Raw genomic sequence first — 57671 nt, forward strand, 5'->3', positions numbered from 1 at the left:
ATGGATGTACCCCACCGCCTACGGCACCTCCCCTTAGTAAGGGGAGGTTGGGAGGGGTTGAATATGAATCACTCAAAAAGTGAAATGGTATAAGTGGCTTCTACAACTTTAGTCCGGATTTCAACAACTGTGTCTAGAAGATTTTGATTGGTAGATGCACCTTGAACTTTAGCTCCCCTGCTTGAGTGATAAACTTAGGGGAGTTTCTCTCCAACACACGTAAATTTATCCTGAGATTGATAGTTACACTCAGAACATACTTATTAAATAGATGTACCTTGATTACTCAATTCCCTAGCTGGCTGGCAACCACTAGGGATTTACTTTATATGACAATCGCGATCGCCTCCTAAACAGGCTCATTTGTTTTCTAACTTTATGGATAGTGATCAATTAAATTAGTTCAATCATGCTCCCAACCAACTACTTACACTAGAAATCCTCTATTCTTTCTTAGGCTATGTACTCTGATTTTAATAAATTTATCCGGAGTATACTGGTTCTTGATAGAACATAAAGAATAGTAGATACACCCTGATAACTAATTCCCCTGGCTAGCCATACGGCTTCTGGGGGATTTTTTCTATACCCAAACCGACGTTCATTTATAATTTATACAAAATTTGCACAAATTTATCCGGAAACTACTGGGTATTCTTATAACATAGAACTTGGTAGATGCACCCTGATAACTAAATTCCCCTAGATAGCTGTTGGCTAATGTCAACTCCTGGGGGATTTTTTCTTGTCAAAAAAATTTCATTTATAATTTGTCCAAAAGTTGCATAAATTTATCCGGAAACTACTGGTTCTTCTCAGAACATATAATTTGGTAGATGCACCCTGATAACTAACTCCCCTAGTTTACTGTCGGTTACTGGGGGATTCTTTGATTTACTCTAATTAATTGTAAACTGATTTAGTTTATCATTTTAGTTATTTGCATCTCTTTATATAGATACAGTTACATCAAACCAACGAAGTAGAAAACTTCATCTCTCAACCAGATATAAAGCCTGTTTTACTTGTTTTCTTACGAGTAGTGTGCTGTATTTGAAAGATGATTTGGTGTGGAGGATGTCACTTTTGATATGCTAGTATTCGATACCTATACAAATAGTCAAACAGTTGCTAGTCCATGCCGTTAACTGTGATTAAATTTTCCAGTGAAGACTGCGGTCTGTGCCACAAAATGTCTTTTTATGACCAAAAGGTGGCCGAAGAACTGGGGTTGCAATTTATTGACGTCAAAATGCAAGATACGGCGATGTATCGTAAATATCGCCAAATACTGTTAGCCCAATATCCAGATAAATCAGAAATGGGATGGCCCACCTACATTATTTGTGATTCTCCAGAAGGAGAATTCCAGATTGTGGGTGAAGTTAAAGGCGGACATCCCAAAGGCGAATTTAGAAATCGATTGCAAGCGGTTGTTGACTCCACAGGCGTTAGTCAGAACTGAGTAACTCAAAGGATTTAACTTCTAGGGCAGGGCCAATCATAGCCATTGTCATCACATCTTCGCGCACTTTACCCGTGACTTTTGCCTTTTGTCCTGGGTGAAGTAATTTTTTGTCAGCACCTCTGAGGATTTCGTAAGTAACGCCTTCGTCAGTGACTAGCGCCCAAGCACCAGTGCCAATATCACGGCGTTCTATCGTTCCTTGAACTGTGATACTCATAGTTGTAGAAACTCCTAAGTCCAGAAAAAAATAGGACACGAGGACACAGAGAAATTCTCTGCGTCTTCGTGTCTGCTTGTCTTCCCATCTTTTAAGCGGGTTGTTCCTCATTTTTGACGGCTAAACGAGCTAGTCCTAAACAGAGTAGAGCGTTGACGATCAAGAATATCCGAGCCACCATGCCGCTTCCAAGTCCCCAAACAGCAGGATCGAAAACAGCACTCACTCCTAAACACGCTGCTACACCTAAAGATGTACCGATCGCAAACCATTTCCATTGGGAATGTCCGAGCAGTAGTGCCACTAAGACAAAAGGAATGAGAACGCTAGCAAACAGAGGGTTAAAAGCATTAGTTCCCTGAAGTGTATTGCCAAGTTCGGGTATAGAACTGCCCAATAATCGGAAAGGCCACTGCGGCAAATCAAAAATGTAGATTGGCTTTAGGAAGAATAATCCCGAACTGCCAGCAATTAAACCACTCGATAAAGTCCAACTCCAGGCAAAGGGAAAGTAAACTCGTAAAAACCAAGCTAGCAGATAGGAACCCAATACCATGGCAATCTTGGGCAACAGCGCTACAGCACCACCATCGATCCAAAAACGGGGGTTGAGATAGCCATTATCCCGCAGCCAACGGAAAAAGTCTTGGAAACTAATTTGTCCTTGGGAGGCACGTGTAACGGCGGCTTCGGCATTCAGTTGTCCAGCGCCATAGTAGTTTAGACTATCGTCCTGGATGCTTCTTGCCGACTCTTTTAGTACTTTTAAAACATCATCTGGTTCATTGACACCAGTTGCTTCAACTAGTGCAGCCACACCAGCAACGTGAGGAGAAGCCATACTTGTACCTTGCAAGCCCAAAAATACCGCCTCGCCAGTTTCGGGATCGATAGTTTGTTGCAAAACTTTGCCTGCTTCGCTACCACCAGGAGCCGAGATATCTACCCCTGCACCAAAGTTAGAATAGGGGGCTTTTTCTCCATCGGGGCCTAATGCTGAAACGCCTATAACACGGGGATAACGGGCTGGATAGGCAGCAGAATTCTGACTTTCGTTTCCGGCTGCCGCAACGATGACTACACCTTTTTTGTGGGCGTATTCAATCGCTTCTTTCATCAGGTTGCTTTCACCACCACCGCCCAAACTCATATTAATTACATTTGCGCCATTATCAGCAGCAAACTTAATCGCTTCAGCTATGTCGGCAACAGTTCCACCACCATATTCATTCAACACCTTTAAAGGCATCAAATTAGCTTCGTAGGCAATTCCAGCTACACCATAGTAATTATTGGTAGCTTCAGCGATCGTTCCAGCAACGTGGGTGCCGTGTCCGTTATCGTCCTTGGCTTCTTCGCGATCATTTACAAAGTCATAACCTTTGACAAACTTTGTTTCTACTAGATCACGTACGCGAGTCACACCAGTGTCAATTACCGCAACAGTTACACCACTGCCTTTGGTTTGGTTCCACGCACCGACAACACCGATGTTGTGCAGGTGCCACTGCTTGCTGTACATAGGATCGTTAGGATCGCCAGCAGTAGCTCTTGTCGTTTCATTATCTCCGGGCGAATCAAATTCTGCTAGGTGTGCAATTTTGCCTAGTTCAGGAATTCTGTAAATATAATTTGGCTCAATAAATTCTGTCGCTTTGGCAATTTCAGACTTTCGCAGTTTCTTAAGTCGTTTTTTATCGCCTTCGATAATGTATACATTATCTCTAGCTGAGAATTTATTATCGAGTCGGGGTGTGACATTGTACTGTTGAGTGATCGCCTCCAGTTTTTGCTGCACCACCTCCTGAGGAATATCTTCCCGAAAATCTAGTAAAATCGTCTCGAATTCACCTTTAGCTGCCAGTCCCTGAAAATTCAGGAAACCAAATATCGCAGCACTCAATCCGATGACAAACAAGCAAAATAATAAAAGCCTTCTCATATCAAGTCATCACCGCTTTTTGCCAGTTGTTCACTAACATAGCTTATACAGACTATAACAAGCTCTTTATTTGCAGAATAGTTACACAAAATATAAAGATGAGAATGTAAAAGTTAAAAAAGGTGATTTTTTTCTTTTACCTTTTGCTTCTTTTTTTCATGTTTCTCTAGAGTTAAACTTCCAATATGGAACGTGGTCTTTTATGGCTGCCCCTATTAGCAGCATTTTTATGGTTAGCTTGGCAAGGCTCGAAAGAGTATCAAAAAATCGAAGCCTATCGTACTTGGGCAGAGCAATTTGAACGAGCAAAGTATGATATCTATGCGGTTTTAGGTCAAAAAGATAACTCAGTTACTTGGGGAAAACCTACACCTAAAGGCCCAATCAAGCTAGAAACCTTTTCTTTGAATGATGTTCAAAATATCCACCTTATGGTAGATGGCAACATTATTGACGTAGAAAATCTGCCGCAAAAAGGCCGGACTATTGAGTTAGAATTTACTTTCATAGAACCTACTGAATCAGTGCGAATTCCGTTCACAGAAATTCCTTTAGCAGCAGAATGGGGTAAGTATCTGCAAAGACAATTAAAAGGCTAAAAAGATAATTTATAAAGTAAATTTTGTAGAGTACGTTAAAGTAGCGCGTAACATACCGCAATCTGGTGGTGGGTTACGGCTTGTTCTGATTCTCTTAAACTCTCATATTCTTGCATAGCCGTAACAAAACGGTAATACAATGGCAGAACATCTGACTGTTTTTACCTCCCCTACTTTATATAAAGTCCGAATATAGAGCCGGAACTCATTGAATAAATGTAGTGTCTAATAAATTAGATTAATTTAGGAGCAATACTCACTAAACTTGCACGAATGTAAAGTTTTTGCAGGTTGGTGAGTATCTTTTGTCTATGAAGCATATTGTCCAAATTCTAGTTTTTTTATTACTACTTAATGCCTGCACTACTCAAGTTATTGAAAAAAACAATCAAGCTGCAAAGACAGAAGTAAAAAATTGTCCTCAATCTGCACTGGTTTCTTTAGCTATACCAGGGGAGCAAGAAAGTTTTTACGAGCGGTTTAATTTTCACATTCGTAATATTATCTCGGATGCTGATACTATAAATTTTCAAACATCAAATTATGATTTTGTTTTTTGTCGAGGTAATAATTCTTGGACAGTTCAAACTGGAACTTTACCTCAAGACTTAAAACAGCAAAATTATCCAGTATATTCTCAACAATTCCAAACTATTCAATTTCAAAATCAAAATTATCAGTATCGAGTTGTTCGAGAACCAGCAACACCGACTATTCCAAACCCAAACAAAGATAAAGTTGTTTTTGAATTAATTACACCTAATAGTAAAAATCCCCAGCGACAAACTCTATACACCCTTCAAGAATTACAACAAAAGACCAATACAAATATAGGAACTAAAATAGGACTTTCTCGAATTACTGCTGCTGTAATTTGGGAAAATCGCATTTGGTGGCCAGTTGCTTTTGAGCAAGGTGAGGGCAATGATGGTATCGCTACTATTGTTAGTTATGAGCCACAAACAAATAAAATTATATTAATTCAACCACTAGAACTTTTGTCGCATCAAATTACAGATTTAGCAATTACAGGAGCTGCTAATAATCCCACATTTTGGCTAGGGACAAAAAAAAGTGGAGAAGGTAATTTATATATACCTGGAAAAGGATTAGTTGCTTACCGTCATCATTCCCAAAATCTCAATTTCGGCACTTTAACTTCCTGCAATGTCAATAATAGTCCTTTAGTTGGAGCAATTCCTGACAAACTTCTGTTGGAAAATAATACACTTTGGGTTGGCACGGGTAACGGCATTTGTCAAATTAAATTGCAAGCTGCTGATCACCCTGAAAATTGGTCTTGTTGGCGGTTTGCAGCAATGGCTAAATTACCACAAGCAGGTTTACCAGTTTACAGTGAATTATCAAATCAAACTCCTACTTTGACTTTATCTCCTACTAATAATAGTGAAACAGTCGAAGTACTTTGGTGGAGTCCTGTTGACTTTCAAACTCGGAAAGGACGTTATGAAGTAAGAACAGAAAAAGGCTTTACGGTAAAACTGGATCAAGGTGCAACTCAGGAACAGTTCCGGCGATTTTTACCACCAGGAAAACCACCAGTATATTGGCCTGGTTTTGAATGGCATTGGAATGGAGAACGCTTCGTGCGAGGATTTGATGAAGTTGCGATTAATGAGTTTGGTGGTGGACCTCTGGGTATTGGTGTTACTTTTGAACCTGCCAGTGGTAAAAGAACTGCAAACGCTATTCGCGGCGATTTGGAATTACTGGAAATTTCACCACAGTCCACAAGCGTAAAATATTACTCTGGTTGGGTTGATGAAACCCAGTTGAACCCTTACTTAACAGTTCTGCCGCACGCACAACCCCAAAATCCACAACCGAATCCACTAGAAGCGATCGCCAAGAAAATAGAGGATAGGGGATAGGGAAAAACTGTAACCTGTAACCTATCACCTGTTGCCTTAAAACATCTATGAATCCCGAAATTACTACCGTACCCGTTGCTTTAACTATTGCTGGTTCAGATAGTGGCGGCGGTGCAGGAATTCAAGCGGATCTGCGTACCTTTGCTTTTCATTGTGTCCACGGTACTAGTGCTATCACCTGCGTTACAGCGCAAAATACTCTGGGTGTGATGCGAGTTGATGCTATGCCACCTGAAGCGGTTATAGCCCAAATTCAAGCAGTAATTGAGGATATCGGCGTCCAAGCGGCAAAGACGGGAATGTTACTCAACAAGGAAATTATTGCCGCAGTTGCCCAGCAGGTGGAAGCGTTACAAATCAAAAATTTAGTAGTAGATCCGGTGATGGTGTCGCGTACAGGAGCCCAATTGATTGATGATGACGCTGTGAAAACTCTTCGCGATGGGCTGATACCGCTAGCAACGATTGTGACGCCAAATCGTTACGAAGCTCAAATTTTAAGCGGTTTACAAATCAATACCTTAGATGATATGCGTGCTGCTGCCCATATTATTCATCGCAATCTAAAAGTGAAAGTTGTGTTAGTCAAGGGTGGCGGAATGCCAGGTAACGGGCGGGGAGTAGATATCTGGTTTGATGGGCAAAAAATGGAAACTTTGACAACAAAACAAGTAGATACGAAAAATACTCATGGTACTGGTTGTACATTGTCAGCAGCGATCGCTGCAAATCTGGCACGGGGTAATGACTTATTAACAGCAGTGCGACAAGCCAAGGAGTATATCACTAATACGCTCTCTTACGCCTTGGATATTGGCAAAGGACAAGGCCCGGTAGGGCATTTTTATCCGTTATTATGATTGGATTGGACATTAAAAACTAGGAACTAGGTAAAAATAAGGGTTTTAGTGGGTATATTTGCTTTTATACCCTGAATTAGAAAGTGTAAATAAAAAAACCTTTGCCCTTAGAGTATTTTTCTATTATTCTTGGGCATATCTCTAGCTTTTTTGTTTCATTTTTACTCGTGAACTACAAATGCGAACAGTAAACAGTTCTGTTTATACCCATAACAAGAGTACAACTAGCCAAGCCTACTCACCCTCTGTACCATTGTCTGTATATCGAGAATTGGCAGCAGAGTTGCAAGCCGCACAGACAAAGCTAGATGCACTGAGTGCTAGAAACCACCAATTAGTACAAGAAAATCAACTGCTTCGCGAAGAAATCGCCAAAACCGTTCAGTCGGTTTTACATTTACAAAATTTGCTTGATTCTCCCACTCAAACTAGCTATCACCAAGTTCCCCGTTCTGCTCCCGATATTAAGAGCGATCCTAAACGTCAACTGAATCCTAAGAATCGGCGTCAGCAAGTACCCCGCCCGCGTCCGTCGGTTGCTTACACAGAGATGGAAATTCCTGCTTATATGTCAGCACCGATATTTGTAGAAGGGCAGGAAGTTGTAGCTTATCCTCTCACCCAGCCAGAACCTGGAGAAATCAATAACTGGTGGTTGTGGATAGCGATCGCGTTAATAATATTTCTGGGTTTTGGTGCTGGTTATTTAGTTGTACGTCCTTTTTTTGCACACCAGAGTCGCTAGTATCTTTAACCTCAGCAGCCAAAAGTCATGCATGATTGTTATTAGCTGTCAACTTTTTGTTCAGCTGGTTAGTTCCTTATCAACACCTGTACTATGTAAATTGACTTTCTGATCCTGCTAGCCTGATTTAAGCCTAAGTGATAACACTAATGTTATTTGTTTCAAAAATAATAGATTCGCGAATTCTACCAAGCTGCTACTTCAATTAATAAATATAAGTATTATTTATTGATGACTAGACTGTTTAATAAGTAAGAAATATACTTAAAGAATTTGTAACTAATCATACTTTTTAATAAATATGGGTTGCGCTACTCGTTAAATCTCTAGACAAAGAATCTGATTAGATAAATAGAAGCTACTCAAAATACAGGAGACAAAAATGAAAAAAGTAGAGGCTATCATCCGTCCGTTTAAGCTTGATGAGGTGAAAATAGCTTTAGTCAATGCCGGTATTGTCGGAATGACTGTTTCTGAAGTTCGAGGATTTGGACGTCAAAAAGGGCAGACTGAACGTTATCGAGGTTCTGAGTACACTGTTGAGTTTTTACAAAAACTCAAGCTGGAAATCGTTGTTGAGGACAATCAGGTGGATATGGTTGTAGAGAAAATTATCTCTGCTGCCCGCACTGGAGAAATCGGCGATGGTAAAATTTTTATATCGCCAGTAGAACAAGTTGTGCGGATTCGTACTGGAGAAAAGAATACAGAAGCAGTTTAAAAGGTTGGCAAATAGCTAATAAAAATTGGTTAGTAGTTAGTAGTTAGTAGTTAGTGGGAAATAACTAACAATTAACAACTAACAACTAACAACTGGCTAAGTAGGTAGACATAATTAAATGTAAAATGTCAAGTTCTAAACAGCAGACAGAAATAGTCTTTTACCTACTGCCTACTGCCTCCTCCCTTCTGCCTTCTCATTATCAGTACTTTCTATACTTGGCAACTTTTGAAGTAGAGTTGCAAAAGCCTTACCTCGATGGCTAATTGTGCGCTTTAACTCTGGTGTCATCTCAGCAAAGCTCATTTGCTTCTCTGGCACGTAAAAAATGGGATCGTAGCCAAAACCACCATTGCCACGGGGTGCATAAAGAATTTCGCCACGACAAATACCTTCTGATTCTAGAATGATCGTTCCATCAGGACGAGCGATCGCCATTGCACAAACAAATTGGGCTTGCCGATTCGATTCGTCGCCCAATTCCCTCAACAATCTATTAATACGCTCGGCATCAGTGTTGCCGTAACGTGCAGAATAAACTCCTGGTACACCGTTTAAGGCATCTACCTCTAAACCAGAATCATCGGCGATCGCCCAATTGCCTGTTGCTTTTGCAACTTGAGATGCTTTCAGACACGCATTGGCAGCAAAGGTTTCCCCTGTTTCTTCAATTTCCAATTCTTCAGGTTTCAACGTTAATTCCCATCCAGAATTAGCCAAATAAGCTTGCATTTCCCGTAGCTTACCTGGATTTCCTGTAGCAACTACAAGTAATTTAGTCATTGGTCATTGGTCATTATTTCATTATTTGTCATTCTCCCCTTGTCGACGGACACTTTCCTCAACGGAGCGGAGCCGGAGACGCTCCGCCTCCGGGGAACCTCCGCACGGAAGTGTCCTCCCCCTGTCCCCGTGTCCCCTTTTCTCCCCCTCTCCTTGTCTTCTTTCCTACCAACGGATACGCCGTACCTACGCTCTTGCGCGTTCGCTGTCAGGCGTTGCGTTAGCAAGCGACTTCTGTAGACGGGCTTTGCCCAGCTTCCCGTCGGGTAAGTAACTGCTCCGTATCTACCGCGTCTACTGCCTACTGCCTCTGGGCAGTCGCTACAACGCGCTGCTCTCTGCCCTCTTATGATTCTGCCCACTGTTTAGCCCAAGCCAAAGTTTGATGCACCTGTTCGAGTGTAGGCGCTTCGCAGTAAAGACGTAAAAGTGGTTCTGTACCGCTAAAACGAACCATTAACCAGCTATTATCTACGAGACGAAATTTGTAACCATCTATTGTTTGACAATCAATCACTGCTTTGCCAGCAACTTCTTTTAAGGGTTGCTTTTGCAATTGTTCCAAAAGACGATCTCGCACTTCCATGCTGGCTAGAGGTAAATCAATGCGATCGTATGCGGATGTGAAACCTGTCTGTTGTTGCAAGCGACAGTGATAATCACTTAAATCCAATCCTGATTCGACGATCGCTTCTAGTACATACAATGCCGACAGAAGTGCATCTCGTTCTGGAATGTGGCTGCCGTAACCAATTCCTCCCGACTCTTCGCCGCCTAGCAATACCTTTGTTGCGAGCATTCTGTCAGCGATGTATTTGTAACCTACTGCTGTCTCAAATACTGATAATTTATGTAATTGTGCTACACGAGGAATCAGATCACAACCACTGACGGTTTTAACAATTTCGCCGCTAAAGCCACGTCGTAGAGTCAAATGGTCGATTAAAATTGGAATTAAAATTTGGGAACTCAGGAAATTACCTGCACCATCTACAGCAGCTATGCGATCGCAGTCACCATCAAATACCAATCCCACCGTTAACTTTGTCGGATGCTCTTCTCTATGAGTTCGCATGATTTGAAAGAGGCGAGAAAGATATTTCGGCAAGGGTTCGGGCGCACCACCCTCAAAGGTAGGATCGCGATCGCTATTGATTTCCCTTACTTGATCGCCAAGTAACATTGCTAGTCCACCAGCAGCAGCGCCATGCATCACATCAGCAAATAGCGTCAGCTTGCCAGAGTCAATAGCATCGCGAATGCTAGTAATGTTAACTTTTCCTTCTAGCTCTTGACAATAACTTTCCCAAGGATTAAATTTTCCTATCTTACCTGGTATGGATGCGGGAGGTAGTTCTTCTGATAAGAGCGCTTCTATCTTTTTGGTAACTTCTGGTGGTGCAGAACCACCAAATGCACTTTTAACTTTTAAGCCTAAATACTGTGCGGGGTTATGACTGGCAGTTATGACCAAGGCACCCAGGGTATGACGTTGTTTTGCCGCCCAACTAAAAGCCGGGGTTGGTGCATAAGTCTCGCTGAATAGCACATCAAATCCGGCAGCAGAGACGACATTAGCAACTTTCCAAGCAAAGTCTTCTGCCATAAATCGGCGATCGTAACCAACTACAATAGTTCGATTGCCTACTTTGTCTCCGTAGGTTTCAAATAAGACTTTTGCTGCGATTGGCGCGACTAAGGCTAGACGTTCAAAAGTGAACTCATCGCCAATAACGCCGCGCCAGCCGTCTGTACCAAACTTGATCGAGTTAGCAGCAACTGGCATCGAGGTATCCCAACTTCTGTTAAGGAGGATTTTATCATTGACACAGGGGACTCAGTAAGAAATAAGCCAGGTATCAAAAATAGTGCAAGCTACAAACAAGTGTTGATTGCAGTAAAAGAATACTAAAAATCTGATACAAATACAGACCTTGTACCAGACGCGATATATTGCGTCTGGGCAAAATTCATGTGTATCGCAATTAACGTGAAATGGTATTACTGTGGTTTCTAATATACGTTGAAATATATTAAACCTCCTTAATAGGAAATACTACTAAGGAGATACACAGTAGAAAAATATTCTCACACTTAAGTTTTTTCCTAGAAATCATCCAGATACTGACTTAGGCGACTAATCAAAGGGTCTACCTCTTGGGGAGGTGTAACAGCAGAAGTAGTAGTAGTATTAGTATGAGTATTATTTAATACTTCTACTACTGGTGGTGATTGAGTCGATGTCTGGATGACTTGCAACTTATTGACCATCATGCCTAACTGTGCAACTTGTTGACTGAGTTGCATCAGGTACCGTTCCATCATCTCCAATCGATGAGATGTTTTAGCAAAAAAACGTTCCTCCAGGTCAGTCAATTGACTTTGCAAGTCGGCAATTTGCGGTTCCAATCCCCCTGCTGCTGGTAATTTTGTCGATGGCGGAGGTGACTGCGGGCTTGGTCGTACAGATTCCGGTACGCATAAAGACTGCCACAGGGCCTCTTTACAGAGGTCGCTGAAAGTTTTTTCAGGTTCTTTCTCCAAATGGCTTTCGACGAGCGTTAACAAACTTTCGTCAGCCACCCCTGGGTTGAACGTAACCGATTTAACTACCTTTTTTGACCATTGGAACATTCGAGTTAAGCTTTAGAAGAGCGGTTAGCAAGCTGTGCTTCTGCGTATATATATTGTCCTAGAGCATTAGCTTGCCGAGAAGGAGAAGCTAAGTGGGCATTAATTTTTGCTTCCTTCAGCAGACGTTGAACGTCTTCCCAGAAATATTCTCCACCACCACCGGTGAGAATCACATCGGTGACGCGCTCTGGTAGCCATGCTAGCACACGGCTGCAAATTTCCCGCGAAAACATTTCGGTGAGATTGGGGAGAACATCATCTAAGTTAGCAGGCTTGCTGGCACCGCGAGGACGGTAAAAGCGATCGCCTTTGGGTCGATTAACAGCAGCAATTAACGCCAAAGACTGGCTATCGGCTCCTTCAACTTCAGCAGCTACTAGTTCATAAAACTTGCTCATACCAAAGTCTTCGCTCTTAGAAGCACCTCTAGCAAAGCGGAAATTGTCCACCATCAAACAATCAATAGTCTGATGCCCAATATCGACAATTGCTGCCGAAACTTTAGTAAAATCAGGCATTGCACCTTTTTGGGGTTTGCCTTCACACCACAGCAGACTGCCATAACCTTCTGGCATTACCCATACCTTATTAACGTTCAGCGACACTGATTCGCTGCGAAAGTTCATGACATGGGGGCCTTCCAATTGACTAATTAACTGGGCTTTTTCCTTTTCAAACTGCTCTTGAGAAAGGTAAGGCAAACCCACCACAACACAGATGTCGTCTTTGAGCTTGAAGTAACCTGCACAAGCCAAGACTTTTACCAATGCGTCTTCAACCTTAGATTGACCTACTCCTAAATTGGCACCAAAATCTGCTGCCAGTTGACCTACAGCATATCCACTGCCTTGATACTCCAACCATAAATCCATCAAGGGATCGGTGGCACGGGCTTCAAATACACCTCCCCGTACCTGTTCCATTGACATTTCCTTGACGTTGGCAGAAATGAATATGACATTGCCAGGCTCGCGGGTAATACAGGCTTTTGTGGAAGTTCTACCCAAATCAACACTCAGAATTTTTTTACCAGTAGCTGAGTTATTAGGCACTATAGGATTAGCATTAATGGGAGTAGATGCCGAAACTCTATTCATAGGTATAGCGGCGGCATTCATTGGGGTGGCGGCAGTTGGTTGATCTGTCATGAAAGCTCCTAGTACTTACTTAGCTTTAACAAGTTACCACGCTCATCTTACAAAAATCGTGTATCAGAAATTCTTGGTGGCGTCAACTGTGGCAGTAGACTTACCAATTATTACTGATTTGGTTAGTGCAATTTATACATTAAATTGCTGTATTGAAGGTAACGTGAGTTGATAAGGAAATAGTGAAGGTGTACCCTTCTTCACGATACTTTTTTACACTAAAAAAATGTTTTTGTAATTTTATAGGGGACAAGTTTTTTATCTTCTCCTACTTTTGCGCTTGCGTTTTAGTATCCAGAACGCAATTGCTAGGATCAGACCTCCAAGGACAAATTTGGATACAGGAGCGAGATACTTGTCCACAAGTTCATATTGACTACCTAACACGTATCCTGTGTATGTTAGCAAACCTACCCAGCATCCGCTACCCACAGTTGTATAAAATAAGAAAGATGGCAGGTGCATTTCGCTAATACCTGCGGGAATAGAAATCACAGTACGGATTCCAGGCACAAGCCGACCAATCAACACAGCTTTTTTACCTTGCTTATTAAACCAGTGCTTTGCTTGGACGATTTCTTTGTTAGATATTCCTAACCAACTACCGTATTTATCAGCCAATGCTTGCAAGCGTCTTTCGCTGAGAAACTTGCCAGGATAGTACCAAATCAACGCACCTAGTACCGAACCTATCAATCCTGCGAAAAACACACCGAAAATATTAAGCTTTGCCCCTGGTAAATTAGCTGTATATCCTGCCAGAGGCATAATTAACTCTGAAGGTATAGGGGGAAACAGGTTCTCTAGAAACATCAACAGAGCAATACCCACATAGCCTAAAGATTCTATAGTCGTTTTAATCCAATCAGTCATTTAAGTAGATTCCTATAGTTTGCTATCAAAGTTTAGTTACTAAATTTAGAGCGATCGCCCTTAGGAAGTAGGAGAGGAAAAGACAAGGGAAGATGGGGAGAACAACTAATGACCAATGACTAACCATCACCTCTACAGAAAAAGGGAGAAGGGAAAAGGTAATTGCTTACTTTCCCACTCTCCCAGTTTTTGAATTTCCCACTCTTTTTAAACAGTGGGCGTTAGAGATTGCACTCTCGGTTCAGATTCCCAATCTAATGGATTCCAAACTTTTTCCTCCAAAGCCATCTGTTCAACTAAACTAGCCAACCTTAAAGCTTTGAGTGCCTGTTCGCCACCAACTGAGGGTTGATTGCCACCCCGTACGCAATTGACAAAGTGTTCTAATTCTGCACCTAATTTGTCTGTGTTGCTAGTGTAAACTTTTTCAATCAAGCCATCCTGTTTATAAAGTATTTGTCGATAGTCCGTTATTGAATTACCAGTAGTGTGTCGGTGAATCAAAATTTCGTTTTTGAGAAAATCTGCCTCAGTGTATGAATTTTTGCAATGAGCGACAATGCTACGGATCTTGCGGTGAGTAACTTTGCTGGCAGTCAGAGTAGCGACAATACCATTAGCAAATCCCAAAGTTGCAGACACGTAATCTAAGTAACCAGAGTCCAAAGTGCGGTTGCCACTAGCTGTCAACTTGACTACTGGAGAGGCAGCCAATTCCAAAAGTAAGTCAATATCATGGATCATTAAATCCAAGACAACCGAGACATCATTAGCGCGATTTGAATAAGGACTCATTCGGTGCGCCTCTAAAGCCAGTACTTCTTCAGTCTTCAAGACTTTGCTTAATTCTTGAAATGCTGGACTAAAACGCTCAATGTGACCTACTTGCAAAATACACCCAGACTCAGCCGCAGCATTTACAAGCGATTCTGCTTCAGAAATACTTGCAGCAATCGGCTTTTCAATCAAAACATGAATTCCTGCCAAAAGACAGGTAATGCCGACGGCATAATGCAGGCGCGTGGGAACGGCAATGCAAACTGCTTCCACATGGGGCAGCAGGTCACAGTAATCCTCAAAAAAACGCACCTTGTATCTGCTGGCGGTTTCTAATCCTCGCTCAACATTAATATCTGCTACACCAACCAGTTCAACGTCTTTCATCGAACTCAGGACACGGGCATGATGCTGTCCCATGTTACCCACCCCGATGACGCCTATGCGAATTGGGCGGGGTTGGGTGCGCTGTCCGTGTCCGTTCTGTTCTCCTGCTGACATGCTGCTATCTTGCACTCTCATTCTCTCCTCAACCACCAAATTTAGAGACGCTGGTCGTTGGCTTTGATACTCAAATTGCCAGTGACGAGTCGTCTAAAACCATCCAGATGGTAACATAGAGGTTCTATTTATGAAGAATTTCAAAGTTTGTTATGAGTTCCCACCACTAGCCTCTGTTTTGTATATTTAGTAGAGTGTAATGTGTTTTACGCAACGCTACGCAGCAAAGTTGTTGTCTGATTGCTTACTGCAAAAAGGTAAGTGTAAAGCGTGTTAACCTTATTTTCACGTACTGATAAAGTTGATTTAACAGTATAATCATTTAACTGCATACTAGTGAAAGCCAATTCATTTTTGTCTGTTAAATTACCAAATACTGAGAGAGTATTCTTCATAATTTTGGACTAGGAGTCACCTCCAGTAAACTCAAGAATTAAAAATTGAAAATCAAATAAAATAATTATTGACAGATGAAAGCTGTAATTCTACTGTCTGGAGGATTAGACTCTTCCACAGTTCTCTACCAAGCGCTAGCTGATGGTTGTGAGTGTTATACCATTTCCTTTGACTATCAGCAACGACATCGACGAGAGTTACAATCGGCAAGTGCGATCGCACAAACAGCAGGTGTCTTGCAACATCAAGTAGTAGCTTTTGACTTACGGCAGTGGGGAGGCTCGGCGCTGACGGACAACACAATTGATTTACCCGAAGGGCGCTCTCTAACAGAAATGTCGCAAAATATTCCTGTTACCTATGTCCCAGCCCGAAATACCATATTCTTAAGTTTTGCTCTCGCTTACGCCGAAACTATTGGTGCCGAACGTATCTACATCGGCGTTAATGCCCTAGATTACTCTGGATATCCTGATTGTCGCCCCGATTATATCCAAGCAATGCAGGAAGTATTTCGCTTAGGAACCAAACAAGGGCGTGAGGGCAAACCTATAGATATTGTCACACCCCTACTCCACCTCAAAAAAACAGAAATTATCCAACTTGGCAATCGACTGGGAGTTCCCTGGCAGCTAACTTGGTCTTGCTACGCAGGCAAAGAAGTAGCATGCGGTGTTTGCGATGCTTGTCGCTTGCGTCTTAGTGCTTTTGCCGAACTAGGGTTAAAAGATCCATTGGCTTATGCACAGTAGGAGAAAGGTTACAGGTGAAAGTTTTTACTGTTCCCTATTCCCTATCCCCTCTTCTAAGCGCCGCACTTGAATTTGGTGTAAACGAGGTCCTTCAACTGATATGACAGTAAATTCTAAATTTTGATAACGGAAGGTTTCACCAAGTTCTGGCACTTTCTGTAATTGGTAAAGCAAGAAACCACCAAGTGTTTGGTACTCCTTGCCTACAGGTAAATCAAGATGTAATACCTCGTTCATCTCTTCTAAGTTGATTTGTGCTTGCACCACAAATGTCCACCGATCTACAAGCTCAACCAACAACTCATCACTACTTTCTACTGCACTAGTCTCTCCAATAATTTGGGCAATCACATCTTGAATAGTTACCAATCCTACAGTTCCACCAAATTCATCCACCACTATTACCATGCCTAGCTTCTCTTGCTGCATCATCGGTAATAATTCATTTAACGGTGTTTGTTCCGGCACAAATCGTGCGGCACGCATCCAAGGCTGGATTTGTGTGTCTAAAATGAGCTGGCCTGTTGTTAAGGGTTTAGCTAAGTCTTTAAAGTAAACAATGCCACTAATCTCGTCTAGAGATTCACCAATAATAGGAAAGCCAGAATAACCAGTATCTGCCATCTGCTCGAAAAAATTCTGCAAAGTAGCATTTTGAGGCAGCGTTACTACATTTGTGCGGGGGATCATGATCGCTTGTGCTGTTACTTCCCCAAACTCAAACACGTTTTTTAACAGTTCTCGTTCTCCAGCTTGCAAACCAGTAGATTCACGTTCTGTGGAAATGATTAGTTGCAATTCTTCTGGAGTAACAGGTGGTCTCCAACTTTGACCTGTATATTCTATGCCAAACAATCGCAACAGACAGCGTGTTGATTGATTGAGAATCCAAATAAAGGGGCTGAAAAAGCGTACGATCGCTCTAACGGAAGGGCCTAAAAATCTTGCCAATTGTTCTGAGTACAACATAGCCACAGATTTAGGACATAACTCCCCCAACACAATCTGGAGATAGGCAATCAAAAAAAAGGTGATTGGAATAGATAGCGAATGAGCCATAAAGGCACTGATGCCTCTTGGTAAAGGCCAAGATTGCAGCCACAATTTTACTAGGACAACAATTGTACTTTCTCCAATCCACCCCAGTGCCAAACTAGAGAGGGTAATGCCTAACTGGGTTGTAGATAGCAATCGATCAATACTGCGTTGCAAACCCTCAACGGTGAGCGCTTGAATATCACCAGCCTCAACTAACTGATGAATGCGCGATCGCCGCACTGTCACCATTGAAAACTCAGCCGTGACAAAAAAGGCATTTATGGCAATCAGGAGCAGCACTAATAAAAATCGCAGCCCCACATCAGTCCAACTCAAACTCAGAAAACCTCTCACTGCCAAAGCTAGTTTAAACGCCTCCTTTTGGGGATCGGGGATTGGGGATTGGTGATTGGGTATCAGGAAAAGTTCTTCCTAGTCCCCAGTCCCTAGTCCCTATTTACCTACAGGAATATCTGATACTTCTAGCTTCAGTTTTTGAGCTGGATAATCAGTGATTGACAGTGAGATGCTTTTAACATCATCAAGTAAAGCAGTGGGAATGCTCACAGTACCAGAAAATGTCGGCCCATTGGCGGGTAATTCTGATGGTAAGCCATCTGTACTACCACTTAAGGTTCGTCCTTTATTATCTGTAATATCCAAAAAGCTATAGAGGAAACGGACAGAATCTTTTCCTTTGTTCTGCAAATTCACTTGCAACTGCAAAGCACCACCAGAATAACGTGCAGATTGTACAGAAAAATTTACACCTCCACTTTCAGTCGTAACCGGAAATCCTGCCTGGGGTTTTTCTTGAATCTCTTCCTGCGGCTTTTGCTTTTGCTTATTAGTAGTTGTATCCTCTTCTTCTTCTTCTTCTATTTTTTCTGACTTGGTACGAGTCTTGCCTTCGATGCGTGCTTTAACAATTTTTAAGATTTCTTCTTCTTTTAAGAACGTTCCTCCATGTTGAGAACTGCCTGTCTTGGCATTGTTGAATTTGGTAGTAGGACGTGAATCTGGAGTTGTCACACCTTTAAGTGCTTTACTTCCGATATCAAATCCTAAAAATGCACTCACAGAGCCAGATCCCAACATCAAAGTTAACAAAGTCAAAGTAAGAAGAACAGTAGAATTTATTCTCATTGCTGACAAGCCATGGCAGAAGAATGCTAGTTAATTTCAAAGTACTGAATTAGTTTACCTAAATTCTTAAAGGAACTTAGTTTAAGTATTAGACTGTGCTATCGCACTACCTAAATTATCTACTCTAAAAATTTGATTAGCTACTTTCGAGGTACACAAGTAGTAAAATTATGCTAAAATCAACAAGTTGTAACCAGGGTTGGCCGAGCGGTTGAGGCAGCGAACTCATAATTCGCCCTAGGCAGGTTCAACTCCTGCACCCTGGATTTGTTTTTTAATGAACTGTAAAAAGGTTCCAAAGTATTTGAAATTTAGGTTTATATCTAATAAATATAGTCCGAAATTTATGGAAAGGTTGAATTATCATAAGGATTTCACCATAATTGGCGAAAACTCTTTGATTAATCAACCTCTTAACCAGCTTGTTTTTCAAACCAGAGCAGTAATCTGTATTCAACACAAAACTATTGACTGTTTTTTCCTGACCTCTCATAGTCGGATTTGAGACGAGATTGCATCTCCTCAAAGCGATACTCAGTTCCTAGTTTCAGTTGATTGGCATTTAAACGAGGAGACATTAACAACGAAGTGTTATAGGGATTCGGTAAATCTGGTGTACGAAGATAAGGATCGCTACTAACCTGTTGGTAGAGGATGTCTTGATAGACAATGTTGATTAATTCAGCATCTCGTGCAATTTTATTTTCTGGGAAGGAGTTTCGAAACAACGAACCAGGACCGAGGATCAAGTCTATCTCGCTTTTCATGTTGTTACCGTTGTAGAAATTGGGAGAATTTTCAAAAAAGGCTCGCTCAATTACTTCTGTGGGTATTTCATACTCATAATTGAGTTCTTGTGCCTCCTGCGCGAATACAGACGGAGCAGCGATCGCACTAGTAAACATAACCAATAAACCACCCAAAGCTTTAAATGTTAAAGCCATGTTTCTTACTCCTATTTGTTGGTACGAATTTTAACTTATGCTTATGCTCAGAACTCTTGGTAGGGTTTGTGCAAACAAATATGATTTCCTAGTGGAGCTTTATGTCCTACTATTAATGAGATACTTCACGTAGAGTACACTTAAGCGCCTACAGCGATAACTAACTACTTACTGCTTGTAATTAGCATAGTGATTATTTGTTACACCCTCCTACTTAGTAGTTCAACCTTTGGTTTAACACAATTTTTAAGCTTTTGTAATGACTTCTTCAGCCGAAATCCTTACCCAATCTGATTTTTGGGCAGATACTACCGATTTAAAAACCCTGCGTCATAAATTATTAGATTTATTTTGCCAACTGGCATATCAAGAGGGCGATTTTGTTCTTTCTTCCGGACAGCCGAGTTCCTATTACATCAATGGCAAGCAGGTAACTCTTCATCCCCAAGGTGCTTTGGCAATTGGTCGTATTCTCTTGTCTCTCTTACCACCTGATACTCAAGCAGTAGCGGGATTGACATTAGGAGCAGATCCAATTGTCAGTGCCGTGAGTGTAGTTTCTGCTTACGAACACCGCCCCATTCCAGCGCTGATTATTCGCAAAGAAGCTAAAGGACATGGAACCAAGGCATATATAGAAGGCCCCAATTTGCCAGAAGGCGCAAAAGTAGTGGTTTTGGAAGATGTTGTTACTACCGGACAATCTGCGATGAAAGCAGTTGAACGATTAACAGTAGCAGGATATACTGTCAATCAAGTAATATCCTTGGTAGACCGCCAACAAGGTGGAGCAGAGTTTTACCAGTCAGTAGGGTTAGAATTTCAAGCAGTGTTTACAATTGCGGAAATACAAGAGCGATATAAACAGCTTTAAGTAAACATTGGCTGCTCATACCAAGTTGCGTTCAAACATATTAGTTTTGGCAGGCAGGGGGGCAGGGGAGCAAGGGAGCAGGGGGAGAAATACTACCTATGATTGCAACTTAGTATCACAACTAAACTGCAAATTCTTCGATGATACGTTTAGCTTCCCTCAGCCCGGAGAGATAAGCACCATGCACAGTGGATGGATACTGCTGTGAAGTTGCTTCTCCGGCGAAAAAGAGGCGATTTTCTACAGGTGCAGCTAAGGTAGTGCGATCGCTTGCTTTAGCACCTACAGGCATTGTTAAATAGGAACCACAAGCAAAAGGATCGGCGGCCCATTTTGTTCTGATTACTACTTCCGGATCTGGTATAGTATTGCCGTACATTCGCCGTAGTACTTTTATTACCCGCTCTCCAACTTCTTCCTCAGATAAAATCTCCAGACTGCGGGCAAATCTTCCGCCAGTTAAAGCCACTAGTACAGGAACTTCAATATACCGCTTTAAATTCAAAAAATCCGAGAAATCATTTTCCACCTGACTAGCGTAGCTGATCACGTCATGATTTTGTGACCAAAAAACTTTCGGGAACTTCAAAACTACCTTATTCAAAACTCCCATATCCAGGCGATTGATAGCCTTAAGTTTGCTTTCAGGCAAGGGAGGAGAAAAAGTGACACTAGCAGATTTTAATACTCCTAAAGGTAAAGTAATCACAACCGCATTGCCTGCAAAAATTTCAGAATCAGTTTTTACTGAGACGCTTTTATCGTCATATTTAATCTCAATAACTTTTTGTTGTAGGCAAATATCAACACCTTTTGCCAATCCTTGGATAATTTCCTCATATCCGTTAGGGATTAGATAATTACCACCTGCAAATATCTCGTATTCATCCCATTCCCACAGCGAGTAACTATCTAAATCTGTTCCCTCTTGTACTTCTCGCCCAGTAAAAAAACATTTCATCAGAGTTTTTTGTAGAGGAGAAAATTCTTTTTCTAGTAATATGCGTTGTATTGCTTCCCCAACTGAAACATCTTGTTTTAAATTCTTCCCTAAAGCTTTAGCTTGTCTCAAAATTTGTTTGTACAATAAACGAGCATTTTCTAACTCTTTTACTTCTATAAGTTCACCATTGCTACTGTAGAATGGAATATTTTCAAAGTCAGTATACTGGATGCGAACTTTAAAGTCTTGTGCTAGTTGAGTGATAGGATTTTGATTAATTCCATGAATCCAAGAAGCTCCCAAATCTACTGGAAAACCAAAATTTTTATTAGTATAAATTCTGCCGCCTATACGATTTTTTGCTTCTAGAACAGTCACTGAAAAGCCATGAGATTGGAGTTCGCGAGCAACTGCTAAACCAGCAATACCTGCACCGATTATTAAAATATTTGTCATGCTCAATTTCACCCTTAAAAACGCAGAGGTTAACAGAGAAATTCTCTATATTCTCCATCTCCCTCTACGTTATTTAAAAGGTTAACTTTGGGTAACAGTTTCTTTCGCCAAGAACTTTTCTAATTCTGTCAGCGCATCAGCATCAACTTTGGTTTGCATAGGGCAGAATTTGGGGCCGCACATCGAGCAAAATTCAGCAGTTTTGTAGATGTCTGCTGGCAGAGTTTCGTCGTGGTATTCCTTAGCTCTTTCAGGATCGAGTGCTAATTCAAACTGACGATTCCAGTCAAAGTTGTACCGAGCATGGGAAAGTTCATCATCTCTGTCTCTTGCCCCTGGGCGATGTCTGGCAATATCAGCTGCATGAGCTGCAATTTTATAGGCAATTAAGCCATTGCGCACATCTTCAGGATTAGGTAAACCCAAGTGTTCTTTGGGTGTTACGTAGCACAGCATTGCAGTACCGTACCATCCAGCCATTGCTGCGCCAATTGCCGAGGTAATGTGGTCGTAGCCAGGAGCAATGTCTGTGACCAATGGCCCCAGTACATAGAAGGGTGCTTCTGAACACTCTTCCATTTGCTTCTTGACATTGAACTCAATTTGATCCATCGGTACGTGTCCGGGGCCTTCGACCATTACTTGTACATTATGTTCCCAAGCTTTGCGAGTCAATTTTCCAAGGGTTTTGAGTTCGGCTAACTGTGCTTCGTCGGAGGCATCGTGAGTACAACCAGGACGGAGTGAGTCACCTAAGCTAAATGAGACATCATACTTCTGAAAAATCTCAATGATGTCACGGTAGTGAGTATACAATGGGTTTTGCTTGTGATGATGAAGCATCCACCTTGCTAAAATGCCACCACCACGAGAAACAATGCCAGTGATGCGGTTTCTTACTAAAGGTAAATATTCAATCAAAATCCCAGCGTGGATAGTCATGTAATCTACACCCTGCTGGGCATGCTTCTCAATCACATGGAGAAAATCATCAGGAGTGAGATTTTCTATCCTGCCATGAACGTTTTCTAAAGCTTGGTAGACTGGCACTGTGCCTATGGGAACGGGCGAATCATTGATGATGGCGGTACGAATTTCATCCAAATTACCACCACCCGTGGAAAGATCCATTACGGTATCAGCACCATATTTTACTGCCAGTCTCAGTTTTGCCAGTTCTTCTTCAATGTTAGAAGAATTGGGAGAAGCACCGATATTAGCATTAACTTTACACTTGGAGGCAATGCCGATGCACATTGGCTCTAAGTTAGTGTGATTAATATTCGCAGGAATAATCATCCGTCCCCGCGCTACTTCGTCTTTTATTAGCTCAACGGGTAGATTTTCCCGCTTGGCGACGTAGTCCATTTCTTCGGTAATCACACCTTGACGGGCATAATGCATTTGACTGACATTGCTCTGCCCGCGCCGCTTGGCGACCCATTCTGTCCGCATATTTGCTTTCCTCGATAAACAGCTTCCCTTCGCCGGTATTACCCGGATGCAGGTTCTAAGGGTGTAATCTCAGCCTCTAAATGCAGGCACCCCTAGCATGGTAGTGATTGTACCACTTTGGTTATGGTTGGGGGCAAGGAGTTAACAATTCATGAGGGTGATGTTGGTTTACCACAAGCGCGATCGCTGTTCAATTTAACTGCCAGGTACTACAGGCCGCTGACCTTTCTGAAACCTTTCCCATGACTTTCGCAGAGCTGTAGGAGCAGGATGCTTGGCATCATAAACTACGATCGCATTCGTCAGACGTCGTCTAGCAGGGATGATGATTCTACCATTGGCGGCTAATGCCCTCGATGTTCCTCCATCTAAGTTCATCGCTTCATAACAACCAATTGCTCTCATCGCTCTTGCTTCTTGCTCTAAAGTAATTGGTTTCTCGAAATGTACTAATATCAATTTTTTGCCACTAGCCGGAAACCCAATTGCCGCACGTGTAGCAATACCTAAAACATGAGGATCTTTGAAACCTTCCAATTTTGGTTTCACCCAGATTTTTCCCCGTCTTAGCAATCGAGGACCACAAGTGATAGAAAACCAATGTTCTTTCCATTTAGGTTTGCCATCAACCCGTGCTGTTACCATTTCCGGTTTATTGCCTACTCGTAAGCCCAAAGTAGTGCCAAAATTTTCCCACTTACTATACTTGAGAAATCTTCCTCCCGCCACCATGTTGCCCATCACAGTTTTCTGGGAGCTTTTCGCAAAAAATGTACCATTTGCAACAACCGCAGCATGAGAACGAGCTACCATACGACTAAAATCCTCGTCTCCATTGCTACGTTGTGCTGTATTAGCAAAAGTTGCATTATTAGCTAAACCAATAGTAATAAAGGTTTTCGGATCAGTGAGGTCAATAATCACTCGATAAAAAGAGATACCATTTATCTTTCCCTTATTTACTTGTATAGTTTTAGCATCAGCTGGCTGTAACATTGCGAATCCTTTAGCCAAACCAGCACCTGCCAACAACAGGAAAGACCGACGGCACATCTTGGAAATTGCCATAATATAACTTCTCACTCAATTGTCTTGATTGAAATACCTAAACTGTTATTAGTTCTGTCAATTAGCAGGCAAGATGAAAGCAATGGGGAGAGTGGGGACAAGGGGACAAGGAGAGTGGAAGCGGGGGAGCACCAGGGGCAGGGGAACAGGGGAGATGGGGAGAACAACTAACTATGTAACCCTCCGGGTACTCTACCTTGAAGCTGCGCAGAGCGCGTCTACGCGAAGCGTCCCGGAGGGAACTTCAGAACTTCGGAGGGTTTCCCCCCTTGGAGGAACTGTCCGTTGGAAACCCTACCAAGAGTGCTGGCTCACCACTAACCAATGACCAATCACCAATGACTAACCACTATCGCTATATTCTCTTCTACAAACCTTATGGTGTCCTCAGTCAATTTTCCCAAGATAGTCCGACTCGGAGCACGTTAAAAGACTATATCCAAGTTCCTGATGTCTATCCTGTGGGGCGTTTGGACTGGGATAGTGAGGGTTTGCTGCTGCTGACAAACCACGGACAATTGCAACATCGCCTTTGCGATCCTCGGTTTGGACATGAACGCACTTATTTGGTACAAGTTGAACGAATTCCCGATCAAGCTGCTCTCAAAAAGTTAGAAGCAGGTGTATTAATTAAAGATTACCGCACTCGACCCGCAAAGGTGCGACTTTTGAGCGAAGAACCTCCCTTAAGCGATCGCAACCCGCCAATTAGATTTCGCAAAACTGTACCGACAGCATGGTTAGAGATGACTTTGACAGAAGGAAAAAATCGGCAAGTACGGCGAATGACCGCAGCTGTTGGATTTCCGACTCTAAGACTTGTGAGGGTAGCGATCGCCCATTTACAAATAGATGGACTTAATCCAGGACAATGGCGTGATCTCACTTCTAGAGAATTAAAATTGTTACACAATTTGATTTTTGCTGTTAACTTGTTAAAAAAGCATAAATACTGATAGTAAAAGTTATAAAGTTAACTATTCTTTGTTTAAACCAAAATAAACACAAATTGTTAAATACCTGACGTCCAGAGTTAGGAGTTACTGATTAAAGCTAAATATAGAAAACAAGAGATTATGTTTGTTACATAAGTTTTTATTCATGATTTTGTCCAAAAATTACGCTATAAGCAGTATAATGATTTTCTATTTTTTTCCCATAGTAAACACCAGCGCTTGGGTGCAAGTTTAAGTCTTATGAGCCTTAATCAGCCATCTAGCTGGCATCATTCCTGCCAAGAACAACAGAATATAGCATCAGTACCACCTACACGCTTGGAACTTGTACCAGAACGAGCCTCCGATGTAGAGATTTGCACATCTGAAACCTGGCGTCGCACTGAAGACGAACTCTTATGGTACCGCAAGTTGTATGAGAATACTCCTTGTGTGTACTTAACCTTGGATAGAAGCGGGATCATTTTATCTGTGAATAAGCTAGGTGCAAACAGCCTTGGTTATTCTCCAGAGGAACTAATCCACAAGCCCGTTTTTAACTTATTCATTCAGTCTGAACAACAAAGGTTATTTCACGCCTTCATGCGATTGTTTCAGGGAGCGCCAGAGAGTGAAGCTAGTTGGGAATTTCGCTTGAACTGTCCTGCCAGTAAAATGCAGTGGGCAAAAGTAGTTGCACGGATATTAGATTCTGGGAAGGACAATCAACTGGTTTTAATGATATTTGAAGATATCACAGCAGAAAAACTTTTTAATTGTGGCTGCCAAGAAAATGAACAATATCTGTATCTGATAGCCAATACATTGCCAGTAATGTTGTGGGTAGCTGGAACTGAGGGAGTATGCAATTTTTTGAATCAATCATGGCTAGAATTCACTGGAAGTAGCAGCCAACAGCAACAAGATTTTAATTGGTTAGAGCAAGTACATCCCGAAGATAAAAACTTCTGTAGACAAACTTATGAATCTGCATTTAATACACGTGCAAAATTCCAGATAGAACATCGCTTAAAGCATATTGATGAAGAGTACCGATGGATATTAAATACAGGACTTCCAAGGTTTAATTCCAACGGTAAATTTATCGGTTACATAGGCTCTGGGATTGATATTACAGAACGTAAGTTAGCAGAGTTAGCTTTGAAGAAAAGCCAAAAAGCTGCACAAACACAATTAGAAGAGATAGAAAGATTCAATCGTCTGAAAGACGAATTTCTTAGTACAGTTTCCCACGAATTACGTACACCGCTAACTAATATGAAAATGGCGATCCAAATGATGGGAATTGCACTTAATAAAGAACACAATTTATTGTTGGAAATGGCAAAGCCATATGCCGAACGCTCTAAATTTGCTCGCTATTTTCAAATTTTAAACAACGAGTGTGAACGAGAAATAAATTTAATTAATAACTTCCTAGATTTACAGCGACTGGATACCAGTACTAAACCTTTAGTCTTAGAGAAAATTCAAGTCAATGAATGGTTGGAGCGAGTAGTAGAGCTATTTAAAGCACGTAATCGCAATGGCTGTAAACACAATTTAAACTTGAAGATTGCTTCCAATCTTCCTCCTCTACTGTGCGATCCATTTAGCCTAGAGCGCATTTTGATAGAATTGCTTACTAACGCTTGTAAATTTAGTCCACCAGAAGCAGATATTATCATTGCTGCTCAAGCAAAAGTCAACAGCATTCAATTGCAAGTAAGTAATTATGGTGTAGAAATACCCGCCTCTGAATTACCGCATATTTTTGAGAAGTTTTACCGCATTCCCAGTAACGACCCTTGGAAACAGGGAGGAACAGGTTTAGGACTAGCACTGGTACAAAAGCTCACCAAGTATTTAGGGGGAACAATAGAGGTTGAAAGTAAGTCAAACTGTACTTCTTTGACTGTCCAACTACCACTTTAAGGTGAAAGTCTAACATGAGTAAAAACTTTTAAACAATCACTACTCACCAATAAATATTACAATCCAGTTCCAGACTCCAGAGGTGGTTACAATTATCGGTAAGAACTTGTCTAGTCGAAATTTAACTAGACCATGCATAAAAATTAAGACTGCGACAAAAATCTGCTTGTGAAACTACAATCATTTGTAGATCTGCTGCTGGCAGAAGTGCCGAATGTGGCATTTGAAATAGTAATACTTAAAAGCACCTTGGAGCGGGAATTAAGGAACTTCCACAATGCTGATTTGCCCTCAGTGTAAATTTGAAAATCCCAATACCAATAAGTTTTGTCAAAACTGTGGGGCATCCCTAACCCACAAGGTTTGTTCTGAATGCAATGCTGAAGTACCTTTAAATGTACAAATTTGTCATAACTGCGGTGCAGAATGTGGCACAATTTGGTGGGCGATTATTGCCAAAGTAGAGAATTTTGTCATCGGGGAAACAGGCTTTGATGATATCGAAAAAGAAGAACAGCGTGATTTAGAACCTTCGTCTCCTACGCTCGATGGTATTGGCGAAGTGCATTCGGATAAGATTAACTTGGAGAGTACCCCCCCTGTTGGAGATGTCAAGCAGTTTCCACACCCAGAGAGTGGCGAGCAACTAATTAACCCGGAGGACAACGATCTCGAAAGTGAAAATGCTCCCGTCTCACCCCGTCCTTTCATCTCGGTGTACCCTTCTGTGCCATCTTCTCTTCCAGAAGGTTCTTATTTAGATCCACAGAAACGCTATCAATTGCTAGAATCGCTACCAAATTTGGAGGAAATGCCCACTAACACTCAGTGGTGCGTTCGAGTTTTAGACTGTCAGCCGTTTCAAATTTCGCTCCTGGAGGCAATGCTAACCAATCAGAATCAGGAGTTAGTAACCTCAACAAGCTCGGCTGTGAGTTTACCTGACATTGCTAAAACTTATATTGCCCTCCAATCCTACACGAACCAAGGTATACCTCCTATTCACGATGCATGGCAGCAAGGAGATATACAGGTGGTGCTGATTGAAGATCGCGATCGCTGGCCTTATCTACTTGACTTGTGGCGCGATGACAAAACCAGTTCTTTGCAGATGGTTAACTATTTATATCAGATGAGCCGACTCTGGGCGCTGTTAGAACCATTAAATTGTCGTCAAAGTCTTTTAAAGTTGTCCAATCTACGTTTGGATGAAGACCAAGCACTAGCCTTACAAATGTTGTATGCACAGCCATTAAAAAATGTCGCACTGACTCAATCAATAACCACCTCCACAGAAGATTTAACCCTCCAAGCTTTAGGAAATGTTTGGCAGAAATTATTTAAAGAGTCTCAACGTACTCAATTTGGCTCTTTGTTACAACTGTTAGGAGATTTGGAGATTGGCAACATTCAGACCTTGCTAGAGTTACAATCACGTTTGCAGGCGATCGCTTCTGATCTGCAAGCTCCCTCTAGTAGTAGCAAACCAAATATGACATCTGCGGCAAATCAAGATCATGACTCACCGCCAATTGTGCAATTCAATGAACAAGAAGAAGACATTGCCACAAAAATTGATGATCTGCCAACAGTGGTACTGCCAATGCAGTTAATCAGCCTGGAACACGCTGGACTCACTGACGTTGGACGGCAAAGACATCATAATGAAGACTACTTTGGCATTGATACCAAAATAGCAAAGCTGGAATTGCCCAACACTCGCAACTTACAAGCACGTGCTCTATATATTCTTTGCGATGGTATGGGTGGACACGCTGGTGGCGAGGTAGCCAGTGCTTTAGCTGTAAACACTGTACGCCAATACTTTAAAACTAATTGGACAACCAGCGAATTGCCTACAGAAGAACATATCCGCGAGGCAGTACGGCAAGCCAACCAGGCAATTTACGATGTTAATCAACAAGATGCCCGTTCTGGTATCGGCCGCATGGGTACTACTTTGGTCATGCTGTTAATTCAAAATACTCAAGCAGTAGTAGCTCATGTCGGTGATAGTCGCCTTTATTGTGTAACTCGCAAAAGAGGTATAGAACAAGTCACTGTAGATCACGAAGTAGGTCGACGGGAAATTTCCCGTGGGGTAGAACCTAGCGTGGCTTATGCTCGTCCAGATGCCTACCAGCTTACCCAAGCTCTTGGCCCACGAGATGAGAATTTTATCATTCCTGATGTTAAATTTTTTGAAATATCTGAAGATACCCTTTTTGTCCTGGCTTCAGATGGCTTGTCAGATAATGATTTGCTAGAAACTAATTGGCAGACTCATCTACTTCCCTTACTCAGTTCTGGCGTGAATTTAGAAGATGGGATCCGAGACTTAATTAATGTCGCAAACGATTACAATGGTCATGACAACATAACTGTTGTGCTTGTACGGGCAAAAGTACGCCCTGACCTAGAAAGTCAAAAGGAAATAGTTACTGGTTAATCGTCAATGGTAAGCAAGGGAAAGCAGAAAAGAGCCACTACGCAGGCGTGCAATACCCTCTTTGCAGTCCAAATTGGGGAGTCAGCGCTGCCTCCCCTACTCTAACTACTATCTATTAACAAATTATCCGTAATGTGGTTATTCTGACCCTGCTAGAACCGCAAAAAAAAACGCCTCTCAAACAATGGCACTTTGAGAACGAGCATATAATCCGAATTGGTCGTTCCACTGATAATGATGTTGTTTTAAATGACACGCTAGTGTCTCGATATCATTTAGAGATCAGACAACTCAGTTCTAACCAAAATAGTGGTTCATGGCAGGTAATTAGTAAAGGTACAAATGGTACTTTTATAAATGAAGTTTTGGTAGTTCAAAGCCTGTTACCAAATAATTCCTTACTACAACTAGCACGAGGAGGCCCAATTCTCAAGTTTCAAATTGAGCAGGAAACCTCTCCAAACCAATCAAGTGCTTCATCCGACAGTTGCACTCACGAAGGAAACTCTCCTAACAACCTATTTTGTGTCCACTGCGGACAACCCATATCTGTGCAGCAGACAATCCGCAAGTATCAGGTGTTACGGACACTAGGACAAGGAGGTATGGGTACAACCTATTTAGCTTGGGATAAAACAGGAGAAATTGCCGGACATCCACAGCTACTAGTCTTAAAGCAAATGAATGCTGATATGGCTAAAATCGCCAAAGCTCGCGAATTATTTGAGAGGGAGGCGCACACTCTCAAATCTCTTCACCATCCAGGTATTCCTTTGTACTATGACTTCTTTGTAGAAGGTGGAAAAAAGTACTTAGCAATGGAATTAGTCCACGGACAGGATTTAGAGAAATTGATTTTGCTTAAAGGCCCTGTCATACCTTCTGTTGCGATCGCTTGGATGATTCAAACTTGTGACATTTTAGATTATCTGCACAGTCAAGATCCTCCACTCATTCATCGTGATATTAAACCCGCCAACCTCATGGTGCGAAACTCTAATAATCGTATAGTTGTGTTGGATTTTGGTGCGGTAAAAGAAATAGGCACTACGCCCGGTACTCGTATCGGTGCAGAAGGTTATTGCGCACCTGAACAAGAACGGGGACAACCCGTAACACAATCAGATCTGTATGCTATTGGGCCAACACTAATTTTTCTACTAACTGGCGAAAATCCTTTTAAGTTTTATCGCCAAAAAGGACGTAACTTCCGGTTCGATTTAACAAAAGTTCCCACTGTTACTCCTAAATTACGAGAAGTAATAGAACACGTCACAGAACCATTGCCACGTGATCGCTATCAAACTGCCAAAGATTTAGCTATTGCATTAGCAGATTGCCAATAGTGGTTATACCAATGCATGGATTTTGGATTAAAAACATTGATTAATATGCTAGTCCAAAATTTTGAAACAAGACTCCCGCGTGCCAATTTGGTATTAGTCGATAGTCATTTGTTAGTGTAGACGCTTCGGTTCTTTAGTGTCTGTACAACTTACAATATTCCTTAAGTCTGTACAATTACTCCCCTTGTATTTTTTCCCTATTTCCTGTTCGCTGTCTCTTTGTCCTCTTTCCCCGCAGTCTGAATGACAAATCTTGGATTGGACTATATGGCAGTTGCCAGATAGTTTCGGACATCAACTAACGATAAAAAGGTTACAGCAAGAGAGTTTTAACCCTGTCTCCTGCTATAGATAAATACACTACAGGCAGATATAGCCAGTATTTGCAGGTATTGTAGATTTAGTAATCTAGTCAACCCGCACCTTAGATACTATCACCGAAAGCCCTATGTTATTTACCAGAACCGAAAGAATTTTGATCAACTCAAAGTTCTAAGGAACTTTTAAGGGCATAGTGGCTATATTACCAACTTCTAGCTCTGTTACTCCTCATCCCAAGCTTCTACTGCCAATAATTCGCTGACTGGATCTTGCATACTAAACCCGAAGTCTAGCAATTCTTTTTTCCAGTATTGCCATTCGTTGCCGTAAAGCAAGGCTATTTTCCAAATACTGTCAGTTGGCTTGATGATCTTTGAGTCTACGAGTGATTGCACTTTACGTTGCAATTTCACCATTGGGTGAATCACTTGCTGATTCATAACTTCAATGTTAATTCAGATTTGGTTTCCTAAAATACTTAATCAAAACTGCTTTCCGCGTGGAAGTTATCGCCTATGCGTAGAGTAGATTACTTTGGTAAAGCAAGTCTTAACCACTCTACTATATCATAACTAACTCTACTTAGTTGCTCTCAAATTCGGTTTTGTACGGTAATTACCACCAAAACACTCGATCTACGTCCACCTAACTTTGCTGACACTCATCAAAAATGCTCATGAATGATAAAAAGGCAGCTATGCCGGGGACAGAAGGGAATCCTTGCAAGGGAATGGGGAACTCTTAACAATGGATTTGGCTTTGGAACTGTTACCCCAACCTAAATTTGCAACAAGTACGAAGATGGGTTTTAGACTCCTCATAGACAAACAGATATAGATAAAAATGTGAGAATCCATATCTTAAGAATGTCTGGCACCTCATACTAACAATCTCAGCACATATCTTTTATTTGCTCCATTCATTAAGTTAGGGACCATAGCCTAATGACTCATCAGGCAAAAAGTCTACTAAAAACTCTGTAAAACCTTCTGCCATATAAATTTGAGCTTCTATCTTCTGACGAAGTTGCTCATCAAAGAATATATAGTGTTTTCGGGATGAGTTGCAAAATCTTGCTTGTGTTTTTTCCTGCATCTGTACTTTATCTAACAAACCTATAGATCAAAAGAGGGCTTGATCAGAGGTGTTTAAGGTAAAGATAAACTCTGCAAGCTTGAGATATCCACTATCTCTAGCAAATTTCTATATACAATATCGCAAACATACGGAAAATGATGAAGAAAACTGACACTTTTATAAAAATTTAATGATTTTTGTTCAATGTTAAGATAGCGGTAAACAAGCAGTTAGTAGCTTTTGACCCTGATGATACAGTTAATTTTATCTGTTGCATAATTAACTTTAAAATGTCAAGAAAGTGTCAAACCAGATTTGTGCAGTATACAAAATTCGATAACTAACAGTAGTCAAACAATCATATTAACGTTATTTTCGGCAATATCTCAAGCTTGTAACTAAGATTTTAGCTAGCAGGTACTAGATAAAAATTTAACTTCAACCGTGAGAAGTCGTGCGCCATATCGGAACGATTGGCGACATGATGAATCACGGACAGGGATTATGTTTATCACGAAAAAGATTTATGATAGATAATATTGAGTTGCTAGGCCGATATACTCAAGGTTGTCAAAATCAGGATATACCCAACAGAGAAACAAGAAATATCTCTTGCCAAGGGTTTTGGTTGCGCTCGTTGGCTTTGGAATAGGTTTCTAGCCCAAAACAACGAGATTTACAAGGAGACGGGCAAGGGTTTATCTAGGTTTGATTATCAAAAGCAATTGCCGCAACTCAAGAAAGAATTCGAGTGGTTGGGTGAAGTTTATTCACAATGTTTGCAAGTTGTTTGTTTGAATCTCAGTCGTGCCTTTATCAACTTCTTTGAGTGTAGGGCAAGATATCCCAGATTCAAGTCCAAGCATGGTAGGCAGTCAATCACCTACCCTCAAAACGTCAAAGTTGAGGGGGATTACATCAAAGTCCCAAAAGTAGGGAATATTTTCGGCAAAATTCATCGGGAGATTACAGGCAAGCTCAAAACTGTTACCTTGTCTAAAAATCCTGACGGAAAGTACTACGCATCTTTATTATTTGAAGATGGTTTACCTGTTGCAACGCCTTCAACTGAAGGCAAAGCAATAGGTCTTGATTTAGGATTGACTGATTTTGTTGTGACTTCAGATAGCGCCAAAATCAAGCAACCCCGATGGATGAAAAAACGGGAAAGAAATCTCAAACGTAAGCAACAAAGTTTAGCTCGTAAGGTAAAAGGCTCTAAAAATCGAGATAAAGCTAGGAAATTAGTTGCTAAAACTCATTCAAAAGTTGCTCGTTGTCGTGAAGACTTTCTACACAAGCTATCCCGCAAGATAGTAAACGAAAACCAAGTGATTGTTGTAGAAGACTTATATGTAAAAGGGATGGTGCAAAACCCTAATCTATCTAAGGCAATAAGTCAGGTAGGGTGGGGAATGTTTTGTACCATGCTTAAATACAAAGCTGAGGCAACAGGCAAAGTGTACTTAGAAGTAAGTAGATTTTTCCCTTCTAGTAAAACTTGCCATGTCTGTCTAAATGTTGTCGGTAGCTTGCCGTTGGATATTCGCTCTTGGACTTGTAGCTCTTGTAAGACAAGGCATGACAGGGATATCACGGCTGCTATCAACATCAGAAATGAAGGCTTGCGGATATTGGCTTCGGGAACCGGAGCTACTGCGGAAGGAGGCTCTGTAAGTCTCAAACGGGGGCGTAAAAAGTCCACGGTTGAGCATGAGCCTGTGAATTCCGAAGCCCACGCTATATTACGAAGTAATTAGCGATGGGTAGTTCACAATCATTTTATTTTTCAATTAGTATGATAGTTAAACTCTTATAAATTTTATGCACACGACATTGAAGATGAAAAAATGATTAGTATTTCTTACTGATTTGACAAGCAAGGTTAATGAATCATATCTTCCATGATGTTGAGCAAAATAAAATTATTCTTGGTGGAGTTGCTCCACAATCGGAAAATCTGCATAAATCCTAAGTGTTGCTAGGTTGCTTTGCCAATAAATAGCTAATCAATCCCACAATAGCAGTAGAATTACGTAAGTATTAAAAAAATTTGAACGGCGAATAGCCATAGGGCATTCTCACTTGCAAGGGACGCACGAGGAAAAAGCGTGAAAGTTTTAGTTGTAGGTAACGGAGGGCGAGAACACGCCCTTGTTTGGAAGCTATTGCAATCAAAGCAAATTGAGCAAGTTATGTGTGTGCCAGGCAATGGCGGTACAGCAACTATGCCAAGTTGTCGAAACTTGTCGTTAGCAGCAGATGACTTTGAAGGAATAAGCCAATTTGCTAAACAAGAGGAAATTTCTATGGTAGTAGTGGGGCCGGAAGTGCCTCTAGCTCAAGGAATTTCAGATTATCTTCAAAATAGCGGTCTTGTAGTTTTTGGCCCAAGCAAGGCAGGAGCGCAGATTGAGGCGAGTAAAACATGGGCTAAAACTCTGATGCAAGAGGCAAAAATTCCTACTGCTCATGCTGTGGTATTTACGCAAGCGACAGCAGCAAAATCTTATGTCAAAGAACATGGAGCACCCATTGTTGTCAAAGCTGATGGTTTAGCAGCAGGCAAAGGTGTGACGGTTGCCCAAACAGTGGATGAAGCGATCGCGGCAATAGAGGCTATTTTCCGGGGACAATTTGGCAAGGCTGGAAATTTTGTTGTGATTGAAGAATGTTTGAGTGGGCAAGAAGTTTCTGTTCTGGCTTTGACTGATGGGTTAACAATTAGAGCGTTGTTGCCAGCACAAGATCACAAGCGTATCGGTGAAGGTGACACAGGAGAGAATACTGGAGGCATGGGAGCTTACGCTCCAGCACCGCTCGCCACTCCAGAATTGATGGAACGTGTGCAAAAAGACGTATTAGAAAAAGCGATCACGGCTTTAAGAAATAAGAATATTGACTACCGAGGCGTACTTTATGCCGGATTGATGATTACTCCCGACGGTAATTTTAAAGTTCTAGAATTTAACTGTCGGTTTGGCGATCCAGAAACACAAGTAATTCTGCCATTGTTGGAAACTCCTTTAGAAGAGTTGCTGCTTGCCTGCGTAGAACAACGATTAGCAGCAATGCCACCTATTGCCTGGAAATCAGGCGCAGCTGCCACTGTTGTTGCTGCCTCAGGAGGTTACCCTGAAGTTTATGAAAATGGTATGGTAATTACAGGAATTCCAGAAGCTGTAGCCTCAGGAGCAATTGTATTTCATGCAGGTACCAAGTTAGATAGACAACAGTTGGTCACAAATGGCGGTAGAGTGCTAAATGTTACAGGAACAGGAGAAACATTTGAACAAGCTTTAGCCCAAGCCTACGCAGGAATTGAGCGCATTCATTTTGAGGGAATTTATTACCGAAGAGATATTGGGCATCGAGTCATGACATTGAGAAACAGTTAGTAGTTAGTTGTTCTCCCCATCTCCCCGCAGTTTGAAGATATCTTGAAACGAACACTATATTGATAACTTATAGGCAGATTTGGGCGTGATATAAATAAACACGTCCAAATACGTCCCAAGCACCTTCTCAACCTATTTGTTTCAATAACTGTTAATTTTAAGTTGTTGGGGTGATTTGAATTCTTAAATTTGGATGAATGCCAAATTGGCCATTTAATCGCCTTGATTTGTTAATATCATTCCTTGATTTGGAGTACACAAACGGTGTTGACAACAAGTGAATGAAAATGCTACAGCTTCTGTGCTTGACCTTATCTTTTAGGCGGGTGTTTGGTAAATTGTACACTATATACTTTAACATTACCTACTTCAACAAAGTCGTACTTGATGCCAACGACTACCGCTATAACAACCTTTTATTAAAATGCTGGCTCCTTTAAAAACAATCCGAGAAGCGATCGCTAATTGGTGGTCAGAGTTTACCCTCCAGACCAAGCTGTTGGCTGCCGTAACTTTGGTGGTATCATTGGTGATGAGTGGACTGACTTTCTGGGCAGTAAATACAATTCAGCAGGATGCACGTCTGAATGATACACGCTTCGGTCGTGATCTGGGACTGCTACTTGCAGCCAATGTTGCCCCACTGATTGCGGATCATAATTTGACTGAGGTAGCACAATTTTCCCAACGCTTCTACAGCAGTACTTCGAGCGTGCGTTATATGCTCTATGCTGATGAAACTGGGAAAATTTATTTCGGCATTCCTTTTTGGGAACCAGAAGTTGAAACTTCCCTGACGATAGAAAGGCGAATACAACTGCCAGATGATTATGCGAGTGATGCCGATAAGCCGATGGTACGGCAACATATGTCTCCAGATGGCGTAGTCACCGATGTATTTGTGCCTCTAACGGTTGATAAAAAGTATCTGGGGGTTTTGGCGATTGGCATCAACCCCAATCCTGCCGCAGTGATTTCTACAAATTTCACTCGTGATGTCACTATTGCTGTATTTATCTCAATTTGGGTAATGGTAATTTTGGGAGGGGTAATAAACGCTTTGACGATTACCAAGCCTATTAAAGAACTATTGCTGGGGGTTAAACAAATTGCAGCTGGGAATTTTAAGCAGCGCATTGACTTGCCGTTTGGAGGAGAACTCAAAGAATTAATTTTCAGCTTTAACGAAATGGCAGAGCGTTTAGAGCGTTATGAAGAACAAAATATAGAGGAGTTGACTGCCGAAAAAGCCAAGCTGGAAACTTTGGTTTCTACAATTGCTGATGGAGCAGTTTTAATTGACAATAATATGCAGGTGATTTTAGTCAACCCAACAGCACGGCGAATTTTTGGCTGGGAAGGTGTTGAGATAGTTGGCGAGAATGTTTTGCACCATTTACCATCAGCAGTGCAAGCCGAAATCACTCGTCCTTTGTACCAAATGGCAGCAGGAGATTGTGAAAGTGCGGAGTTTCGTATTCACCTCACCCAAGGGATTCATCGCACAATCCGCATTCTCTTAACAACAGTACTTGATCAGCAAAGGGAAAATGTTAAAGGCATTGCTATTACCGTACAAGATATTACCCGTGAAGTAGAATTAAACGAGGCAAAAAGCCAATTTATTAGTAACGTTTCCCACGAACTGCGCACACCCTTATTTAACATCAAATCTTTCATTGAGACTTTGCACGACTATGGCGAAGAACTCAGTGTAGATCAAAGACAGGAATTCTTAGCAACTGTCAATCACGAAACCGATCGCCTAGCCCGCTTGGTAAATGATGTTTTAGATTTGTCTAGGCTTGAATCTGGGCGACGCTACAACTTAGATGCAGTAGATCTAGGACAAGCAATTGAACAGACTTTACGAACTTACCAACTTAATGCCAAAGATAAGGGTATTGAAATCATTCAGGAAGTAGAACCTAAATTACCTCTAATAGTAGGTCATTACGATTTATTGCTACAAGTTTTAGCTAATTTGGTTGGTAATGCCCTTAAATTTACTAAAGCAGGAGGCAAAGTCGCGATCCGTGCCTATAAGCTCACACCGCATTCCCACAAAAGCGATCGCCCCTATCGTGTTCGTGTAGAAATTGCCGATACAGGTATTGGTATTGCCCCAGAAGATCAAAAAGCTATTTTTGATCGCTTTTTCCGGGTAGAAAATCGCGTTCACACTCTAGAAGGCACTGGTTTAGGACTATCAATTGTCAGAAATATTATTGAAGACAAACATCACAGTAAAGTCAATTTAGTAAGTGAAGTTGGGGTGGGTACAACTTTTTGGTTTGATTTAGCAGTTTTTGAAGAAGAAACAGTTGTACCAGAACAACCAGCAGTTGTGGAGACTGTTACAGAAACACACACTATTCCCGCAAGTTGAAGTTTGAAAGTATCAGTTATCAGTTATCTGATTAATCAGTATGATTGATAACTGTCAACTGAAATTTAACAAAGTAATCAGTAAACACACTAATAATAAAGCAAGTAGTAGAACTAAAGTCTGATTGCGTCTGATCCAATTTTTTACAGATGTATTAAAACTTTTCGCTTCACGAATCTGCTGCAAATCTAACTTGCTCTGTTCTATATTTTGATACAGTGTACACTCTTTAGCGTAGGGGCGTTGAGGAAAATTACAAGTGTCGTCGGCATGATAGGTACAACTTTCACAAAGATATTCGTCTTTACCAGCCCGGTGCAGAGGAATACCAGGATGGCCGTAAGCTTTTAGTTGAGTACGACAATAGGGGCAGGTAATAGCCTGCGGGCTAACTTTTTGATGACAGCGAGGGCAAGTAGCAGTGTCCACAGCCTAGATGTCAAGAAATGAACATTATGATTCTAGCTATTTACTAGAAGAATGGGGTAAAAACACTCGATCAGGGAATTCCAATGTTCGGTAAAAAGGTTCTCAGGTGCTGTTATAATTGCTGTTTCTCTACTTTGTCATATGTCGTAGCGCTGATGCAGAAGGATATCTAAGCGCTGCTATCAAAGCTTGTCGTTCAACGACTCGTTCATCGTGATTAAAATCTAGAATTCGTGCCGTCACTTCTCCAATGTCTGTCAGTGGTTGAATCACAGCTTCATCTAGTTGAAAGTGTTCTCCCCAAAAGTCTCTACAAGAATTGAAAAAGCGATTAGATTTAAAACTCACGCAGATGGGTGATTATATCTAGTCGTTAATGCTATTCGCCAAGCTGCCTCCTCTACAAAATGGTGGTCAAATTTTGTTAAGTAATGTAACAATAGGGGTTAGATATATTTTTGTAAACAAAAGTTCAGGCTAATAATCACACAGTCGCTCACAAAGGTTGACAAAAATAAGCAATCTGCTTGAGTAGACTTGAATTATCTGCTAAGGAATCCATTTCTTAGTTTAATTGTGCTGATCAGAAAACATCAAAATTAACTAGCATCGGCTGTGAAAGTATTTCGCACATTTGATACCCAATTACAGCGAAACCTGCTGATTTTATTTGCAGCAGGTTTATTTTTCTGGTCTAGTTTATCTTCTTTGTTGCCTACTTTGCCGCTTTATTTGCAAGATGTGGGTGCAAGCAAGCAACAAATCGGGATAGTCATGGGCAGTTTTGCTATTGGAATGTTATTGTTCCGCCCGTGGCTAGGGCAATTAGCAGACAAACGTAGTCGTAAACTTGTATTGCTGATTGGTATTTTAGTAGAAGCGATCGCTCCTATTGGTTACGAACTAGTCACATCCATTCCTCTATTAATGGTGTTGCGTGCTTTTCATGGCATCAGTATCGCTGCCTTTGCCACTGGCTACATGGCACTCATAGCAGACTTAGCACCTCCCAAGCATCGCGGTGAAATCATTGGCTATATGAGTCTGGTAAATCCGATTGGTTTAGCGATTGGGCCTGCTTTAGGCGGTTATATACAAGCTATGGTTGATTATACTGCTGTTTTTGTATTAGCTGCGGCATTGGGTGGATTGGGGGCATTATGTGTTGTGCCGATTGTGAATCCATCAGTTCAAACACAGCAAGCAGCCGAAATTCAAGATACTAATTTTTGGCGTATATTAATCAGTCCAAGAGTAAGAATACCAGCTTTAGTGATGTTAGTAGTTGGTTTGGCGGTTGGAACTTTGCATACCTTCGCGCCCCTATTCATCAAATCTACCCAAGTTGAGCTGAATGCTGGGTTGTTTTATACAGTTGCAGCAGTTTCAAGTTTTAGTAGCAGGGTATTTATTGGCCGTGCTAGCGATCGCTTCGGTCGAGGATTATTTGTCACCATTGGCTTGATTTTGTACTGTTTATCAATGGCACTGATGTGGCTAGCAAACAATAGCACTACTTTTTTAGTAGCTGCCTTGATTGAAGGTGCAGGAGGTGGTACGCTAATTCCCATGATTTCTACTATGATGGCAGACCGTTCATTTCCTCAAGAAAGAGGACGAGTTTTTGCTGTTTGCATAGCTGGATTTGATTTGGGGATAGCGATCGCTGGGCCTATTCTTGGTTCTTTTGCCGAACAAGTTGGTTACCGTCATATGTTCGGAATCACTGCTGGTTTAACTGCACTTGGCATTCTCATTTTTATTACTAAGTCCAGCAAAGACTTGGGTACCTCAGTACGCTTCGCCTTCGGTCGCACTCAAGATGCTTACGCCTTAAACAAAATCTAAAGGAAAAAATAGAGAGACGCAGAACTCTGCGTCTCTACAATTAACGGGCGAGGAGGGATTCGAACCCCCGACACCGTGGTCCGTAGCCACGTGCTCTAGTCCACTGAGCTACACGCCCCTATTGGTCACAAGAGTCTATATTAACATAACATTACCAAATGACACAAGAAAATTCTCACTTTCTATCAGCCAATCTCAGCCACTTAGATGGCGAGGGACAAGCTCAGATGGTGGATGTTTCTGAAAAAGTACCCACAGTCAGACAAGCTGTAGCTACTGCTAGAGTGCGGATGTTACCAGAAACTTTTGCAGCTATCCAAGCAGGCAATGCTCCCAAAGGCGATGTATTGGGAACGGCAAGACTAGCAGGAATCATGGCAGCTAAACAAACAGCTAATTTGATTCCCCTATGCCATCCCTTGCCACTGCAAAAAGTAGAAGTGCTTTTAACACCCGATGCCCAGCTACCTGGTTATCAAATTCAGGCTACAGTCAAAACCAAAGCCGAAACTGGTGTGGAAATGGAGGCTTTAACTGCTGTTTCTGTTGCTGCTCTTACCTTATACGATATGGCAAAAGCTTTAGAAAAGTCGATTCAAATAGAATCGATTCAATTAATAAGTAAAAGTGGCGGTAAATCAGGAGATTATTTACGTTGATAGTTGGTAGTTAGGAGGGGCAGGTTTAGAAGATAAATTATCAGTTTGAACGGCAAGATTATCAACAAAACCCACCCGTACAGTTAGTTAACCACTAACCACTATCCACTATCTACTATCCACTACCAGCCAGCACGAGAAATACATTGATTTATGCTGCTCTAGCTTCAGCTTATTCAATCTTGCCTACAGCTTCACTAACATCAGTTGGAGTTTGATACTCCTGATCAGGTATCTGCTGCAATACAGAGATAGCGTTTTCATCAGCACCTTGCTGTTGTGCGTGTTCAATCAACTGTTGTTTGTTAGCTGGATAATCAACACCTTTCAAGTGTTTTTGTAGTTGGATTGGATTTACTTTAGCCATTTTTACCTACCTCTAACCTTCCACATTTAGAAGTCATTTCCATATTTACAACCTCATAGTTTGTTGAACTCTATCAAATAGATTAGGTAGAAAGATTCAGTAGTTTTAATTATTGAAAATAAAGCTCATCCGTTCGGCTGATGAGGAGAATTTATGCCTTTGATAGGTTGAAGTTGAAGCAAGAGGTTTGTAAATCTTGCATTTGATAGATATCGGAGGGTAGAAATATGACACCATCACGTTGGGATCCCTTCCGAGAAATGGAACGTTGGGATCCTTTTCGAGAAATATCTGGCTTGCAACGCGAAATGAATCGCTTGTTTGATCGCATGATGACTACAAGCGGCGAGAGTGGTGAAATGGCTGGTTATGCTTTTATACCAGCAGCAGAAATGCATGATAATTCAGATAGTATAGAAATTCGGGTTGAACTTCCTGGTATGGAAGCAAAAGACTTAGATGTAAAAGTTACGGCCGAAGCTGTTTCTATCAGTGGAGAGCGTAGATCTGAAACTAGTGCTGAAGAAAAAGGAATGAGACGTTCGGAATTTCGTTATGGCAGACTCCAACGAATAATTCCTTTACCCGCTAGAATTCAAAACGATAAGGTGCAAGCAGAATTTAAGAATGGCGTTTTGTGCCTGACAATGCCTAAAGCTGAGGAAGAAAAAAATAAAGTTGTAACTGTTAACCTCGGCGGACAACAAACTCAGGCGATCGCTGGAGAATACGACAGGCAAACTCAGCAGCAATTACAATCCAACCAACAATCACAATCTGAGCAACAATTACAATCTCCAACCAGTTAATTTAATTAAATTTTGTAATTGCTGAAGTTTATACCTAGCTGTTACTTCTGGTGATTAAACTAGTAATAGCATCAGAAAAATTAAAAGCAGGATTGACAGAACAATCTCTACAAAAAAAATTGTGCTGTCAGTCCTATTTTTGCTTGCTCAAAATGATAGGAGTTGAGCATTATGGCAAAAGTAGTTGGAATTGATTTAGGAACAACAAACTCTTGTGTTGCTGTTATGGAAGGTGGACAACCCGTTGTCATTCCCAATGCCGAAGGACAACGCGTTACTCCTTCTGTTGTAGCTTATACGAAAACAGGCGACCGTTTGGTTGGTCAAATTGCCAGACGCCAAGCAGTCATGAACCCAGAAAACACTTTTTACTCTGTCAAGCGCTTTATCGGGCGCAAGTATGATGAAGTAACCAGAGAACTAACCGAAGTTTCCTACAAAGTTCTGCGCGACAGTGATGGTAACGTTAAGCTTGATTGTCCAGCTGCACGTAAACAATTTGCTCCGGAAGAAGTTTCTGCTCAAATACTGCGCAAGTTAGCAGATGATGCCAGTAAATATTTGGGAGAAAGAGTAACTCAAGCTGTTATTACCGTTCCTGCCTACTTCAACGACTCCCAACGCCAAGCTACCAAAGACGCTGGCAAAATAGCGGGTTTAGAAGTACTCCGGATTATCAACGAGCCGACTGCGGCAGCTTTAGCCTATGGTTTAGACAAAAAGACTAACGAAACCATTCTCGTTTTTGACCTTGGTGGTGGAACCTTCGACGTTTCCATTTTAGATGTAGGTGAAGGTGTTTTTGAAGTTAAAGCCACCAGTGGCGACACTCACTTGGGTGGTGATGACTTCGATAAAAAGATTGTAGATTGGATTGCTAACGAATTTCAGCACAACGAAGGTGTAGACTTGCGTAAAGACAGGCAAGCACTGCAACGACTTACCGAAGCAGCCGAAAAAGCCAAAATTGAACTTTCTAGTGCTACTCAAACTAATATTAACCTGCCATTCATCACCGCTACTCATGAAGGGCCAAAACACATTGACACAACTTTGACGCGGGCAAAGTTTGAAGAAATGTGTGCGGATTTGTTGGATCGCTGCCGCATCCCTGTGGAACAAGCTCTCGGTGATGCCAAAATGAGCAATGCAGATATCGATGAAGTTATATTAGTGGGTGGTTCTACCCGGATGCCTGCCGTCCAACAACTAGTGCGACGTATAACAGGTAAAGAGCCTCATCAAGGTGTTAACCCCGACGAAGTGGTAGCAGTAGGAGCAGCTATCCAAGCTGGTGTTTTGGCTGGGGTAGTCAAAGATATTCTTCTTCTAGATGTTACACCTTTGTCTTTGGGCGTGGAAACTCTCGGCGGTGTAATGACAAAAATTATTCCTCGCAACACTACCATCCCTGTCAAAAAATCAGAAATCTTCTCTACCGCAGCTGACGGGCAGACGAACGTAGAAGTTCACGTCTTGCAAGGTGAGCGAGAAATGGCAAGCTATAACAAGAGCTTAGGAAATTTCCGCTTGGATGGTATTCCCCCTGCTCCCAGAGGTGTACCGCAAATCGAAGTTACTTTTGATATCGATGCTAACGGTATTCTCTCTGTCACTGCCAAAGATAAGGCTACAGGGAAAGAACAATCAATTTCGATTACTGGCGCTTCTACGCTCGATAAGCAGGATGTAGAGCGCATGGTGCGGGATGCAGAAGTTCATGCCCAAGAAGATAAAAGACGCCGCGAACAAATTGACACCAAGAATAACGCTGACTCCTTAGCATATCAAGCCGAAAAGCAATTGCGAGACTTGGGTGATACAGTTCCTGCTGCTGACAAAAGCCGGGCAGAAGCAATGATTAAAGATTTGCGTGAAGCCATCAATCAAGAAAATTATGATCGGATGCGATCGCTAACTCAAGACTTGCAACAGGCAATGATGCAAATTGGTAGTGCTATTTATGCCCAAGCTGGTGGTGGTACAACCGAAACTGCTGATAGTAGTGGTAGTACTGGTACGCGTGGCGGCGGTGAAGATGTAATTGATGCCGATTTTGTGGGGTGAAAATCTGTTTAGGGTAGGTAAGCTGAAAAACATCTAGTTTGCATATTGACATGAGACTCAACTCTTGTGGGGTGGACATCTTGTCCGCCCATTTTATGTAAGTTAAATGTGGAACAGCTTATCTTACCTGCCCTCACATTACTAGCATTACCAAATTGATAATGCCATACTGACGACAGATTATTGTCAGCCATACTTTAATTAAACTAAAGTCAGGTTTTTCGATTCAGCAATGAAACAGCTATGCCAGCTGCAACCGACTTCAAGGACTATTACCAAATTCTAGGGGTGAGCAAAAATGCCACACCGGAGGAGATTAAGAAAGCCTACCGCAAGCTGGCACGTAAGTATCACCCCGATGTCAACCCTGGAAATAAAGAAGCGGAGGAACGCTTCAAAAAAATTAACGAAGCTAACGAAGTACTTTCCGATCCAGAAAAACGCCAAAAATACGATGCTTTTGGACAATATTGGCAGCAAGCGGCGGCAACTGGAGCAGCGCCGCACAGTCGGGGTACAAGAGTAGATGTTGGTGGCTTTGATTTCGATCAATACGGTAGTTTTGATGATTTTATCAACGATCTGCTCGGTCGTTTTGGTGGCGCGACAGGAGGTGGCAGAACTTACAGTTATCGCACTTATACAGGCGCTCAACCTGGGTTTGGCGATTTTTATGAAAATGTTGCCACTGAAGCACCTGCTCCGGATACAGAAGCAGCGATCGCTCTCAATTTTTCTGAAGCGTTTCACGGTACACAGAAGCGGCTGCAAATCGATGGCGAAACTGTTAATGTGCGCATTCCAGGTGGTGCTAAACCTAGAAGTCGCCTCCGCATCAAGGGTAAAGGACGTTCCAGTCCATTTTCTCAACAACGGGGAGATTTGTATTTAACAATTGAAGTTTTGCCCCATCCATTCTTTCGATTTGAAGGCGATAATATCACTTGTGAGATTCCCATTCGACCGGATGAAGCTGTTTTGGGAGCAGATATTAAAGTACCTACGCCCGATGGTAGCGTCACAATGAAAATTCCTGCGGGTGTACGTTCTGGGCAATCTTTGCGGTTACGGGGCAAAGGCTGGAAACAGCCCAAAGACGGGCGCAGTGATTTAATTGTCAAACTACAGATTGTATCTCCTAAAGATATGAGTCCGGTGGAACGTGAGTGCTATGAAAAAATTCGCGATAGTAGTACTTTTGATCCACGTGCAGCTCTACAAGAGGTGAAATTATGAATTCAGCTGGGCTATCACGGGTGGTTATCTCCGAAGAGGGCGATCGCCTTTACACATTTGAATATGCAGCTTTGGTTACACAAACATCAACTGCGCTGATCGAACGCTTCGCCACACTAGGATTGATTTCACCAACTAATTCCATGTTGCGATCGCGTGATATTACTCGTGTTAGTCAAATTTTGCGTTTGCGTCGAGATTTAGGACTCAATTTAGTGGGAGCTGCAATGGTATTAGATATGGCTGAAGAAATTGCCCAACTGCGGGCGCAATTGCAAGCTTACCGATCACACTCATCTTAAAACTTCCAAGTTAAAGTACTAATTCACTTCGGGTACATACTTTTTAAAGGGAATCATCATCTTAATATATCAACATTTAGTCATGGATGTATCTACACCGCACAAGAGAACAGACAATTTTCTTTCTTGATTTGCAGGTTCCAAAATAGACTTGACTGAGCGTCTTGAAGCTTGATTTCAGGATTTCCAAGTAAAACTATTTTTCATCACTATGAACAAAGTTTTGAAATAAGTATAGTAACGCACCAATAAATATAGTAAATTCAAACAATGCTTAAAAACTCTACAATTTGAGGTTTAGTTTATGAATCATTTCTAAGTGTAGATATGGCTAATATGCTGCTATATCATTGATGAATTGAAATTAGCCATTTCCCAGCATGCAGTTGATGATTTTAGTTCACACAAATACAAACCTCAAACCCTACCAAGATATATCTTCAAAATAAATGAACTACTATAGATTTCTTCGCCTGATGAGAATAAATGTAATCAAATAGAAAAAGGGATAGGCGATTAACCTATCCCAAGGCAATAGCCTTAGAAAACCTAGTTCTAGCTTAAGCTTTTATCCTATTACCATAATTAAATTCTCGGTAAAGATTAGGTGCCAGAAGTCCAAGAGTTCATGTACTCGATTTGCTCTGGCGTTAGGGAATCAACTTTAATTCCCATCGCCTGCAATTTCAAGCGGGCAATTTCTTGATCTACTTCTGTAGGAATCGCATGAATACCGGGTTCCAACTTACCCTTATTCTTGATTAGGTATTCACAACCAAGAGCTTGGTTGGCAAAGCTCATATCCATTACTGCACTGGGATGTCCTTCTGCGGCAGCAAGGTTAATCAGGCGCCCTTCACCAAGAACTACAACTGATTTACCATTTTTTAGGCGATATTCTTCAGTAAAAGGACGTACTGTTTTTACTTCCTTGGCTTTGGTACCTAGAGCAACAAGGTCGATTTCGATATCAAAGTGACCGGAATTGCAAACAATTGCACCGTCTTTCATCACGTCAAAGTGTTCGCCGCGAATTACGTGTTTATTACCTGTAACTGTGATAAATAAATCACCTAAAGGTGCAGCTTCTGCCATTGGTAGGACGCGGAAACCATCCATCACCGCTTCAATTGCCTTGATGGGGTCAATTTCGGTGACAATTACATTAGCGCCGAGTCCCCGTGCACGCAGGGCAGTACCTTTACCACACCAGCCATAACCGACAACAACAACGGTTTTACCAGCTAGTAGGATATTTGTAGCGCGGATAATCCCGTCGAGTGTAGATTGTCCTGTACCGTAGCGGTTGTCAAAGAAATGCTTGGTATCAGCGTCGTTGACGTTAATAGCCGGGAAGGTGAGAACACCATCTTTGAACATGGCACGTAGCCGAACAATTCCCGTGGTGGTTTCTTCTGTTGTACCGATAATGTCAGCGAGTTGCTGCTGACGTTCTTTAACTAGGGTGGCAACCACATCACAACCGTCATCAATAATAATGTTGGGACGGTGATCTAGAGCGATTTGGACGTGGCGGCTGTAAGTTTCATTATCTTCACCTTTGATAGCAAAGACAGGAATTTCGTAATCGGTGACGAGACAAGCGGCTACGTCATCTTGAGTGGAGAGGGGATTGCTGGCAATCAATACAGCGTCTGCGCCACCAGCTTTGAGAGCAATTGCTAAATTTGCTGTTTCTGTTGTGACATGACAGCAAGCAACAAGACGAACACCCGCAAAGGGTTTTTCTTGAGCAAAGCGATCGCGAATTTGCCGCAAAACAGGCATTTCGCGTCCAGCCCATTCAATGCGCTGTCTTCCCAAGGGAGCTAGGGCGAGGTCTTTAACCTCGTGCTTTAATCGGGGAGATGTTGCAGTCATCAAATAGTTCCTCAAAAAAGTAAAAAATTAGCGTAAATCCTTACGCACTCTACTAGATTATTCTAAGACTGGCAAACTCAGCTAAGATTTAAGCTTCTTTCTTAAAATTCATCTTTAAGGTAGAGGAAAAAACTCAGAATCTAAAATCCAGAATATTCTTTTGGGAACTGCCTTAGAACTGCAAGGTGCGCACTGTCCACAACTTCAAAATAAGGGTTTGAGGAAAGTTAGGCATTACCCACCCTACAGAAATTGCTTGATAATTTTGATGATTTAGAAAAATTTAATAACTTTTTCTAAAGTCAAGACCAACAGACACTCGACTTTGGACAGGTACAATTACTTAAATTGATTTGCCAGCATGGATTGAAATGAATTAGGAAAGATGGGGAAATGGGGAATGGACACGGAGATAAACAGATGCAGCGACGCGGAGAGTGGGGTAGTAGGAGATATAAAGAGAATCTTTTATTCTTTTTCACTGTATCCTGTCCCCTGTACCCTATTCCCTGTCCCCTATTCCCTGTCCCCTGTATTATAAAGAGCAAGGAGGTGTCCATTGCGCTCTAAATTTGTAGCGATCGCTTTTTCTTCGATGGTTATAACTATTGGAGTAATGCCAAAAGCTACAGCGCAGTTTCCTTTTTTCCCTAACCTGCAACCACCTACTTTAAGACCTGCTGATCCAGAAGGCAGAATAGTTACAGGATGGGTTTATTTGGATGGTAGGCGCTTGTTTCAGGTATCCGCACCAAGAACGAACTTTACAGAGCGTTTGGAGAGTATTCAGAGTAATTTGTACAGAGCAACCCAAAATTACTTGGATTCCCCTTCCCAAGAAGTCAATGTAGACATTGAACCAAACAACGGACTACCAATAATCACTGTCAATAATCAATATTTAATGACGGTTACTGCCCAAGATGCCAATCTACGACAGGTAGATCCTTTAACGGCAGCAAATCAAATCTCCGAAATTTTAAAGGAAGATTTAAAGCAGGCAAGACAGGAACGACGAACTGATTTTCTACTCAGTCAAGGCGCAATTGCTTCCGCAACTGGACTTGGTGTTATTGTCATCAGTTGGGGGCTATATCAGTGGCGGCAACGCTCAAAACGGCATTCATTGCAGCAAGCCTCCCCGACTTCAAGCGCAGCGAAACCAATTACTTCCCAGCTCAATCAACAGCATCATCGACATCTTGAAGAGGTAAAAAGACGGCTGCATCAGTTAGCTCAAACGATGCTTTGGGGAGGCAGCACATTCTTCATACTTGGTTTATTTCCTTACACGCGATCGCTACAATTAGGAATTTTCATCGGTTTACAAATTCCTATAAAATTGGCTGGTGTGGGAATTGGAACTTATGTAGCTATCCGTCTTAGCTATGCCCTGATTGATCGCTTCACTTCTGCTTTTGTCAGTAGTAGTGCGCTACTGACTCCAGAAAGTTCCGAAAGGTTGCAATTACGAGTTTCTACCATTTCTGGTGTCACCAAAGGTATTGTTGGCATTGCTTTTTTGGGAGTTGGTACTTTATTTGCTCTCATTTCTTTGGGTATAGATATTGTTCCATTGCTAGCGGGTGCTGGTTTAGTCGGTGTAGCAATATCCTTGGCTTCCCAAAGCTTAATCAAAGATGCAATTAACGGTTTTCTGATTATCCTAGAAGACCAGTACGCTCTAGGTGATGTTATTAATGTGGGAAATGTGGGAGGTTTGGTAGAAAATTTAAATCTACGCATGACTCAAGTTCGAGACTCGGAAGGACGCTTAATTACTATCCCCAACAGTGAAATTAAAATAGTCGCTAATCTTTCTAGTCGTTGGTCGAGAGCCGATCTAACTATTCCAGTTGCTTACGAAGCTGATATTGACGAAGCTTTGCAATTAATTAAGACTGTTGCCCTAGAAATGGATCAAGATCCGCAATGGCAACTTCCAATTGTAGAAACACCGCAAGTTTTGGGAATCGATAATTTTGGCGATCGCGGTTTATTAATTCGTGTGTGGATTAAAACACAGCCACTCAAACAATGGGATGTGGCACGCGAATTTCGCCGCCGCTTGAAAATCGCCTTCGACAAAGCCGGAATTGCCATTCCTGTACCGCAACAAGCTGTCTGGGTAAATGATGTTCACCTGCTCAAATCTCAAGCTGATGGCAAGACAAATTAGTTACTAGTAGCGGAGGCAGTAGTTCGCAAACCCTTGTTACCAGGTTGAACCTGGTAACGAGAACTAGAGCAAGAGTGCTCTCTTATCCACTAACTACTATTTACCATCCAATTTAGTACATTTGTACTATAATTAGAAGTAGAGTCCACAAAGCCTGTTTAAGAACAAAGCGGCTCTGTGACAGTCCTCCGGAAGATGGATTCAAGGGTTCTGTTCTATGAAAAAGTACTATATTCTTAGTCTCAATCCGACTGCCAAGCACGATTGGGATCGGTGTATCTTACGCGATCCATTGACTGCCAAGCGCCCAGATCTGGCGAAATTAGTTTCTGAAGCAGTCGGTGCTGATACAGGCAGTTATTTGATAAGTGTAAATATCGAAGTACAAGTTTTAGAGCAAGCAGCAGTGCCTCAAGCTGAACAATTGTCTTTGAATGTTTCAGAGGTAAATGAAAAGCCACAACTAAGGGAAGTAGCTTAGAGAAAATAAGTAAAAGCCAGGAGGCAGAGAGAAGTTGAAGCCTCCTTGTCGAGTGAGCAACGCTTTTGAAGGAAGTCTCTGCTCCAAATTTCAAAGAGGCAGAAGGCAGAAAGGAAAGACTTATCTGTCTAGTTTTTGGTAATAAGCATTTTACATTTAATTATGTCCACAAACTTATAAACTGAAACCTTAAAGCAACTTAGACAAAATGAACAAGGATAATAGTTAATTGTAGAGACGTGCCACTCACATCTCTACTAAATATCCTTATTTTTGTATAAATTCCTATGAACGTTGCAATTATTGGTTGTGGTTATGTTGGTTCTGCTGTTGCTCACCATTGGCAACAAAAGATGACTTTAGTTGTTACTGCAACCACAACAACTCCTGAAAGAGTGCCAGAATTACAATCACTAGCTCAACGAGTTGTAACAGTCCAAGGAAATGATCCAGAAGGGCTAAAATCAGTCTTAAAAAATCAAGATGCTGTACTTTTGAGTGTTGGTACAAAAGGAAGCGGCACTTACGAAGAAACTTATTTACAAACTGCCCAGACTTTAGTTTCAGCCTTAAAGCAGACACCAAGCGTTCAGCAACTTATATACACAAGTAGTTGTTCTGTATACGGTGAACAACATGGCGCATTGGTAGATGAAGAAACGCCAGTTGCACCTACAACCCCTAGTGGAAAAATTCTCAGCGAAACTGAGCAAGTATTGCTTTCAGCTTCTAGTGAAAATCTCCGCGTTTGTATTCTACGTTTGGGCGGCATTTACGGACCTCGTCGAGAACTGGTAAAAATATATCAGCGACTTGCTGGTACAACTCGTCCAGGTAGTGGTGAGGAACCAGCCAACTGGATTCATCTTGAGGATATTGTTATTGCAAGTGAGTTTGCTCGTCGTCACCGCTTTCAAGGTATTTACAATCTTGTGGATGATGATAATCTCACAAATGGTGAAATTGCTAACCGCGTGTGTGAAATCCACAATCTACCTAAAGTTACATGGGATTCTTCCCTAAGCAGTAAGCGTTCCTATAACGCTAAAGTGTCAAATAAAAAAATAAAAGAAGCGGGATACAAGTTTGTTCATCCACAAATGCTTTTTAGCTAGTCATGGGATTTTGGATTTTAGATTTTAGATTTTGGATTGATTCCACAGATAAATTTCATCCTTATTTCATGAAGACATTATGGTCATTAAAGCTAGAAGATGATGTAGATAAGTAGGTGGACATAATTAAATGTAAAATTCTTATCGCCAGAAACTAGATATGATACGCTTTTTATCTACCAACGGATACGCCGCTCCGCAAGGGCGCGCTGCCCTCTGCCTTTTTCCTTCTACTTACTTTCTGCTTTTATCTAAGATAATAATGACGGTTGTTTTTCAAAGAGTTCTATGATTACTCAAGATAAATCAGCATCTTCTACCCAGTTTTATACTTGGCATAGTTATCGTTGTGCATATGAAGTTTTTAAACCGATAAATTCAACTTCTCAGGGTATTCCTTTACTATTAATTCATCCTATTGGTGTTGGTTTATCAAGACAATTTTGGCAGCACTTTTGTCGGGAATGGTATCAACAAGGAAATAGCAATCAAATTTATAATCCTGATTTACTCGGTTGTGGCGAGAGCGATAAACCCCACATAGCTTGTACTCCAGGTGATTGGGCTGAACAGTTACGACATTTTATACAAACAGTAGTACAAAAACCTGTTGTTGTCATAGTACAAGGTGCTTTATTTGCAGTTGCAATCGAATTAGTTAAAAAAGAACCAAATTTAATTGCTGGATTAGTACTTGCTACTCCTCCTGCTTGGCCTTTAATTAAGAAAGAAGCACCACAGTGGCAAAAGAAAGGTATTTGGAACCTTTTAGATTCTCCTTTAGGTAATCTTTTTTATCGCTATGCCCGTACAGAAAAATTTTTGCGTAATTTTTCAATTAAACAGTTATTTAAATCTGCCAATAGTGTTGATGCAGAATGGTTAAATACTTTACGCACAGGTGCAGAAGATATTGCTAGTCGCTATGCAGTTTTTTCTTTTTTGGCTGGCTTTTGGTTAAAGGATTACAGTAGTGCAGTTGTCTCCATCAAGCAACCAACACTGGTAGTTGTGGGTGAAAACGTATCAAGTATTTCCCAAGAAGGAAAAGAGCTTACAGCAGATGAATGGTTGGCTGACTACCTCACAGCTTTACCTCAAGGAAGTGTGAAAAAAGTTCCTGGTAGAAATGTTTTACCTTATGAGTCTACCACTGAGTTTGTGAGTGCGATATCGCCATTTATAAATGAGATGAGTTCCGATTAAATGAATTTACTATTTGTGTCTTGATAAAAATTAGCTTAACGATCGCTTTTTCGATTAGTTGCTCTACCTAAAAAATAAATGAGCTTTTATAAAAGATAATACAGGGAAAATTAAAACTTTCCCTGTATGAAATCTGTTTAATTATAGAATTCAGTAATCAAAGAAAATCACAACATCAACAGAGATTTTTAAATTTCAGCACCTGCTTTTGGTTGAGCACCCATTGGCGACACATAATCACGGAAAAGAGTAATCTGTTCACCAAAATCTAATTGTTTAATCTTCTCGAAAAGCTCTTGAGCCTGTGAGGAAAGTTCGTAATTAGCGGGCATTGGGATGATTGTGGCGTTTTCCATTCCTTGAGCAAGGCGATACCAAAATAGTAGTTTGGTGGTGTCGCTAAAAGAGCCATACTCACGAACTAATTGATTATCTACTTTATTAATCAAGTCTCGCTGAAGTTGTAATTGTTCTTCATGAGATAGTTCTTTAACTTGATTGAACAAACCTTCAGCAACTTCTGGAGAAACTGTGCTAGCACCAGGAGCGGCAGGAGTAATAGAGTCACCCATTTCTTTGTAGATAAACCAGAACAACGCAAGCTGTTCATCTACAGGTAAACTTTGAAAAGCTTGTACGTGTTCGCGAATATTTGGATCGTTAGATTGAGTGAATGTCATTATGAACTCCGATTGCAATTAAATTAATTAACACCACTAGCAAAGTTATCAAAGTAGACTTTAAAATCGAACCCTACTGAAGACAGATGTATCTCAATCAAAGAGAAGAACAATTGAAAAATGAAAGTGGTTAATGGTTAATGCCAATTAACTATTAAACATTACCAATTACTGATCGCATCGCTAGCTAAATATTCACAAGGGTGATAAAAATGGATAGACGATTAGAAGGCAAAGTGGCTATTATCACAGGTGCTGGTACTGGTATTGGAGAAGCTATTGCCCATAAATTTGCCAAAGAAGGTGCTTCTGTTGTTGTCAATGGACTACCAGACGATCCAATTGAAGATGTGGTGCAAAAAATAAAACATTATGGCGGTAAAGCGATCGCCTATGCGGGTGATGTTTCCCAAGAATTTCATGCTCAAAACTGCGTGCAAACAGCACTCAACGCCTACAGTAAGTTGGATATTCTCATTAACAACGCTGGAGTATTTCTTGCCACAGCCGAAACTCAGGACTACCCTGTTGAGGTATTTGATGAAACCATCCGCATGAATCTCCGTTCAGCATTCTTAATGACAAAATACGCACTGCCACACCTACAAAAAACACGGGGTAACATCGTCTCGGCTGGTTCGGAAGCAGGCTTTAATGGTTTAGCATACAATACACCATACGGCGGCACTAAAGGCTGGATGCATTCGTTTATGAAGGGTGTTGCTGTTGAACAAGCCAAACATGGTGTTCGAGCTAACTGTGTATGTCCTGGTGCAATTGATACTGCTTGGACACACAAAGAAGAAGGGCCAATGAATGCCGAGATGGAAAATACTCTCATTCAAGCCACACCGATGGGAAGACGCGGTACAAGTGAAGAAATGGCAAACGTCTACGCTTTTATCGCTTCTGATGAAGCAAGCTACGTAACGGGTGCATTGTGGCTGGCAGATGGTGGTGTCACTGTTGCAAAAGGAGCAGTTGGCAAAGAAACTCCATTCTGGTTGCGCTTTGAACCAAAGGGTGAATTACGTCTCGATCACTCTCGCGAAGGATTAGAGAATAAGGAAACGCAATCACGGATGTAGGCAGAAAGAGGACACGGGGAAAAGGGGACACGGAGACACGGAGACACGGGGAATTGTGAATCAGGTTCTCTCCCATTGTCTTCATTTCTCTCCGCGTCTTCTTCACTCTCTTCGCTGCTCATAATCTTCGCTAGATGTGGGATCTAATTCCCAACGCCTGTCGTCGCGCTGCTCTAAAATTTCGTTTGTTCGCAGGAATGCTTTGTCATCCATCTCTAGTCCTACGGCGGCACCAAGTTCATCAACAATATCTTGATCGGGAGTGGGAGCAGTACCACCAACTGCTTCATCACCTACGTCTGCCTCAAGTTCCCAAGCCGCATCTATATCTCCTCCTGTTATCTCTGGACTGGCTTGTGCGTTTCCCTGCGTCTGATATCGTTGTTTGTGATCGCCTATGTTATGCCCCGGCTCATCCTTAACACCAGTACCGTAAGATTCTGTAATTTCCTGCGGTAAATCAGAAACTTGCGATGGTAAATCTTTCTGCTGGGGTTGCTTATCTGGATCAACTTGATTGAGTTGAGCTTCTAAATCTTTTTCAAATTGTGGATTGACCATAAATACTTGTCCTCTGTTGCACGCTCACAATAACGCTTTATTTTTCAAGCTTTGTCATCCTCAAGGTCTATCCCTTTAGGATGAAAACTATTTCACTCTTTGGAGCGAAGAGCAAATAGAAATTTATGCATAACCTTGAAAGAGTGAATCCACGCTATAGCCACTTCATCTAAGTTATGAGTTATGAAATACAGGCATGAATAATTTTATTATTGCCTAGAAAAAATCATAGCTCATAACTATTTTTTTAATCTATATCTAAAACCAAAATATTTTTGTTTCTTTCCTAAGACATATCAAATTCATATTGTTGTTATTTCTATTGAATGAAGAAATCTAAAGTTTTAAAATCCAAAATAGCCGTATAACTAAGAGTTCATGGTCAAAGTCACATAGGATTGAGTTGGGGTTTATAAAATGAATGTTCTCTCTTCAATTCACTAAATTCCTAATAGAATAGATTGTGGTAGAGCGTGATTTTATAAATCCTAACCATTTTTTAGAAAAGCTACGATTATTTCTACTTACTTAAATAAAAAAGGTTGTATCAATTTGAATATTTTCTCAAAGTTATAAAAATTAATCTGATTGTTGTATTTAAAAGAAATAGATAAAAGATAAAAAATAAAGATTGATTTTATGTCGTTAGCGGAGGCAGAAAGGTGAAATATGAAGAATTCCTTAAACACGTTGAAAGTGTTGCTCAATTAAATTCTCGTGAAGAAGCAGAACGTGCTACCCGTGCAACACTCGAAACAATTAAAGAACGGATAGTTGGCAATGAAGCCAATCACTTAGCCGCCCAGTTACCAGAAGAATTAGCAGGATATTTACGTGGTCGAGAAGGTGAGAGTGGTCAATCATTTACTTTGGAAGATTTTATATCTAAGGTAGGTGAAAAAGAAAACGTTGACCCAACAGCAGCAGTAATACATATCCGCTCTGTATTTACAGTTTTACAAGATGCAGTTACACCAGGTGAATTTGCTGATTTTCAACATAATTTTTCAGAGGATTATGCAGAACTATTTCCTCCCAGTAGCGAACTAACTACATAAAATTAGGGGCTTAGGCGCACTCTGCAAAGCTTTTGACAAAGTACGTCAACTTGCCCATAAAGAAGTTATGAGTTTGGAATCAATACAGTATTACTCATAACTTGTAGTCAACAACCTTTAATGAAATAACTAATATCAAGTTGTTAAAAAAAATACAAGGAAATTCAATGGCACTTAACAATTCCAGTAAAAAGAAAGTTGCTTTCCTGATTGAAAATGATGTAGAGGATGCAGAATTTCAAGTACCATACAATGCGCTTAAACAGGCGGGCATGGAAGTTGTTGTCCTTGGTTCGCGCATGAACGAAAAATATCACGGAAAACAAAGTAAAGTTTCCATACAGCCTGATGGTACGGCAACCGAAGCAGTGGCTTCTGAGTTTGATGCTGTCATTATTCCCGGTGGTGTGGCTCCCGACAAAATGCGACGGAACCCCAACATGGTGCGCTTTGTTCAAGAAGCCATGCAGCAAGGAAAATTAGTGGCAGCCGTTTGTCACGCACCGCAACTTCTAATTGAAGGCGATTTACTTAAAGGTAAACAAGCTACTGGCTTTATAGCAATTCGCAAGGACATGATCAACGCCGGTGCGAATTATATAGATGAACCCCTGGTGATTGACGGAAACTTAATTACATCACGTCAACCTGGAGATTTAGCGATATTTGCCACAGCGATTTTGAGCCGTTTGGGATATGGCGGTAAAGATGCTGCATTACCTCATGAAAATGATCAAACAGCCGAATGGTGGAAACTTGCCGATGCTTGGGGTGGTTCTACCAAAGGTGATATAACCAAAGCTTTAAACACCGCCTTGGCTGGTGAGCGCTATGCATTAGAAGCACTAGAAAAATACACTGAAAAAGAATCGGATGCACAAATAAAATCTCTGTTCCAAGAGATGATTCCCCTGAGACAGCGCCATATTCAAAGATTAGAAGCACGACTTACCGAATTGGGTGAAAAACCTTCCTTAGCCGCCAATATTGCCGATAAGTATGCCAAAGTGAAAACTACTCTTACAGGTAGTGACGATATCTATCAATTACGTTCCGCCTTGGGCGATCTACAAACTGGTATAGGTGATATCGGCAATTTGTGTGTAGCAATTACTGATCCAGTGTCAACTAGGATTTTCACAGAAATTCACAAAGACCTCTTGATGTACGAGCAGCGTCTAGCGGATCTGTATCGGACAAGAATGGGCGCACAGGTGAAGCCGACTCAGCCTACGACAGGAGCAGCTGTAAGTTAGGGACTAGGAACTAGGAAGAGGAGGGGGAGATGAGGGGACAAGGGGAAAATCTTTCTCCTTGTCCTCTTCTTCCCAATCTCCGATTCCTTATTCGCTCAGTGAAGGAGATATACAAGTGACATCAACATCAGGAAATCAGTTAAGCGGTGGTAATGGTGAAGCTAGTGAAGCGGAACGCTGGGCTTCTTTAATTGGTGGTGGTGCCTTGGTGCTAATGGGTTTGAGAGAACGATCGCTCAAGGGCGCATTGATGGCACTAGCGGGTGGAGGTCTAATTTATCAGGGTGCGACTAAACAAAGCACAGCAAAACAAGTGCAGGAAGCAATAGGCATGAGTCAAGCGATCAGAGTTGAAAAGACAGTAACG

The 57671-nt window shown here is 41.4% G+C and carries 51 protein-coding genes, 2 tRNA genes and 1 riboswitch (1 of these 54 running past the window's edge); of the genes, 30 read left to right on the forward strand and 23 right to left on the reverse strand.

Annotation, left to right across the window (positions count from 1 at the left end; genetic code table 11):
• The first annotated feature begins 1138 nt into the window (after positions 1–1138).
• Positions 1139–1465 carry a thioredoxin domain-containing protein gene (locus tag QUB80_RS21155; RefSeq protein ID WP_289791488.1) on the forward strand — a complete coding sequence of 109 codons (327 nt, stop codon included), beginning with the start codon at positions 1139–1141 and terminating at the stop codon, positions 1463–1465.
• Here QUB80_RS21155 and QUB80_RS21160 read toward each other — a convergent pair.
• Both QUB80_RS21160 and QUB80_RS21165 read right to left on the reverse strand, forming a co-directional pair.
• Entirely contained in the window at positions 1452–1685 is a 234-nt protein-coding gene (locus QUB80_RS21160) for a hypothetical protein (RefSeq protein WP_016873348.1), read from the reverse strand. The genes QUB80_RS21155 and QUB80_RS21160 overlap by 14 nt on opposite strands.
• Before the next feature lie 91 nt (positions 1686–1776).
• Positions 1777–3627, reverse strand: coding sequence for a DUF5942 domain-containing protein (locus tag QUB80_RS21165; protein ID WP_289791489.1), 1851 nt, complete (start codon positions 3625–3627; stop codon positions 1777–1779).
• 185 nt (positions 3628–3812) lie between these two features.
• Between QUB80_RS21165 and QUB80_RS21170 the strand changes: the two genes are divergently transcribed.
• From QUB80_RS21170 to QUB80_RS21190, 5 genes are all read left to right on the forward strand, one after another.
• Positions 3813–4226 carry a hypothetical protein gene (locus QUB80_RS21170; RefSeq protein WP_289791490.1) on the forward strand — a complete coding sequence of 138 codons (414 nt, stop codon included), beginning with the start codon at positions 3813–3815 and terminating at the stop codon, positions 4224–4226.
• A 311-nt stretch (positions 4227–4537) separates the two neighbouring features.
• On the forward strand, positions 4538–6118 hold the full coding sequence (locus QUB80_RS21175) for a hypothetical protein (protein WP_289791491.1): 1581 nt from the start codon (positions 4538–4540) through the stop codon (positions 6116–6118).
• Positions 6119–6165: 47 nt separating this feature from the next.
• Positions 6166–6978 (forward strand): bifunctional hydroxymethylpyrimidine kinase/phosphomethylpyrimidine kinase, encoded by an 813-nt coding sequence (gene thiD, locus QUB80_RS21180; protein WP_289791492.1) that lies wholly within the window; start codon positions 6166–6168, stop codon positions 6976–6978.
• Between the two features lie 178 nt (positions 6979–7156).
• Positions 7157–7723, forward strand: a complete 567-nt coding sequence (locus QUB80_RS21185) for a hypothetical protein (protein WP_289791493.1) — start codon at positions 7157–7159, stop codon at positions 7721–7723.
• Positions 7724–8105: 382 nt separating this feature from the next.
• Positions 8106–8444: a P-II family nitrogen regulator gene (locus QUB80_RS21190; protein ID WP_016873782.1), complete on the forward strand. Its 339-nt coding sequence runs from the start codon at positions 8106–8108 to the stop codon at positions 8442–8444.
• 171 nt (positions 8445–8615) lie between these two features.
• Here the strand turns inward: QUB80_RS21190 and rdgB are convergent, their stop codons facing one another.
• The 6 genes from rdgB to QUB80_RS21220 form a co-directional block, all read right to left on the reverse strand.
• Positions 8616–9227, reverse strand: coding sequence for an RdgB/HAM1 family non-canonical purine NTP pyrophosphatase (rdgB, locus tag QUB80_RS21195; protein WP_289791494.1), 612 nt, complete (start codon positions 9225–9227; stop codon positions 8616–8618).
• Between the two features lie 346 nt (positions 9228–9573).
• Positions 9574–11013, reverse strand: coding sequence for a phosphoglucomutase/phosphomannomutase family protein (locus tag QUB80_RS21200; RefSeq protein ID WP_289791495.1), 1440 nt, complete (start codon positions 11011–11013; stop codon positions 9574–9576).
• Positions 11014–11333: 320 nt separating this feature from the next.
• Complete coding sequence (fcmC, locus tag QUB80_RS21205; RefSeq protein WP_289791496.1) at positions 11334–11861, reverse strand: filament morphology membrane protein FcmC; 528 nt, start codon at positions 11859–11861, stop codon at positions 11334–11336.
• Positions 11862–11866: 5 nt separating this feature from the next.
• Positions 11867–13009, reverse strand: coding sequence for a filament morphology actin-like protein FcmB (fcmB, locus tag QUB80_RS21210; protein ID WP_289791497.1), 1143 nt, complete (start codon positions 13007–13009; stop codon positions 11867–11869).
• Positions 13010–13267: 258 nt separating this feature from the next.
• Positions 13268–13882: a DedA family protein gene (locus QUB80_RS21215; protein ID WP_289791498.1), complete on the reverse strand. Its 615-nt coding sequence runs from the start codon at positions 13880–13882 to the stop codon at positions 13268–13270.
• Positions 13883–14089: 207 nt separating this feature from the next.
• Positions 14090–15181 carry a Gfo/Idh/MocA family protein gene (locus QUB80_RS21220; RefSeq protein WP_289791499.1) on the reverse strand — a complete coding sequence of 364 codons (1092 nt, stop codon included), beginning with the start codon at positions 15179–15181 and terminating at the stop codon, positions 14090–14092.
• A 449-nt stretch (positions 15182–15630) separates the two neighbouring features.
• Between QUB80_RS21220 and queC the strand changes: the two genes are divergently transcribed.
• Entirely contained in the window at positions 15631–16308 is a 678-nt protein-coding gene (gene queC, locus QUB80_RS21225; RefSeq protein WP_289791500.1) for a 7-cyano-7-deazaguanine synthase QueC, read from the forward strand.
• 24 nt (positions 16309–16332) lie between these two features.
• Here the strand turns inward: queC and QUB80_RS21230 are convergent, their stop codons facing one another.
• Positions 16333–17700, reverse strand: coding sequence for a hemolysin family protein (locus QUB80_RS21230; protein ID WP_289791501.1), 1368 nt, complete (start codon positions 17698–17700; stop codon positions 16333–16335).
• Positions 17701–17799: 99 nt separating this feature from the next.
• Entirely contained in the window at positions 17800–18492 is a 693-nt protein-coding gene (locus QUB80_RS21235; RefSeq protein ID WP_289791502.1) for a hypothetical protein, read from the reverse strand.
• A 193-nt stretch (positions 18493–18685) separates the two neighbouring features.
• Here QUB80_RS21235 and QUB80_RS21240 point away from each other — a divergent pair.
• Positions 18686–18758: transfer RNA gene (locus tag QUB80_RS21240), tRNA-Ile, on the forward strand.
• 198 nt (positions 18759–18956) lie between these two features.
• Here the strand turns inward: QUB80_RS21240 and QUB80_RS21245 are convergent.
• Positions 18957–19436 (reverse strand): hypothetical protein, encoded by a 480-nt coding sequence (locus tag QUB80_RS21245; RefSeq protein WP_289791503.1) that lies wholly within the window; start codon positions 19434–19436, stop codon positions 18957–18959.
• A 259-nt stretch (positions 19437–19695) separates the two neighbouring features.
• Between QUB80_RS21245 and pyrE the strand changes: the two genes are divergently transcribed.
• A complete protein-coding gene (gene pyrE / locus QUB80_RS21250; protein ID WP_289791504.1) occupies positions 19696–20310 on the forward strand; it encodes an orotate phosphoribosyltransferase in 615 nt (204 codons plus the stop codon).
• A 121-nt stretch (positions 20311–20431) separates the two neighbouring features.
• On the opposite strand, the gene QUB80_RS21255 is transcribed toward pyrE, so the two are convergent.
• The 3 genes from QUB80_RS21255 to QUB80_RS21265 all read right to left on the reverse strand — a co-directional run bounded on the left by QUB80_RS21255 (position 20432) and on the right by QUB80_RS21265 (position 24232).
• Positions 20432–21709 carry an FAD-dependent oxidoreductase gene (locus QUB80_RS21255; protein WP_289791505.1) on the reverse strand — a complete coding sequence of 426 codons (1278 nt, stop codon included), beginning with the start codon at positions 21707–21709 and terminating at the stop codon, positions 20432–20434.
• A gap of 81 nt (positions 21710–21790) precedes the next feature.
• Entirely contained in the window at positions 21791–23164 is a 1374-nt protein-coding gene (gene thiC, locus QUB80_RS21260) for a phosphomethylpyrimidine synthase (RefSeq protein ID WP_289791506.1), read from the reverse strand.
• Positions 23165–23171: 7 nt separating this feature from the next.
• A riboswitch (TPP riboswitch) is annotated at positions 23172–23268 on the reverse strand.
• A 91-nt stretch (positions 23269–23359) separates the two neighbouring features.
• The gene (locus tag QUB80_RS21265; protein ID WP_289791507.1) at positions 23360–24232 is read right to left on the reverse strand and encodes a phosphodiester glycosidase family protein; all 873 of its coding nucleotides are present in this window, start codon (positions 24230–24232) and stop codon (positions 23360–23362) included.
• A gap of 338 nt (positions 24233–24570) precedes the next feature.
• On the opposite strand from QUB80_RS21265, the gene QUB80_RS21270 reads away from it, so the two are divergent.
• From QUB80_RS21270 to QUB80_RS21285, 4 genes are all read left to right on the forward strand, one after another.
• Positions 24571–25188 (forward strand): rRNA large subunit pseudouridine synthase E, encoded by a 618-nt coding sequence (locus QUB80_RS21270; RefSeq protein WP_289791508.1) that lies wholly within the window; start codon positions 24571–24573, stop codon positions 25186–25188.
• Between the two features lie 240 nt (positions 25189–25428).
• Positions 25429–27102, forward strand: coding sequence for a sensor histidine kinase (locus QUB80_RS21275; RefSeq protein ID WP_289791509.1), 1674 nt, complete (start codon positions 25429–25431; stop codon positions 27100–27102).
• Positions 27103–27379: 277 nt separating this feature from the next.
• The gene (locus QUB80_RS21280) at positions 27380–29551 is read left to right on the forward strand and encodes a serine/threonine phosphatase (protein WP_289791510.1); all 2172 of its coding nucleotides are present in this window, start codon (positions 27380–27382) and stop codon (positions 29549–29551) included.
• A 134-nt stretch (positions 29552–29685) separates the two neighbouring features.
• Positions 29686–30897 carry an FHA domain-containing serine/threonine-protein kinase gene (locus tag QUB80_RS21285; protein ID WP_289791511.1) on the forward strand — a complete coding sequence of 404 codons (1212 nt, stop codon included), beginning with the start codon at positions 29686–29688 and terminating at the stop codon, positions 30895–30897.
• A gap of 542 nt (positions 30898–31439) precedes the next feature.
• On the opposite strand, the gene QUB80_RS21290 is transcribed toward QUB80_RS21285, so the two are convergent.
• Positions 31440–31658, reverse strand: a complete 219-nt coding sequence (locus QUB80_RS21290; protein ID WP_289791512.1) for a DUF4327 family protein — start codon at positions 31656–31658, stop codon at positions 31440–31442.
• 487 nt (positions 31659–32145) lie between these two features.
• Complete coding sequence (locus QUB80_RS21295; protein ID WP_289791513.1) at positions 32146–32313, reverse strand: hypothetical protein; 168 nt, start codon at positions 32311–32313, stop codon at positions 32146–32148.
• A gap of 539 nt (positions 32314–32852) precedes the next feature.
• On the opposite strand from QUB80_RS21295, the gene QUB80_RS21300 reads away from it, so the two are divergent.
• The 3 genes from QUB80_RS21300 (at position 32853) to nblS (ending at position 38082) form a co-directional block, all read left to right on the forward strand.
• Positions 32853–34055: an RNA-guided endonuclease InsQ/TnpB family protein gene (locus QUB80_RS21300; protein WP_289791700.1), complete on the forward strand. Its 1203-nt coding sequence runs from the start codon at positions 32853–32855 to the stop codon at positions 34053–34055.
• A 351-nt stretch (positions 34056–34406) separates the two neighbouring features.
• The gene (purD, locus tag QUB80_RS21305; protein WP_289791514.1) at positions 34407–35693 is read left to right on the forward strand and encodes a phosphoribosylamine--glycine ligase; all 1287 of its coding nucleotides are present in this window, start codon (positions 34407–34409) and stop codon (positions 35691–35693) included.
• A 424-nt stretch (positions 35694–36117) separates the two neighbouring features.
• Positions 36118–38082, forward strand: a complete 1965-nt coding sequence (gene nblS, locus QUB80_RS21310) for a two-component system sensor histidine kinase NblS (RefSeq protein ID WP_289791515.1) — start codon at positions 36118–36120, stop codon at positions 38080–38082.
• 54 nt (positions 38083–38136) lie between these two features.
• On the opposite strand, the gene QUB80_RS21315 is transcribed toward nblS, so the two are convergent.
• Positions 38137–38511, reverse strand: a complete 375-nt coding sequence (locus QUB80_RS21315; RefSeq protein WP_289791516.1) for a zinc ribbon domain-containing protein — start codon at positions 38509–38511, stop codon at positions 38137–38139.
• A 129-nt stretch (positions 38512–38640) separates the two neighbouring features.
• Positions 38641–38859, reverse strand: a complete 219-nt coding sequence (locus QUB80_RS21320) for a hypothetical protein (protein WP_289791517.1) — start codon at positions 38857–38859, stop codon at positions 38641–38643.
• 267 nt (positions 38860–39126) lie between these two features.
• Between QUB80_RS21320 and QUB80_RS21325 the strand changes: the two genes are divergently transcribed.
• The gene (locus QUB80_RS21325; protein WP_289791518.1) at positions 39127–40359 is read left to right on the forward strand and encodes an MFS transporter; all 1233 of its coding nucleotides are present in this window, start codon (positions 39127–39129) and stop codon (positions 40357–40359) included.
• Positions 40360–40403: 44 nt separating this feature from the next.
• On the opposite strand, the gene QUB80_RS21330 is transcribed toward QUB80_RS21325, so the two are convergent.
• A tRNA-Arg gene (locus QUB80_RS21330) sits at positions 40404–40477 on the reverse strand.
• Between the two features lie 40 nt (positions 40478–40517).
• Here QUB80_RS21330 and moaC point away from each other — a divergent pair.
• Positions 40518–41018, forward strand: coding sequence for a cyclic pyranopterin monophosphate synthase MoaC (moaC, locus tag QUB80_RS21335; RefSeq protein ID WP_289791519.1), 501 nt, complete (start codon positions 40518–40520; stop codon positions 41016–41018).
• A gap of 172 nt (positions 41019–41190) precedes the next feature.
• Here moaC and QUB80_RS21340 read toward each other — a convergent pair whose 3' ends face one another.
• Positions 41191–41385, reverse strand: coding sequence for a DUF2795 domain-containing protein (locus tag QUB80_RS21340; protein ID WP_289791520.1), 195 nt, complete (start codon positions 41383–41385; stop codon positions 41191–41193).
• A gap of 227 nt (positions 41386–41612) precedes the next feature.
• Between QUB80_RS21340 and QUB80_RS21345 the strand changes: the two genes are divergently transcribed.
• The 4 genes from QUB80_RS21345 to QUB80_RS21360 all read left to right on the forward strand — a co-directional run bounded on the left by QUB80_RS21345 (position 41613) and on the right by QUB80_RS21360 (position 45799).
• Complete coding sequence (locus QUB80_RS21345; protein WP_289791521.1) at positions 41613–42194, forward strand: Hsp20/alpha crystallin family protein; 582 nt, start codon at positions 41613–41615, stop codon at positions 42192–42194.
• A 171-nt stretch (positions 42195–42365) separates the two neighbouring features.
• Positions 42366–44261, forward strand: a complete 1896-nt coding sequence (gene dnaK / locus QUB80_RS21350; protein ID WP_289791522.1) for a molecular chaperone DnaK — start codon at positions 42366–42368, stop codon at positions 44259–44261.
• Positions 44262–44504: 243 nt separating this feature from the next.
• Positions 44505–45497 carry a DnaJ C-terminal domain-containing protein gene (locus tag QUB80_RS21355; RefSeq protein ID WP_289791523.1) on the forward strand — a complete coding sequence of 331 codons (993 nt, stop codon included), beginning with the start codon at positions 44505–44507 and terminating at the stop codon, positions 45495–45497.
• Complete coding sequence (locus QUB80_RS21360; protein WP_289791524.1) at positions 45494–45799, forward strand: chaperone modulator CbpM; 306 nt, start codon at positions 45494–45496, stop codon at positions 45797–45799. The genes QUB80_RS21355 and QUB80_RS21360 overlap by 4 nt, the downstream gene beginning before the upstream one ends.
• 603 nt (positions 45800–46402) lie before the next feature.
• On the opposite strand, the gene ahcY is transcribed toward QUB80_RS21360, so the two are convergent.
• Positions 46403–47680: an adenosylhomocysteinase gene (gene ahcY, locus QUB80_RS21365; RefSeq protein ID WP_289791525.1), complete on the reverse strand. Its 1278-nt coding sequence runs from the start codon at positions 47678–47680 to the stop codon at positions 46403–46405.
• Positions 47681–48239: 559 nt separating this feature from the next.
• Here ahcY and QUB80_RS21370 point away from each other — a divergent pair.
• From QUB80_RS21370 to QUB80_RS21385, 4 genes are all read left to right on the forward strand, one after another.
• The gene (locus QUB80_RS21370; RefSeq protein WP_502875307.1) at positions 48240–49859 is read left to right on the forward strand and encodes a mechanosensitive ion channel family protein; all 1620 of its coding nucleotides are present in this window, start codon (positions 48240–48242) and stop codon (positions 49857–49859) included.
• A 217-nt stretch (positions 49860–50076) separates the two neighbouring features.
• A complete protein-coding gene (locus QUB80_RS21375; RefSeq protein WP_289791526.1) occupies positions 50077–50340 on the forward strand; it encodes a hypothetical protein in 264 nt (87 codons plus the stop codon).
• 287 nt (positions 50341–50627) lie between these two features.
• A complete protein-coding gene (locus QUB80_RS21380; RefSeq protein WP_289791527.1) occupies positions 50628–51455 on the forward strand; it encodes an SDR family oxidoreductase in 828 nt (275 codons plus the stop codon).
• Between the two features lie 288 nt (positions 51456–51743).
• Positions 51744–52661, forward strand: a complete 918-nt coding sequence (locus QUB80_RS21385; protein ID WP_289791528.1) for an alpha/beta fold hydrolase — start codon at positions 51744–51746, stop codon at positions 52659–52661.
• A 188-nt stretch (positions 52662–52849) separates the two neighbouring features.
• Here the strand turns inward: QUB80_RS21385 and QUB80_RS21390 are convergent, their stop codons facing one another.
• Positions 52850–53341 (reverse strand): orange carotenoid protein N-terminal domain-containing protein, encoded by a 492-nt coding sequence (locus QUB80_RS21390; RefSeq protein ID WP_289791529.1) that lies wholly within the window; start codon positions 53339–53341, stop codon positions 52850–52852.
• A gap of 212 nt (positions 53342–53553) precedes the next feature.
• On the opposite strand from QUB80_RS21390, the gene QUB80_RS21395 reads away from it, so the two are divergent.
• Entirely contained in the window at positions 53554–54429 is an 876-nt protein-coding gene (locus QUB80_RS21395; RefSeq protein WP_289791530.1) for an SDR family NAD(P)-dependent oxidoreductase, read from the forward strand.
• A gap of 102 nt (positions 54430–54531) precedes the next feature.
• On the opposite strand, the gene QUB80_RS21400 is transcribed toward QUB80_RS21395, so the two are convergent.
• A complete protein-coding gene (locus QUB80_RS21400; RefSeq protein ID WP_289791531.1) occupies positions 54532–54990 on the reverse strand; it encodes a DUF6335 family protein in 459 nt (152 codons plus the stop codon).
• Between the two features lie 662 nt (positions 54991–55652).
• On the opposite strand from QUB80_RS21400, the gene QUB80_RS21405 reads away from it, so the two are divergent.
• From QUB80_RS21405 to QUB80_RS21415, 3 genes are all read left to right on the forward strand, one after another.
• On the forward strand, positions 55653–56048 hold the full coding sequence (locus QUB80_RS21405; protein WP_289791532.1) for a DUF2267 domain-containing protein: 396 nt from the start codon (positions 55653–55655) through the stop codon (positions 56046–56048).
• 167 nt (positions 56049–56215) lie between these two features.
• Positions 56216–57304, forward strand: a complete 1089-nt coding sequence (locus QUB80_RS21410; protein WP_289791533.1) for a DJ-1/PfpI/YhbO family deglycase/protease — start codon at positions 56216–56218, stop codon at positions 57302–57304.
• A 115-nt stretch (positions 57305–57419) separates the two neighbouring features.
• Positions 57420–57671, forward strand: the start of a protein-coding gene (locus QUB80_RS21415) for an SRPBCC family protein (protein WP_289791534.1). Its footprint extends 447 nt past the window's final position; 252 of the gene's 699 nt are visible here — the first part of the coding sequence; its start codon is at positions 57420–57422; the stop codon falls past the right edge of the window.

Source organism: Chlorogloeopsis sp. ULAP01 (genome assembly GCF_030381805.1).
In the GTDB taxonomy this organism is placed as follows: domain Bacteria; phylum Cyanobacteriota; class Cyanobacteriia; order Cyanobacteriales; family Nostocaceae; genus Chlorogloeopsis.

Bases quoted from the DNA above. Each gene is read 5' to 3' on its own strand.
- rdgB (WP_289791494.1), bottom strand. From the start codon at position 9,227: ATGACTAAATTACTTGTAGTTGCTACAGGAAATCCAGGTAAGCTACGG.
- QUB80_RS21245 (WP_289791503.1), bottom strand. From the start codon at position 19,436: ATGGCTTTAACATTTAAAGCTTTGGGTGGTTTATTGGTTATGTTTACT.
- queC (WP_289791500.1), top strand. From the start codon at position 15,631: ATGAAAGCTGTAATTCTACTGTCTGGAGGATTAGACTCTTCCACAGTT.
- QUB80_RS21255 (WP_289791505.1), bottom strand. From the start codon at position 21,709: ATGACAAATATTTTAATAATCGGTGCAGGTATTGCTGGTTTAGCAGTT.
- QUB80_RS21155 (WP_289791488.1), top strand. From the start codon at position 1,139: ATGCCGTTAACTGTGATTAAATTTTCCAGTGAAGACTGCGGTCTGTGC.
- moaC (WP_289791519.1), top strand. From the start codon at position 40,518: ATGACACAAGAAAATTCTCACTTTCTATCAGCCAATCTCAGCCACTTA.
- dnaK (WP_289791522.1), top strand. From the start codon at position 42,366: ATGGCAAAAGTAGTTGGAATTGATTTAGGAACAACAAACTCTTGTGTT.
- QUB80_RS21380 (WP_289791527.1), top strand. From the start codon at position 50,628: ATGAACGTTGCAATTATTGGTTGTGGTTATGTTGGTTCTGCTGTTGCT.
- QUB80_RS21160 (WP_016873348.1), bottom strand. From the start codon at position 1,685: ATGAGTATCACAGTTCAAGGAACGATAGAACGCCGTGATATTGGCACT.
- QUB80_RS21190 (WP_016873782.1), top strand. From the start codon at position 8,106: ATGAAAAAAGTAGAGGCTATCATCCGTCCGTTTAAGCTTGATGAGGTG.
- QUB80_RS21235 (WP_289791502.1), bottom strand. From the start codon at position 18,492: ATGAGAATAAATTCTACTGTTCTTCTTACTTTGACTTTGTTAACTTTG.
- QUB80_RS21390 (WP_289791529.1), bottom strand. From the start codon at position 53,341: ATGACATTCACTCAATCTAACGATCCAAATATTCGCGAACACGTACAA.
- QUB80_RS21185 (WP_289791493.1), top strand. From the start codon at position 7,157: ATGCGAACAGTAAACAGTTCTGTTTATACCCATAACAAGAGTACAACT.
- QUB80_RS21355 (WP_289791523.1), top strand. From the start codon at position 44,505: ATGCCAGCTGCAACCGACTTCAAGGACTATTACCAAATTCTAGGGGTG.
- QUB80_RS21215 (WP_289791498.1), bottom strand. From the start codon at position 13,882: ATGACTGATTGGATTAAAACGACTATAGAATCTTTAGGCTATGTGGGT.
- thiC (WP_289791506.1), bottom strand. From the start codon at position 23,164: ATGCGGACAGAATGGGTCGCCAAGCGGCGCGGGCAGAGCAATGTCAGT.
- QUB80_RS21220 (WP_289791499.1), bottom strand. From the start codon at position 15,181: ATGAGAGTGCAAGATAGCAGCATGTCAGCAGGAGAACAGAACGGACAC.
- QUB80_RS21400 (WP_289791531.1), bottom strand. From the start codon at position 54,990: ATGGTCAATCCACAATTTGAAAAAGATTTAGAAGCTCAACTCAATCAA.
- QUB80_RS21395 (WP_289791530.1), top strand. From the start codon at position 53,554: ATGGATAGACGATTAGAAGGCAAAGTGGCTATTATCACAGGTGCTGGT.
- QUB80_RS21375 (WP_289791526.1), top strand. From the start codon at position 50,077: ATGAAAAAGTACTATATTCTTAGTCTCAATCCGACTGCCAAGCACGAT.
- QUB80_RS21200 (WP_289791495.1), bottom strand. From the start codon at position 11,013: ATGCCAGTTGCTGCTAACTCGATCAAGTTTGGTACAGACGGCTGGCGC.
- QUB80_RS21385 (WP_289791528.1), top strand. From the start codon at position 51,744: ATGATTACTCAAGATAAATCAGCATCTTCTACCCAGTTTTATACTTGG.
- QUB80_RS21265 (WP_289791507.1), bottom strand. From the start codon at position 24,232: ATGGCAATTTCCAAGATGTGCCGTCGGTCTTTCCTGTTGTTGGCAGGT.
- QUB80_RS21275 (WP_289791509.1), top strand. From the start codon at position 25,429: ATGAGCCTTAATCAGCCATCTAGCTGGCATCATTCCTGCCAAGAACAA.
- QUB80_RS21170 (WP_289791490.1), top strand. From the start codon at position 3,813: ATGGAACGTGGTCTTTTATGGCTGCCCCTATTAGCAGCATTTTTATGG.
- QUB80_RS21290 (WP_289791512.1), bottom strand. From the start codon at position 31,658: ATGAATCAGCAAGTGATTCACCCAATGGTGAAATTGCAACGTAAAGTG.
- fcmC (WP_289791496.1), bottom strand. From the start codon at position 11,861: ATGTTCCAATGGTCAAAAAAGGTAGTTAAATCGGTTACGTTCAACCCA.
- QUB80_RS21280 (WP_289791510.1), top strand. From the start codon at position 27,380: ATGCTGATTTGCCCTCAGTGTAAATTTGAAAATCCCAATACCAATAAG.
- pyrE (WP_289791504.1), top strand. From the start codon at position 19,696: ATGACTTCTTCAGCCGAAATCCTTACCCAATCTGATTTTTGGGCAGAT.
- ahcY (WP_289791525.1), bottom strand. From the start codon at position 47,680: ATGACTGCAACATCTCCCCGATTAAAGCACGAGGTTAAAGACCTCGCC.
- fcmB (WP_289791497.1), bottom strand. From the start codon at position 13,009: ATGACAGATCAACCAACTGCCGCCACCCCAATGAATGCCGCCGCTATA.
- QUB80_RS21360 (WP_289791524.1), top strand. From the start codon at position 45,494: ATGAATTCAGCTGGGCTATCACGGGTGGTTATCTCCGAAGAGGGCGAT.
- QUB80_RS21165 (WP_289791489.1), bottom strand. From the start codon at position 3,627: ATGAGAAGGCTTTTATTATTTTGCTTGTTTGTCATCGGATTGAGTGCT.
- QUB80_RS21270 (WP_289791508.1), top strand. From the start codon at position 24,571: ATGACTAACCACTATCGCTATATTCTCTTCTACAAACCTTATGGTGTC.
- thiD (WP_289791492.1), top strand. From the start codon at position 6,166: ATGAATCCCGAAATTACTACCGTACCCGTTGCTTTAACTATTGCTGGT.
- QUB80_RS21340 (WP_289791520.1), bottom strand. From the start codon at position 41,385: ATGGCTAAAGTAAATCCAATCCAACTACAAAAACACTTGAAAGGTGTT.
- QUB80_RS21175 (WP_289791491.1), top strand. From the start codon at position 4,538: ATGAAGCATATTGTCCAAATTCTAGTTTTTTTATTACTACTTAATGCC.
- nblS (WP_289791515.1), top strand. From the start codon at position 36,118: ATGCTGGCTCCTTTAAAAACAATCCGAGAAGCGATCGCTAATTGGTGG.
- QUB80_RS21410 (WP_289791533.1), top strand. From the start codon at position 56,216: ATGGCACTTAACAATTCCAGTAAAAAGAAAGTTGCTTTCCTGATTGAA.
- QUB80_RS21295 (WP_289791513.1), bottom strand. From the start codon at position 32,313: ATGCAGGAAAAAACACAAGCAAGATTTTGCAACTCATCCCGAAAACAC.
- QUB80_RS21345 (WP_289791521.1), top strand. From the start codon at position 41,613: ATGACACCATCACGTTGGGATCCCTTCCGAGAAATGGAACGTTGGGAT.